The following is a 56,619-nucleotide window of genomic DNA, read 5'->3' on the forward strand; positions in this document are numbered from 1 at the left end:
AAGCTGTACTTCGTGGTGCTCGTCGAAGCCGCTACTTCGTGGTGCTCGTCGGCGCCGCGGGCGCGAGCGGAGACGCCGCCGCCGACTGCGGAGACGTGGCGTTCGCGTACACCGACGGGGCCGCCATCCCCGCTGTCGGGTCGACGAGCTGCTCCTCCGCCGGGGCCGTGGCGCCGCCGACGATCCGGATGCCCGCCGCGTCGAAGGCCCGCTTGATGCGCCAGCGCAGCTCGCGCTCCACGGTCAGGGACTTGCCGGGCATCGTCTTGGCCGAGACACGCACGACCATGGAGTCCAGCAGGACGCTGTCCAGGCCGAGGACCTCGATCGGGCCCCACAGCAGCTCGTTCCAGGGCTCCTCGGCGCCCATCTTCTCGGCGACCTCGTCGAGCGTGGCCTTGACCTTGTCCAGGTCCTCACCGGAGTGGACCGTGACGTCCACGTTGGCCGTGGCCCAGCCCTGCGAGAGGTTGCCGATGCGCTTGACCTCGCCGTTGCGGACGTACCAGATCTCGCCGCCGTCGCCGCGCAGCTTGGTCACGCGCAGGCCCACCTCGATCACCTCGCCGGAGGCGACGCCCGCGTCGATGGTGTCGCCGACGCCGTACTGGTCCTCCAGGATCATGAAGACGCCGGACAGGAAGTCCGTGACGAGGTTGCGGGCGCCGAAACCGATCGCCACACCGGCGACACCGGCCGAGGCCAGCAGCGGGGCGAGGTTGATCTGGAAGGTGCCCAGGACCATCAGCGCGGCCGTGCCGATGATCAGGAACGACGCCACCGAGCGCAGCACCGAACCGATGGCCTGCGAACGCTGGCGGCGGCGTTCGACGTTGACCAGCAGTCCGCCGATCGCGCCGCCGTCCAGGGACGGGACGTTCCGGTTCATGCGCTCGATCAGCTTGGTGATCGCCCGTCGCACGACGACCCTCAACACCACCGCTATGACCACGATCAGCAGCACCCGCAGGCCGATCGCGAGCCATGTCGACCAGTTCTGCTCGATCCAGCCGGCGGCGTTCGTCGCGCTCTCGTGGGCGTCCTGCAGCGAGGGCACTCTCGGGCTCTGCGAATCCGAGGGGGTCGGCGACGGCGTGGGGTCGGCGGCCATCAGAACGGCGTCCGCGGGGGACATGGACACGGCGGGTACCTCCAGGTGCAGCGGTCTGCCCCGGTGGAGTGGTTCGGGGGTCTACGGCAAGTCAAGGTCACGACTGGGTCACCGAAGGGGCAGAACCACCACACTAACGGGGCATTGTGTGTGTTCCCTCGGAATGTGTGAAGGAGAGACCGTGCTCACCTGGGCTTGAACAGGCCATGATCTGGGGGATGAATCAGATGTGGTCGAAAACACTCCCAGCCCGTTACCGGGACATGGTGGCGCTTCCACCAGGCATGAGGAGAGACTGACTACGAATCGTCCCGGCGCGAGCCACGCGCCGCCGGCGTCCAAGGAGGCACCCGTGCCGCATGTCCTGGTCCTCAACGCGTCGTACGAGCCGCTAGGTGTCGTACCGCTCCGCCGCGCGCTCGTCCTCGTCCTCGAGAACAAGGCCGTATGCCTCGAGGAGTCCGGCGCCTTTCTGCACAGCGCGACCGTCACAGTCCCCGCACCCAGCGTGGTCCGGCTCAAGCGATTCGTCCGGGTTCCCTATCGGGGGCCCGTTCCACTGACCCGCCGGGCACTGTTCGCCCGCGACGGGGGCCGGTGCATGTACTGCGGTGGCGTCGCAACCAGCGTCGACCACGTCATCCCGCGCAGCCGCGGGGGCAAACACGTCTGGGACAACGTGGTGGCGTCCTGCCGCCGCTGCAACCACGTGAAGGCCGACCGACATCTCATCGAGATCGGCTGGCGGCTGCGCCACAAACCGGCCCCGCCCTCCGGCCTCGCCTGGCGCATCATCGGGACCGGCCACAGGGATCCGCGCTGGCTGCCGTACTTGCAGCCGTACGGCGCGGACGACGCCATGGCCCGGATCGACGGCATTCCCGCCTGACGACGATCCGGGCCTTCGTATTGCCGCGAGCGGCACAGGCCGGCCCGGGGAACCCCCGTTCCCCCGGGCCGGCCTGTCACGCGGTGCGCCCTTACGCGTACCGCAGCTCCCCCGGGCGCACCGTGCGGCGCAGCAGGGGCAGTGAGGTGGCCGCGGCCAGCAGGCAGGCGGCGTGGACGGCGAGGGGCACCAGCAGTGCCGCCCAGGGCACGGACCAGCCCCCGGTGGCAGCGCCGTACACCGTGCCGATGGCCATGCCGCCGGCTCCCGCCAGCAGCACCGCCGGGGCGAGCGGCAGCGCGGTCTCCAGCAGCAGCGCCCGGCCGAGCACCGTGCGTGGCACCCCGGCGGCGGCTTGCGCGGCGAGGCCCCGGCGGCGGGTGGCCAGGGACTCGGCGGTGCCGACGGCGAGCCCGGACAGCGTGATGGCGAGGGCGACCGCGATGGCGGCGCCCGTGAGGTCAAGGCCGGTGGTGTAGTAGGACAGGTCCTCGGCGAGCCGGGTCTCGGAGTGCAGCGCCCGCGTCAGAGCTTGCCGGACGCCGAGGAAGCCGGTCCCGACGACGGTCACCAGCAGCACCGCCGCGTGCGTGCGGGAAGCCGACCAGGGGTCGTCGCGCAGCCGTTCGGCCGCGATCAGCGTCGCCGCCGATCTGGCCCGGACCGCCAGGAGCCGCCCGGTCGCCCTCGCGGCCGCCCCGGAGAGCCACACGGCGCCCGCGCCGACCGCGAGGACCGCGCCCGCCATCATCAGCGGCGGTCCGCCGCCCGGCCGGTTGGCGGCGGGCGTGGCGGTGGTGGTCACGGCCAGCAGCGCCAGTGCCGCGACGAGCAGGACGCCGCCCAGGAACAGCAGCCCCGGCCCTCGTCCGGAGCGCGGTCCGACCCTGCGCACCCAGCCGAGCGGCGAGGCCACCACCCGGCGCAGCGCCAGCGCGCCCGCCGTCGCGCCCAGCAGCGGTACGGCGACGGCGACCAGGGCGATCCCCGCCCAGGCCAGGGCGGTCGGCCGGTCCCACAGGCGCAGCAGGAGCAGCACCGAGACGACGGTGGCGACCGCCGAGCCCAGCAGACAGGCCAAGCCGGTCTCCAGCGCGGCGATCCGCCGCACCTGCCAGGGCGTCGCCCCGGCCAGCCGCAGCCCCGCCAGCCGTCGGTCGCGGTGCACCGCCCCGATCCGCGCGCACTGCCCGAGGAACCCGAGCACCGGCACGAGCAGGAGCAGCAGGCTGACGATCACACCGGACCGGGTGCCGGGCTGGTCCAGCAGGCCGGCGGCGTAGGGCACGTTGTAGGAGCCGCGCAGCGAGGCCAGGGCGACGGCGGTGAGGGCGAAGCCCGTCGCGAGCGCCGCGCCCGTCGCCGTCAGGCTGACCCGCCACCACTCACCGCGGTCGGAACCGCGGGTGAGTTCCCAGGCGAGGCGCACATCGGCACGCAGGTTCACGCCGTCACCCCCGTCGTCGCCACGCTGCCGTCCCGCAGCTGCACCTCCCGGTCCGCGTACGCCGCCACCTGGGCGTCGTGGGTGATCAGCAGGACCGCGGTGCCCGACTCGCGGGCCGTGTGCACCAGGGCCGTCATGACCTGCTCGCCCGCGAGGGAGTCCAGCGCGCCCGTCGGTTCGTCGGCGAAGACCACCTTCGGGCCGGTGACCAGGGCCCGGGCCAGCGCGGCCCGCTGGGCCTGGCCGCCGCTCAGCTCGCCCGGCCGCGACTCCTGCTGACCGCGCACCCCGAACCGCTCCAGCCACTCACCGGCAGTGGCCCGCGCACGGGCGCGGCCGGTGCCGGCCAGCAGCAGCGGCAGGGCGACGTTGTCCAGGGCCGTCAGCTCGGGGATGAGCTGCCCGAACTGGAACACCACGCCGAACTCGGTACGGCGCAGCTCGCTCAGCCGCTTCTCGGGCAGGTCGTCGAGGCGCCGGCCGTCGTACGTCACCGAGCCCTCGTCCGGGCGGACGATCCCGGCGAGGCAGTGCAGCAGCGTCGACTTCCCGCTGCCGCTCGCGCCGGTCACGGCGAGGATCTCGCCGGGGCGCAGTTCGACCGACGCGTCGCGCAGGGCGGGTGTCCTGCCGTGCGCCTTGGTGAGGCCACGGGCCGTGAGGAGAGGCACGGGTCTGCTCATGCTGCGTCGACCTCCGCGGTCAGGGTGGTGAGCCGGGCCGCCGTGGTGGTCATCCAGCGGAGGTCGGCGTCGAGGTGGTTGACGGCGTAGTCCGCCGAGAGCACGGTCGCCAAGTCCGCGCCCTGGGCGGCCTTGAGTGCCGTGAGCTCCCGCATCCGCTCCATGTGGGCGGCGCGCTGGGCGCTCAGGTACCCGGCCGGGTCGCCGCCCGAGAGGATCGCGACGACGACCTTGGCGAAGATCTCGTTCGCGACGAAGGGGGCGGGCGGCGCGATCTCCCCGGCCCAGCGGGACAGCTCACGCGTCCCGTCCTCGGTCGCGCGGTACATCGTCCGCTCCGGGCCGCCGTCCGAGTCGGTCCCCTCAACCTCGGCGAGGCCGTCCCGGACGAGGCGCTGGAGGGTCGTGTAGACCTGCCCGTAGGCCAGCGGGCGGGCCTGCGGGAAGCGGTCGTCGTGGCGTCGCTTGAGGTCATAGCCGTGGCTCGGACCCGAGGCGAGCAGGCCCAGCAGGATGTGGCGGGTGCTCATGCCCATCATTATGTACTGAGTACATGTACTAAGTGAATAGTCATCGCTGATTCGGTTCCGAACCGGGGGCTGAGAGTTCCCCCAGGGGATCACTCCGTGATGGCGTACGCCTCCGCCGACCACAGCGAATACCCGAACCGCGTGGCCCGCTTGTCGCCCTGCACCCGCACGAAACGCACGTCCCGCTCGTCCACGCGGACGCTCTCCCGGCCGCCCCGGCCGTCCCGTACCGTCGCCGCGGTGCGCCACCTGCGGCCGTCCGCCGACACCTGGACGCGGTACGCCGAGGGGTGGGCGTCCTGCCAGCGCAGCACGACCTGCCCGAGGCGCGCCGGGCGGGGGAGCTCGACCTGCCACCAGGCGCCGTCGTCCACCGGGGACGACCAGCGCGTCTGAGGGTCGCCGTCGTTCGCCGCCGACGCCGGGAAGTCGGGCGTCTCGTCGCCCGAGGAACGCGCCGTGCCGGTGCGGGCCAGGTCGGGGCCGCCGGTGGGCGGGACGGCGCGGACGGTGAGCGTGCGGGTCGCTCCCGCGAAGCCCAGCCGGATGTCGTACGACCGCATCGGCGTGCCGCGCTCGACGGTCACCTCGACGGGGACCTCCATCCGCGTGCCGCGCTCCACGGTCAGTTCGTCCTTCGGCACCCGGACCCGTACGCCCTCGGGCGCCTCGACGGTGAGCCTGCCGCGGGCGTCGGCGGGCCGCAGCGAGCCCAGCCCCGCCGTCAGCCGCAGGACCCGGCCGGTCTCGGCGTCCACCTGGTCGCGCTCCAGCTCCAGGGAGGTCGCGGGGGAGTCGTCGAACCAGGGGACGAGGTGGCGCACCCGGGCCGGAGCGGGCCCGGCGACCCGCACGGCGTCCACCGGCGAGTCGACCCGCACCTCGGTCGCGCCCGACCCCGACAGCCGCCCGACCGGCCGCCAGCCCCGGCCGGGGACGTGTGCCTCGACCGCGCCCTCGGTGCCGGGGTCGGTGAGGACCGTCACGGCCGTCAGCGGGCGGGGGCGGGGGAAGCGCAGGGTGCGGTCGTCCGAGGGGCCGCCGGGGTTGCGGGGCGGCTCGTGGTCGATGCCCGCCCAGGACGCGTACGCCTTCTGCGCGCGCCGCAGGAAGGGGTCCAGGACGTCCGTGCCGACCTCGGCCCGCGCCGACTCCAGCCCGGCCCGCAGGGTGCCCAGCCTGCGGTACGCCGTCCAGGCCGCCGCCGTGTCCCCGGCGCGCTGCGCGTCCAGCATGTCGAGCGCGGCCGCGCCCGCCTCGCCGTAGCCGGCCAGCCGCTGCGACCAGGGAGCGACCTCGGAGGCGAGGGCGGTGTCCGAGAGCCGCCGGGGCAGCTCGCGCAGCACGGTGAAGGCCTCGCGCAGCCGTCGTGCGGCGTCGCCGCCCGGCGCGGGGTCCCGCCAGTACGCCTCGGCCAGCGGGCGCAGATACGCCGACTCCTCGTCGTCCAGCACCGACGACGCGTCGTTCCCGGCGAGCGCCGCCAGGGCCTGCTCACGGCTCCGGTCCCCGCCCGCCAGGTCGGCGATCGCGGCCCGCCAGGACTCCCCGGGGCTGTAGGCGCGCGGGTTCCACGCGTAGTCGGCGGTGGTGAACAGGGGGATGCGGGACGCCTCCGGCTGCTGCATCGCGTTGGCGAGGAGGGCGGCGGAGCCGGTCGCGACGGCGGGCTCACGGCCCTGGTAGGGGCCGAGGAAGATACGGCCGGGGTCGTAGTCGTTGACCGGGTAGTTGTCCATCGTGACCAGCGGGTGCCCGAGCGCCTCCCGCGCGTCGGCCAGCTCCCCGCCCGTGATGGTGCGGGGCACCACCCCGACGCCCGTCCACGCCACCTCGACACCCTTGTCCAGCTCGCTCGCCAGCGCCCGCCGGTAGTCGGTCGTGCCGTCCTCGTAGTACTCGGTCGGCATCAGCGACAGACCGGCGGCGCCGGGGTGCCGTTCCGCCAGGTGCCGGGCCACCGCGTTCGCCACCCGGGACTGCGCCTCAGCCGCCGCCCGCGGGCCGGAGCCGAACCGGTCGGCGTCCGCGTCGCAGTGCCACTCGCTGTAGCTGACGTCCTGGAACTGGAGCTGGAAGGCCCGGAATCCCAGCGCCCACATCGCGTCGAGCTTGCGCGTCAGCGCTCGCAGATCGGCGTCCGACGCGAAGCACATCGCCTGACCCGGGGCCACCGCCCAGCCGAGCTTCACGTGGTTGCCGCGCGCCCGCTCGGCCAGCTCCCGGAACTCGGCCCGCTGCTTCGCCGGGTACGGCTCACGCCAGCGGGCCTGCCGGTAGAGGTCGTCGCCCGGGGCGTACAGGTAACGGTTCTGCTTGGTGCGCCCCATGAAGCCGAGCTGCGCCATCCGCTGCCGGTGCGTCCACGCGGTGCCGTAGAAGCCCTCGGTGATGCCGCGTACGGCGGTGCCGGGCCAGTCGCGTACGACGGCCGCCGCGATCGTGCCGTCGGGGCGCAGCAGTTGCCGCAGCGTCTGTACGGCGTGGAACAGCCCGTCCTCGCCGGTTCCGGTGAGGGAGACGCCGCCCCGGCCGACGGCCAGCTCGTACCCCCCGGCCGGGAGGGCGTGGCGGTCGCCGCGGCGGGCCGGCTCCCTCCCCGCCCGCACGACCAGGGCGCCGGGCCGGGCGGAGTCCGTGACACGGCGGGCACCGGCCTGCCGCAGCAGCGCGCGCAGCGCGTCGACGGCGTGGGGATCCGCCGTGGGGTCCGTGAGCAGCGCGACCTCGTCGGTGACCGCGACCGGGGCGCCGTTCGCGCGCAGCGACTGCGGGCGCGGCCAGACGGAGAGGCCGGGTCCGGTCGTGTCGGGTGCCGGTGTCGCGCTGGGGCCGGGGGCGGGCGGGTCCGCCACCGCGACGGGCGGGGCGCCGAGGCTTCCGGCGACGACGGCGACCGCAAGGGCCACTGCCCGCTTTCCACGCCGCAGTCCCACAGGCCCCCTCCAGATGTGTCCGACCGGGACCACGAGCCCACCACCCGCCCGGTGAAGGTGTCAACGAGAGTGGCCGTTGTGGCTGATTTGCCGGACTCTGGAGAGAGTGGAGGGGAGTGGAATGTGAGCAGGATAACGATGTTCGGTCTGGGACGTCTGCCATCGCGTCGACTGGGTAGGGCTGCGGTAACCCTTCGAAAGTTGAACGCGACAAGCTCTACAAGGAGGCCCCCGTGGCTGCGATGACTTTCCTTCCGCTCCCGGCCCCGTCCAAACCCGTGGCGGACACGTCCGCCGAACTCGACCCCCACTACGACGACCCGCGTTACGAAGACCCCCACTACTGCGTCTTCAGCTCCGAGAACACCTGCGCCGAGCCCCCGCTCACCAGCGAGCCCCCGCTCCCCGACGCCGAGCCCCTCACCAGCGAGCCCCCGCTCGCCGAATCCGCCCCGCTGACCAGCGAGCCCTCCGCCTTCCTCACGGACTTCTCAGGGATCTAGAGGCGCAGATGACCGCACCGCGGCCGGCCGAACCGCCTTCCGAGGAACTGTCCCGCCTCGCCGAGTTGCATGGCGTCGCCACCTCTTACAGCCCGTCCCCGGACCGTACGCTGGCGGCCTCGGCCACCGCGGTCACTCTGACCCTGGCCGCTCTCGGTGTGGACGCGAGCACGCCCGGCGCCGTCCGCGCCGCGCTCGCCGACCGGGAGCGGGAACAGGGGGCACGACTGCTGCCGCCCACAGTGGTCGGCTGGGGCGCGGACCCACCGGCCGCCCTGGCCGCCCTCCCCGAGGGCACCCGGCTGCGCATCGAGACGGAGCAGGGCGAGACCCGCGCCTCGGCCGGGCAACTCCCGCCCGGTGTCCACCGGCTGACCGCCACGGCACCCGACGGCCGTGCCGCGGACGCCCACCTGATCATCGCCCCGGCCCGCCTGCCCACGCCGCCCGGGCGCTCGTACGGACTGCTCGTCCAGCTCTACTCCCTCCTCTCCCGCCGCTCCTGGGGCATGGGCGACCTCGGCGACCTCGCCGAACTGGCCGGCTGGGCCGGGCGCTCGCTCGGCGCCGGGTTCGTCCAGGTCAACCCGCTGCACGCGGCCGTGCCCGGCGCCCCCACCGACCCCTCTCCGTACCGCCCCTCCTCCCGCCGCTTCCCCGATCCCGTGCACCTGCGGATCGAGGACATTCCCGAGGCCGCGTACGTCGAGGACCCCCAGCGGCTGCGCGCGCTGCTGGAGAGATCCGGCCGACTGCGTGAAGCGGTGCTGGAGGAGGGCGCGCTGATCGACCGGGACGCCGTGTGGGAGCTCAAGCGGGAGGCGCTCGGGCTGATTTGCGAAGTGCCGCTGGGCCCCGGCAGACGCGCCGCCTACTGCGACTTCCTCGCCGAGCAGGGCCGGGCCCTGGAGGACCACGCCACCTGGTGCGCGCTCGCCGAGGTGCACGGCCCGGACTGGCACCGCTGGCCGACCGGCCTGCGCGACCCCCGCTCGGCCGACACCGTCCGCGCCCGCAACGGCCTGATGGACCGGGTGGACTTCTGGTCCCGGCTCGCCTGGCTCACCGACACCCAGCTGACCGCGGCGCAGCGCGCCGGCCGGGAGGCCGGGATGCCGGTCGGGATCGTGCACGACCTCGCCGTCGGCGTCCACCCCGGCGGGGCCGACGCCTGGGCGCAGCAGGAGTACTTCGCCGCCGGGATGTCGGTGGGCGCGCCTCCGGACGCCTTCAACGCGCGCGGCCAGGACTGGGGCCTGCCGCCCTGGCGCCCCGACCGCCTCGCCGAGTCCGGCTACGCCCCCTTCCGCGAGCTGCTGCGCGCCCTGTTCCGCTACGCCGGAGCCCTGCGCATCGACCACGTCATGGGCCTGTTCCGCCTCTGGTGGGTCCCCCAGGGCCACCCGCCCACCGAGGGCACCTACGTCCGCTACGACGCCGAGGCCATGCTCGCCGTGCTCGTGCTGGAGGCCTCCCGGGCCGGGGCGCCGGTGATCGGCGAGGACCTCGGCACCGTGGAACCCGGCGTCCGGGAGGCGCTGCGCGAGCGCGGGGTGCTCGGCACGTCCGTGCTGTGGTTCGAACGCGACTGGGACGGCGACGGCCACCCCCTGCCCCCCGACCGCTGGCGCGCCGACTGTCTGGCCACCGCCACCACCCACGATCTGCCCTCCACGGCCGCCCGCCTCACCGGCGAGCACGTCGAACTCCGCGACAGCCTCGGCCTGCTCGCCCGCCCGCTGGCGGAGGAGCGCGCCGAGGCCGCCGCCGACACCGGCGAATGGCTGTCCCTGCTCGCCCGTCTCGGCCTGCTGCACGGCACCGGCGGGGGCACCGACACCTCCTCGGAGGAGGCCGAGATCCAGGCCGTCCACCGCTTCCTGCTGCGCACCCCGGCCCGCATGGTCGGCGTCTGGCTCCCGGACGGGGTCGGCGACCGCCGCCCGCAGAACCTCCCGGGCACCTGGGACCAGTACCCGAACTGGAGGCTGCCGATCGCGGACGCGGGGGGCCGCCCGGTCACACTGGAGGAGCTGGCGGCGTCGCCCCGACTGCATGCCCTCATCGAGGTGTTGCGCGAGCCGGCCGGTCCGTCCGGCGGCTGAGGGCGACTCTTACGGCACCCCGGGCGCGCGGCCCCCGGGGGCGTTGGATACTTTTGACACCGTGGACAAGAAGAACGCCCTGCGCGCCGGCGCCCTGGCAGCCGGTACGACGCTCATGATGCTGCTCATGTCGTCCCCCGCCTCCGCGCTCAGCCGCGACGACGGTGACGACCCCGGCCCGGGCCTGAGCGTCATCGAGACGCTGGGCCTCTTCGTCGCGGCCCCCATCGTGCTGTACCTGATCATCCACTTCCTCGTGGTGATCGGCGACAAGTCGCACAAGCAGAAGGACACGACCAGCTCCAACATCGACACCAAGGCGAAGGCCGAGGCCGACGCCAAGGTCTGATCAGGGCGTTGTGGAGGGGCGGTCACCGCCCGGCTGTCCCCTCCGTCCCCGCCAGCAGTTCCCTCAGCAGGCCGGCCAGTTGGCCGGCCTGTTTCTCGTCCAGGCCCGACAGGGCCTCCGTCTGGACGGTCAGCCCCGCCACCGCCGCCTCGTCGATGAGGCGCAGCCCCTCCTCGGTGAGCGTCACCTGAAGGCCCCGCCGGTCGTGCGGATCGGGAGAGCGGCGCAGGAACCCGGCCCGCTCCAGCTTGTCCAGGCGGCCGGTCATCCCGCCCGTGGTCAGCATGAGCGTCTCCGACAGCCGGCGCGGTGAGAGCGTGTAGGGCTCGCCGGAGCGGCGCAGGGTCGCCAGGACGTCGAACTCGCCGCGTGAGATCCCGAACCGGCCGTAGGTGTCCTCCAGGCGGTCCGCCATCGCGCGGGCGAGCCGGGAGACCCGGCCGAAGACCTCCATCGCCCTGGTGTCGAGCTCGGGCCGGACCGTCCCCCACTGGTCGATGATCGCGTCGACGGGGTCCTTGCGCTGCCCGGGGCGTTCTTCGGGGCGTTCGTTCATGGCACGAGTATCGGCCGCCTCTCGGTCACCCGCAAGAAAGTAGCTTGACGGAAAGTTGCTTAGAGCTAAGCTACTTTCTACCGACCTACTTCGAAGGGTGCCACCCATGGCCTCCTCCCGCCCCGCTCTCATCGCTCTCACCGCCCTCGCCCCCGTCTCCTGGGGCACGACCTACGCGGTCACCACCGAGTTCCTCCCGGCCGACCGCCCCCTGTTCACCGGACTGATGCGCGCCCTGCCCGCCGGTCTGCTGCTGCTCGCCCTCGCCCGGGTGCTGCCGCGCGGTGCCTGGTGGTGGAAGGCGGCGGTGCTCGGCGCGCTGAACATCGGCGCCTTCTTCCCGCTGCTGTTCCTCTCGGCGTACCGGCTGCCCGGGGGGATGGCGGCGGTCGTCGGCTCGGCCGGGCCGCTGTTCGTGGCAGGCCTCGCGGCGCTGCTGCTCGGGCAGCGGCCGACGGTGCGCACGCTGCTGACCGGGGCCGTGGCCGCGTTCGGCGTCAGCCTCGTCGTCCTGCGGGCCGCCGGGGCGCTGGACGCGCTCGGCCTGCTGGCGGCCCTCGCCGCCACGGTCTCGATGTCCGCCGGAACCGTCCTCACCCAGCGGTGGGGTCGGCCCGACGGAGTCGGCCCGCTCGCCCTCACCGGCTGGCAGCTGACCGCGGGAGGCCTGCTCATCGCGCCGCTCGCCCTCCTGGTCGAGGGCGCGCCGCCGGCGCTGGACGGCCGTGCGGTGGGCGGCTACCTCTACCTCGCCGTCGCCAACACGGCGGTCGCGTACTGGCTGTGGTTCCGCGGCATCGGCCGCCTCACCGCCACCCAGGTCACCTTCCTCGGCCCGCTCTCCCCGCTGACCGCGGCCGTCGTCGGCTGGGCGGCGCTCGGGCAGGCACTGACGCCGGTGCAGCTGGTCGGCATGGGGCTGGCGTTCGGGGCGACGGTGGCGGGGCAGATCGGGGGGCGGGGACAGGCGGCCCCGCGAACGTTCAGTTTCTCTGGAAAGACTGGAAAGAACGGTCGCGAAGAACCGGCGGACGTGGAAGAACCGGCGGACGTGGAAGAACCGGCGGACGTGGAAGAACCGTCGGACGTGATGGACAGGGCACTGCGACGGTAGATCCGCCCCCGCTCACCGCCCCGCTCACCGCCTCGCTCACCGCCCGGTGAAGGAGAAAAAGCGGAGGGGCGCCCGGCAGACCACCGGGCGCCCCACACGACGGCTGACGACGACTACTGCGCCGCCGCGTCCGCCTGCTGGGCGCGCAGGGCGCGTTCCACGCCCGCGCGGGACTCCGAGACCAGGCGCCTGAGGGCCGCGTTCGGGGCGGCGGCGGTGAGCCAGGCGTCCGTCTTGTCCAGGGTCTCCTGGGAGACCTGGACCGTCGGGTAGAGACCCACGGCGATCTGCTGGGCCATCTCGTGGGAGCGGGACTCCCAGATGTCCTTGACCACCTCGAAGTACCGGTCCGCGTAGGGGGCGAGCACCTCACGCTGGTCGGTCTGGACGAAACCGCCGATGACCGCCTCCTGCACGGCGTTCGGCAGCTTGTCGGAGTCGACGACCGACGCCCACGCCTCCGCCTTGGCCTCCTCGGTCGGGCGGGACGCCCGGGCCGTGGCGGCGTGGCGCTCACCGGCGGCCGTGCGGTCACGGTCGTACTCGCTCGCGATCTCCGCCTCGTCGAACCGGCCGACCGCCGCGAGCCGCTGCACGAACGACCACCGCAGCTCCGTGTCGACGACCAGGCCCTCGATCGTCTGCGAGCCGTCGAGCAGCGCGTCCAGCGTGTCCAGCTGCTCGGGCGTCCGGGCCGTCGCGGCGAACGCGCGCGCCCACGCCAGCTGGTGGTCGCTGCCCGGCGCCGCCGCCCGCAGATGGGCCAGCGTCGCGTCGGTCCAGCGGGCCAGCAGCGCCTCGCGTCCGGCCGGGTCGGCGTACAGGTCGATGGCCAGCTTCACCTGGCGCTGCAGCGACTGCACGACGCCGATGTCCGACTCCTTGCCGATGCCGGACAGCACCAGGGCCAGGTAGTCGCGGGTCGCGAGCTCCGCGTCGCGGGTCATGTCCCAGGCCGACGCCCAGCACAGGGCGCGCGGCAGCGACGACTCGAAGTCGCCGAGGTGCTCCGTGACGACCGCGAGGGACTGCTCGTCCAGGCGGACCTTCGCGTACGACAGGTCGTCGTCGTTGAGCAGGATCACGGCCGGGCGGCGCTTGCCCACCAGCTGCGGTACGGCCGTCAGCTCGCCGTCCACGTCCAGCTCGATGCGCTCCTCGCGGACCAGCTTGCCGCTCTCGTCGTCGAGCTCGTACAGGCCGACGGCGATTCGGTGCGGGCGCAGCGTGGGCTCGCCCTTCGCGCCCGCGGGCAGGGCCGGGGCCTCCTGGCGGATGGCGAAGGACGTGACGAGGCCGTCAGCGCCGGTCTCGATCTCCGGGCGCAGGACGTTGATGCCGGCCGTCTCCAGCCAGGCCTTCGACCACGACTTCAGATCACGCCCCGAGGTCTCCTCCAGGGCGCCCAGCAGGTCGGACAGGCGCGTGTTGCCGAACGCGTGCGCCTTGAAGTACGCCTGCACGCCCCGGAAGAACTCGTCCTCGCCGACGTACGCGACGAGCTGCTTCAGGACGGAAGCCCCCTTCGCGTAGGTGATGCCGTCGAAGTTGACGAGCACGTCGTCCAGGTCGTTGATCTCGGCCATGATCGGGTGCGTCGACGGCAGCTGGTCCTGGCGGTACGCCCACGTCTTCATGGAGTTGGCGAACGTGGTCCACGAGTGCGGCCAGCGCGACTCGGGGTGGGCGGCCTGGCAGGCGATCGACGTGTACGTGGCGAACGACTCGTTCAGCCACAGGTCGTTCCACCACTCCATCGTCACGAGGTCGCCGAACCACATGTGGGCCAGCTCGTGCAGGATGGTCTCCGCGCGCACCTCGTACGCCGCGTCCGTCACCTTCGACCGGAACACGTACTGGTCGCGGATGGTCACCGCGCCCGCGTTCTCCATCGCGCCCGCGTTGAACTCCGGCACGAACAGCTGGTCGTACTTCTTGAACGGGTACGTGTAGTCGAACTTCTCCTGGAACCACTCGAAGCCCTGCCGGGTCACCTCGAAGATGGCGTCCGAGTCGAGGTACTCGGCGAGCGAGGGACGGCAGTAGATGCCGAGCGGGACGGACTGGCCGTCCTTCTCGTACACGCTGTGCACGGAGTGGTACGGGCCGACGATCAGCGCCGTGATGTACGACGAGATGCGCGGCGTCGGCTCGAAGACCCAGACGTTGTCCTGGGGCTCCGGAGTGGGCGAGTTGGAGATGACGGTCCAGCCCTCCGGCGCCTTCACGGTGAACTGGAAGGTCGCCTTGAGGTCCGGCTGCTCGAAGCTCGCGAACACCCGGCGGGCGTCCGGAACCTCGAACTGGGTGTAGAGATAGGCCTGGTCGTCGACCGGGTCGACGAACCGGTGCAGGCCCTCACCGGTGTTGGTGTACGCGCAGTCGGCGACCACCCGGAGGATGTTGCGGCCCTGGAGCAGGCCGGACAGGGCGATCCGGGAGTCCGCGAAGACCTCGGCGGGGTCGAGGGAGTCCCCGTTCAGGGTCACCTCGTGCACGGCCGGGGCGACGAGGTCGATGAACGACTCGGCACCGTTCTCGGCGGTCACATCGAAGCGCACCGTGGTCACGGACCGGTAGGTGCCGCCCTGCTGCGCGCCGGAGAGATCGAGTTCGATCTCGTACGAGTCAACGGCGAGCAGCTGCGCCCGCTGCTGCGCCTCTTCGCGGGTCAGGTTTGTGCCAGGCACGCGGTCATCTCCTCGTTATGGGTGGCTTGCGCCATCTTTCCACGGCAGCTTCGCATCGGGCGACGACCGGGGCGTCTTCGAGGGATACCCCTCTAGCGGCGAGGGTGCGGAGGGCGACGTCCGGAATCCGCCGGTGCCCCGGGCCCGCGCGAGCGAGCCTGAGGAGTATGACGACCTACAGCGCACTGCCCATCACCCCGCGCGCCCTGAAGGACCTCCGCACGACGGACGACGCGGGCCGCCCCACCGTCCCGTTCACCACCGCGGAGGGCGGCTCACCGCTCCGCTGCTGTCTGCGCCACGCCGAACCGGGCGAACGCATCGCCCTGGTCTCGTACGCCCCGCTGCGCCGCTGGGCGTCGGAGCAGCACGTCGACCCGGGCGCCTACGACGAACAGGGCCCGGTCTTCATCCACGCCGAGGAGTGCGCGGGGCCGGACACCGACGCGCTGCCCTTCACCAACAGCCATCGCACGGTCCGCCGCTACTCGGCCGACGGGCGCATCCTGGGCGGCCGGCTGGTCGCCGGGGACCCCGCCGCCTTCGAGGAGGCCGTCACGGAAGCATTCGACGACCCGGCCGTGGCGCTCGTCCACGTCCGGGCCGTCGAGTACGGCTGCTTCTACTACGAGGTGCGCAGGGACTAGGGCCTGTCGTTTGGATCAGGTCGCAGGGAACGGGCGGCACCTAGTCAGCGCCGGTGAGCGGGGTCTGGTGCGTGCAGCTGCAAGGCGGAGGAGGGCGTCGATGCGGAGCATCGGCAACCGACGACAACGCGGCAGATGCGCGTGCCAGACCTCGCGTCTGCGGCGTGATCCAAACGACAGGCCCTAGCCCTTCAGCTCCGCCGCCACCAGCTCCGCGATCTGGATCGCGTTCAGCGCCGCGCCCTTGCGGAGGTTGTCGTTGGAGAGGAAGAGGGCCAGGCCGTTGTCCACCGTCTCGTCGCGGCGGATGCGGCCGACGTAGGAGGGGTCCTGGCCGGCGGCCTGGAGCGGGGTGGGGATGTCGGTGACGACGACGCCCGGGGCGTCCGCCAGCAGCTCCGTCGCCCGCTCGGGGGAGATCGGCCGGGCGAAGCGGGCGTTGACCTGGAGGGAGTGGCCGGAGAAGACCGGGACGCGCACGCAGGTGCCGGAGACCTTCAGCTCGGGGATCTCCAGGATCTTGCGGGACTCGTTGCGGAGCTTCTGCTCCTCGTCGGTCTCGTTCAGACCGTCGTCGACGATGTTGCCCGCGAGCGGCAGCACGTTGAAGGCGATGGGGCGCTTGTAGACGCCCGGCTCGGGGAAGTCGACCGCGTCGCCGTCGTGGGTGAGCTTGTCGGCGTCGGCGACGACCTTCTGCGTCTGGCCGTGCAGCTCGGCCACGCCCGCGAGACCGGAGCCCGAGACCGCCTGGTACGTGGCGACGACCAGGGCCTCAAGGCCCGCCTCGGCGTGCAGCGGACGCAGGACCGGCATCGCGGCCATCGTCGTGCAGTTCGGGTTGGCGATGATGCCCTTGGGGCGGTCCTTGATCGCGTGCGGGTTCACCTCGGAGACGACCAGGGGCACCTCCGGGTGCTTGCGCCACGCGGAGGAGTTGTCGATCACGACGGCGCCCTGGGAGGCGACCTTTTCGGCCAGCGCCTTGGACGTGGCACCGCCCGCGGAGAAGAGCACGATGTCCAGGCCGGTGTAGTCGGCGGTCGCCGCGTCCTCCACCGTCACGCCGTCCAGCTCGGAGCCCGCCGAGCGGGCCGAGGCGAACAGGCGCAGCTCGGTGACCGGGAAGTTCCGCTCCTTGAGGATCCTGCGCATGACCGTGCCCACCTGTCCGGTGGCTCCGACGATTCCGACCCTCACGGTGACTCCCTCTCGTGCGTCTCTTCACATGCTCGTTGCTTGGCCGAGGCTTTTCCATCATGCGGCCGACCACGGCCCACCTGTCCACTTCTTTCCCCGGTCTGCCCGAAGAGTGGGACGACGTGTCCCACCCTTCGGTTGCGGACCTGCGGTGCCAGCCGCTCTGAGCTGGAGAAATTGGCTCGACAGGGGTCGTGCGCCGCAAGCTCACCTGCCCCTCCCTCCCTCCGCCACACGGGAGTGTGACGTATACCTCTGTCGTCCTGTCCGGAAATCCTTCCGAGGACGACCGAACGTTCCGGGCCGGGCCGGCGTCGTAGGAGAAACACGCGAGGGGGGTGGCTTGTGCTGCTGCGCGGAAGAGCCCGGCGCGGCCGGGAGACGCACGCCGGCGACGATCCGCAGAGCGGGGCCGATCCGCTGGACGCGGCACAGGAGCGCCGGGTGCGGGCGGTGCTCGCGCTGGGCGGGGTGCCGCAGGCGGACCTGCCGGACGGGGTGCAGCAGGTCCGCCTGCGGTTGCTGGAGCGGGCCGCGAGCGGCCGGGAGGCGCCGCGGGACGTCTCGGCGTGGGCGGCGGTCGTCGCCTCCAACCTGGCCATGGACTGGCACCGGGCCAAGCGCCGCCAGGAGCGGCTCGGGGAGCGGCTGGCCGCCCTGCGCCAGCCGGCGCATCCCTCGGGGGAGGACACCAGCGTCCTGTCGGTCGCCGTCGCGCAGGGCCTGGAGGAGCTGCCCGACGCCCAGCGCCAGGTCGTCGTCCTGCGCTTCTACGCCGATCTGCCGGTGCGGTCCATCGCCGAGCAGCTCGGCGTCCCGGAGGGCACGGTCAAGAGCAGGCTGCACACGGCGGTACGGGCCCTGCGCGCCCGCCTGCACGAGGACGAGGTGGTGTGACGTGACCGCCCGGAACGAGAACAACGAGAACGATGCCGCCCGGCGTGATCGCAGTGACGGCGTTGACGGCAGTGACGTTCGTGCCGGTGGCGAGTACGACGGCATGGACGCGCTGATGGCGGCGATCCTCGGCGACCCGGTGCCGGAGGGCGCCCGGCAGGACGCCGGTTACATGGCGGCCCACCGAACGGCCGTGGCCGATGTCGCCCTGCTGCGGGAGCAGCTCACCCTGATGGGGGACACGCTGGCGCACGGCGACGGGGCCCGGCTGGAGGCCGGTGCCAGGACCGAGGCCGGAGCGCGGGCTCCGGCGAATGCGGCGGACCCGGCGGATCCGGCGGGGCGAATCCCGGCGGCAGGGCCGGCAGCGGGCCCGCGGGCTGCCGCGCCCGCCGCCGGGCCAGGGGCGGCCGCCGACCCATCGGTGAGGGTGCTGCCGACGCAGGGCCGGGGGGACGGGCCGCAGCCTGGGCCGGGGGCTGATGTTTGTTCGCAGCCCCGGCAGGAGGCCGGTGTCCGTTCTCTGGCCGCGCGGCGCAACCGTCCCCGGCCCCTCTCCCTGGCCCTGCGCGGGCTCGCCGCCGCCGCGGCTGCCACTGTCGTCGTGGGCATGGGGTGGCTCGTCGTGCAGGCCGGGGGCGGGGCTGGGGACGACTCGGCCGGGAGTTCGGCCGCTGATACCGCGGCGAGTCCGCAGCACGGCAGCGAAGACGCCAAGCTCGGCCACGCCGGCTATCTCGCCTGCGCCCGGCTCGTCGTCGAGGGCACCGTCGCCGAGGTCGAACCGGTCCCCGGCACCGGGCAGGACCGCGTCACCCTCGAAGTGGAGCGCTCCTACAAGCCCGCCGAGAGCGAGGAGCAGGTCGTCTTCCCCATGGCCGAGGACATCGACCCCCGGCTGCGGCCGGGCGCCCACGTTCTCGTCGGGATCTCGCGCGGGCAGGCCGAACCGGACCTGTGGAGCATCGGGGAGAAGGAGATCGCCCGCGAACGGGCCTGGATCACCGCCGCCCTGCCCGAGTCGCGCACGATCCCCTGCCCGTAGAGGCACATGCCCCTGCCCGTAGAGGCGCATGAAGAAGGGCGGGCGCCCGCACGGACGCCCGCCCACAGAGACTGTCGGCCGGAGCTACGGCACAACCTTCTCGATCTTCACACTGCCCAGGCCCGCGACCGTGCCGCGCGCGTTGACCAGCTGGACCTGCCCGAAGAACTCACGCCCCTCGGGAGCGGCCGCCGCGGCGGTGACGTTGCCCGAGACCGTGGCCGACGCGCCCGTGCCGAGCTTCACCGGCGCCGAGCCGTCGACGCCGACGCTGCCGAGGGACGGGGAGAAGAACACGTCCTGGTAGTCGTAAGCGGTGGTGCCGGCCGGCACCGAGTAGCCGACGACCTCGACGGTGTACTTCCCGGCGGCCGGCGAGGGCACGGAGACCGACTCCTCCGAGTCGCCGTCCGCGGAGCTGCCGACCTGCGTGCCGGCGGCGTTGTAGACCACGAGGTCCAGGTCGGCGGCCGCGTCCGAGACACCGCCGATGGCGACGTCCAGGGACTTCGCGCCCGCGGGCACCTCGACCGTGGTGGTCTGCGTCTCACCCTGCTTGATCGACGGGCGGGTCGTCTTCGCCGAGCCGAGCGGGCCGCCCACCAGCTTGCCGTCGAGCGCGGCGAAGCCGTTCGTCACCTTCCAGGAGGCGGCGGCCGGGGTGCCGACCTTCGCCTCGGGCACGGTCACGGTCTCCGGGTCGAAGGCCGCGCCGAGCACGGCGACGTCCAGCTTGTACGTGTTGTCGAGCAGCGGCGAGGTACGGCGCGACTCGACCTCGATCTCCCACACGCCCGGCTGCGGGTTCGCGTACGAACGCAGGTCGGGGCGGCAGGTGTTGGCCGGGTTGGCGTAGTTCGGGTAGCAGTTGACCGTCGACGTCGGGTCGGACGGGACGCCGTACGGGTGGATGGAGATGAACCGGGTCTGGCTCTTGTCCTTCAGCCCGCTCATCGCGACCTCGAGCGTCTTCGCGCCCTCGGGCACGGTGACGTAGTAGTGCTTCGAGCTGTTGCGCTGCACCGAGTCGGAGGCGGAGAAGGTGTACTTCAGGGGCTCGGCGACGACGACCGTGTTCAGGACCTGCCGGTCGATGCCCTCGGTCTTCGGGTCGTCGACCTCGAGGATCGCGCTCTTGATACCGGCGGACTTCGGCGCGGCCTGGACCTTGACGGTCACCGGCTGGTTCAGCGGCAGCTTGACCTCGTCGGAGCCGACGATGCGGAAGGTGCCGGCCGCGTTGTTCTCGAAGTGCAGCTCGTGCCGGATCGCCTTGTCGGCGCCGGACGTACGGGTGACGGTGACCTCGTAGGTCTTCTTCTGACCGGCCTTCAGGCCGCCCTCACGGTCGTAGAGGCCCGTGCCGAAGCCCGGGGTCTTCAGGAACTGGTCGATCGCGGTGTCGACCGGCGCCTTGACCGTGTAGGAGTGCGAGGTGGCGTCGTCGCGGATCGAGTCCCAGGCGTCCTCGATGTTCATGAGGCCCGCGCCCTCCTCGTACGCCTGCACACCCTTGATGTGGTCGGCGGTCGAGGTGAGGGCCGTGCGCAGGGTCGCCGGCGTGAGGTCGATCTTCTTCTGCTTCGCGGCCGACAGCAGCAGCGCGGCGGCGCCGGCGGCCTGCGGGGAGGCCATCGAGGTGCCCTGGAGCATGCCGTAGCCGGCCGGCAGGGTGTAGCCGGCCTCGGCGACCGGGGCGCCCGGCATCCAGGTCTGGATGGTGTTGATCGCGGCACCCGGGGCGACCAGGGTCGGGGTGAAGCCGCCGTCCTCACGCGGGCCGCGCGAGGAGAACGGCATCAGCGCGTACTCCTTCTCCACGACCGAGCCGTAGTTGGCGGCCCAGGTCTCCTTGGAGACGGACGCGCCGACCGAGATGACCTTCTCGGCCAGGGCCGGGTCGCCGATGGTGTTGGTGCCGGGGCCGGAGTTGCCCGCGGAGATCACCAGCTGGACGCCGTACTCGTCGATCAGGCGCGTGTACAGCTCGGCGCGCGCGTTGTTGCCGTCGTTCAGCGCCGGCAGGCCGCCGATGGACATGTTGACGATGTCGACGCCGCGCTTGGTGACGAGGTCGATCATGCCCTCGGTGAGCGCGACGTTGGTGCAGCCGCCGGACCAGGTGCAGGCGCGCGAGGAGACCAGCTTGGCGCCCGGAGCGGCGCCGTCCATCTTGCCGCCGAACAGGCCGTTGGCGGCGGTGATGCCGGCGACGTGCGTGCCGTGCTCGGACTCGATGACGCCGATGTTGACGAAGTCGGCTTTCGCGCCCGAGGCGTTGACGACGACGTCCTTGCGGATCTCGACGACGAACGGCTGCCGCTCGGCGATGTCGGTGGCAGGGTCGTCGGTGCCGAAGTACCCGATCTGGAAGCCGTCCTTGTACGGCTTCATCGCGGTGTCGTCACCGAAGTCGTTGTTGTTGTTCAGGTCGACGCGGACCGTGCCGGACGCCGCGTCGTACAGCACGCCCCAGGCGTCGGTGGTGTCGCCGTCCCGGTTGGCGTCGCCCGCCGCGTCGCCGCCGGTGGTGTACGACTCAAGGAAGGTGCTGACCTTGTAGGAGCCCGCCGGGGCTGTCCAGGTCTTCCCGCCGTAGGTGAAGGTGGGCCCGGACACGGAGGTGGTCATCGGGCGCCAGGTGCGGTCGCCGTCGACGACCGGGTCGGTCGCGGTCACCCAGTCGACGATCTTCCGCTCGCCGGTGGTGGTCTTCTGCAGCGCCGGGTGGCCGAGGTCCACCCCGGAGTCCAGGATGCCGATGGTGATGCCGCGGCCGTCCGCCTTCGGGTTGTCCTCGACGAAGTCGACCGCGCCCGTCTCGAAGGACGGGTTGTACGGGTTCTCCGCCGGAGTCTTCTTCCCGGGGGCCGGGTAGGTGCCGGTGGCCTTGGCGCCCTTGGCGGCGTCCGCGCTCGGCGTCGGGTCGTCCAGCGGGATCTCCTTGCGCAGGTCGATGCCGTGCACGGAGGAGAGCTTGGCGGCGGCGGCGATGGCCGCGTCCGCCCGGGACGTCGGGACGGTGGCGCGGACATAGCCCAGCTTGTCGTCGGCCCGGCCCACCGTGCCGCCCTCGACCGCGTCCAGCTGCCCGGCGACCTGCTCGGTCTTCCCGGGCGCGGTGGCGATCATCATGGTGACGGTCTTGTCGCCGTCGGCCTTGGCCTCCGCGAGGAGGTCCGCGTCCTCCGAACCGAGCTTGGCGGGCGCGGACTTGACGTCCGGGTCGGCGGGGGCGGAGGCGCCCGGACCGTCGGCGGCGAAGGCCAGGGGGATCGGCCCGGCCGCGGAGAGCGCGGCGACGAGACCGGCGGCCACGGCTATCCGCGCCACACGTCTCGGGCCCGATATCGGGTCTCGCTGGGGGGTGAGGGTCATCGGCATCCCTTGTTGGTAAAGGAACGAGCGGGAACGACCAGGACCGATCGGCCCTGGTCGCAACGGTCCGAACGCGAGGCCGGACGATCGCACAGCTTTGCGTAAGGGCACGCTCTTTGGGGACTGTTGACCGAAACGAGATGGATGTATGGGGAAAACCCGCGATGCGTTTTGCGGGCATGAGTCCTGAAGACGGTGAAATCGGTTAACGTCCCGGAGTGCGAGAGAAGTTGAGGGTGGCGGCCTACGCCGTATGCGTCCGTGACGGACAGATCCTGCTCGCCCGCTCACCCGCCCAGGACGGCACCCCCGAGTGGGTCGTGCCGGGCGGCGGCATGGAGCACGGCGAGGATCCCTACGACACCGTGCGACGGGAGGTGGAGGAGGAGACCGGGTACCGGATAGAAGTGACCGGGCTGCTCGGCGTGGACTCCTCCCACCGCGTCTTCCGCGACGGCTTCGGACGCTCCGTCGACCATCACAGCGTTCGGTTCGTCTACGAGGGCCGTATCACCGGCGGCGAACTGCGCAACGAGGTGGGCGGCTCCACCGACCTCGCCGCCTGGCAGCACCTGGACGCGGTGCCCGGCCTGGTCCGCATCGGGCTGGTCGACACGGCGTTGCGGCTGTGGCGCGAGCGCCCGGCCGGCGGACGGCTCAACGGCGTTCCGGAATAGGTCGGGAATGAGTCCGGAATAGGTGCAGTACCCCGGAAGATGAACGGCGAGTGACCGACTCCGGGCCGTTCCCGGAGCGGTCGTCGACGCGGAGGGTGGGCCAAGATCCACGTACGGTGATCGGCGCTGCCCGTTGCCGTCGCGTTTACGTACAGGTCATTCCCGGTGCCAACGATCCAGTGTGAGCGGGGTGTTCGAATGACGAACGCCCCGCGACCACTGCCGACGCGTTCGTACTCGGGGAGAGAAGCGCATGTCGCGCACACGCTCAGTCGCAGGATCCGGCCAGGGCATCCACCGTCGTTCCGTCCTCGCCGCCGGCGGCGCGGTCGCCCTCTCCGCGGGCGTCGGCTACGCCCTGCGGCCCAGCGACAGCCAGGCCGCCACGGCCAAGGAGACGACCGAGGCAGTAGCGGCCTCCTCGCGCCAGGCGCCGGCCGCCCCGCTGGCCCCCTACACCAAGGGCACGACCCTCGCCTCCGTCGCCACCCCGCGCGGCAGCTCCGGCTACCGGCGCCTGGGCGACGGAGCCGGCTGGCAGCGGGTCGTGCGCTCCGACCTGGCCGCGCCCAAGTCCGGCCGCGCCGGGCGCCGTACCGCGCTCGCGGCGTTCGTGCAGCTCACCGACCTGCACATCATCGACGCCCAGCACCCGCTGCGCCTGGAGTACCTCCGCTCGGCCGACATCCACGCCTGGCGGCCGCACGAGGCGCTGACCGTGCAGGGCGCCATCGCGCTGGTGGAGCGGATCAACGCGCTCCGCGGCGCTCCCGTCACCGGTGCCCCGCTGCACTTCGCCATGACCACCGGCGACAACACGGACAACAACTGCAAGTCCGAGCTGGACTGGTTCCTGAAGATCATGAGCGGCGGGCGCATCACGCCCAACACCGGGGACCCGCGCCAGTACGAGGGCGTCCAGAACAGCGGCCTCAAGCAGTACTGGCAGCCCGACGCCGCGGTCCGCGACAGCGACAAGCAGGCCGGCTTCCCGCAGCTCGACGGCTTCCTGAAGGCCGCCGTCCGGGAGGTCCGCAGCCCCGGCCTCAACCTGCCCTGGTACTCCACGGTCGGCAACCACGACTCCCTGCCGATGGGCTGCTACGCCTCGCACGGCGACCCCTACCTCACTGAACTCGCCGTCGGCGGCAAGAAGCTGATGAACGTGTCCGCGGCGGAGGCGCGGCAGCTCCAGGCGCAGATCAAGAAGGCCCGGGACCCCAAGGGCGTCCGCTACCACGACTTCCTCAAGTCCCACGCCCGCTCCATGCGCTCGGTCACCCCGGACGAGAGCCGCGCCCCCTTCACCACCGCCGAGTACCTCCAGGCGCACCTGAACCCGGCCCACCGCGGTGTCGGCCCGGCCGGTCACGGCTACTCCTCCGCCAACCTGGACACGGGCACCCAGTACTACGCCTTCCGCGTCTCCGACGACGTCATCGGCATCAGCCTGGACACCACCGACGCGGGCGGCCACTACGAGGGCTCCCTCGGCACGGCCCAGATGAAGTGGCTCGAGAAGACCCTGCGGGAGAACAAGGACTCCCACGCGGTGATCTTCAGCCACCACACCAGCAAGACGATGACGAACCTCCGCAACGACCCGTCCCGGCCGGGCGAGCGCCGGCACAGCGGCCAGGAGGTCCTCGCCCTCCTCGGCGGCCACCGCAACGTGCTCGCGTGGGTGAACGGCCACATCCACAAGAACGTCATCACCCCGCACTCGATGTCCGGCGGCGGCACCTTCTGGGAGATCTCCACCGCCTCCCACGTCGACTTCCCCCAGCTGGCCCGGGTCATCGAGCTGACCGACAACAAGGACGGCACGATCTCGCTGTTCACCACGCTGGTGGAGTCCTCGGCCCCGCACCGCACGGACTTCTCCGACCTCTCCCAGACCGGCCTGGCCGCCCTCTACCGCGAGCTGTCCCTCAACGCCCCCGGCGCGAACCCCAACCTCGGCGGCGACCCGGAGGACCGCAACACCGAGCTGGTGCTGAAGAAGGGCTGATTCCGGCTCAACTGTCCGGGTCCTGGTCAACCCGGGCCGTGGGGCTGAGGTCCCACCCCCTGACAGAGCTCGATGTGACAGAGCTCGATGTGACAGGGGGAAACGGGGACATGAGGAAAGACCTGCGTACGACTCTGACGGCGGCTACGGCCGTGGCTCTGACGGCGGCCCTGGCCGCACCGGCGCTGGCCGCTCCGTCCAACGGCGGTCACGAGGCGACCCGGCAGGCGGTACGGGCCGCGGTGGCCGACGGAGTCCCGGGCGTGACCGTGACCGTGCGGCGGGGGCACGGTACCTGGGCGGCCACGGCCGGCGTCGGCGACCTCAAGACGGGCAAGCCGCGTTCGACGGCGGACCACTACCGAGTCGGCAGCGTCACGAAGACGTTCGTCGCGACCGTCGTCCTGCAACTGGAGGCGGAGGGACTGCTGTCGCTGGACGACACGGTGGAGGAGTGGCTGCCGGGCGTGGTCCGGGGCAACGGCCACGACGGCCGGCGGATCACGCTGCGCCAGCTCCTCAACCACTCCAGCGGCATCTTCGACTACCTGCGCGACACCGGCTTCCAGCAGAAGTACATGACCCCGGACGGCTTCATGAAGCACCGCTTCGACAAGGCGTCCCCCGAGGAGGCGATCGCCATCGCCATGGCGAACAAGCCGCACTTCGATGAGCCGGGCACGTCCTTCGCGTACTCCAACACCAACTACGTCCTGGCCGCACGGGTGATCGAGAAGGCCACCGGCAGCGACGACTACGCCGACGAGATCGAACGCCGGATCATCGCCCCGCTGAAGCTGTCCTCCACATCGGTCCCCACCCGGGTCACCCTGCCCCGGCCCAGCAGCCGCACCTACTCCAAGCTGGCCAAGACGGACACGGGCCCGACGTACGACGTCACGGAGCTGAACCCGCGTCTGGCCTACGGCTCCGGCCAGATGGTCTCCAGCTCGGCCGACCTGACCCGCTTCTACTCGGCCCTGCTCCGGGGCGAGCTGCTCCCGCCCGAGCAGCTGGAGGAGATGAAGACCACGGTCCCCTCCAGCCGCGAGACCAGCCGCTACGGTCTGGGGCTCGTCGACCGCAAGCTCGGCTGCGGCGTCCACGTCTGGGGCCACGACGGCGGCATCTTCGGCTCGAACTCGGACGCGGTGACGACCGAGGACGGCCGGCACTCCCTCGCCGTCAACTTCAACGGGGACTGGTCGGGAAGTACCGACGCGATCATCGAGGCGGAGTTCTGCGGTAAGTAGCCCGTCGCTACGACATCTCTTCCCGGTTCTCTTCCCGGCCGACGTGGGTGAGGAACGCCGTCCACGCGGCCGGGGGGAGGAGCAGGGCGGGGCCGGTGGGGGTTTTGGAGTCGCGGATGGCTATGGAGGGGGTGAGGTGGGCTGCTTCGAGGCAGTTCTGGCCGGGGTCGCTGTACGAGGACTTGAACCAGGCCTCGCCGGAGGCGAGTTCGGTTGCGATGGGGTGAGTGGTCATGGGCCTACAGCTCTCGTTCTAGTCGGTGCAGGAAGTCGGGCGTGTCCTCGGGCGGCAGCGCCGATGCTGTCATGGCGTCGAACCGTCGGTGAAAACGGTCGACTTCACGTGGCTTGTCCGCAGTGGACACGGAACCCCACGCGCTCTCGGTCTGCACACGGGGCGGCAGTTCGTCCCCGAAGTCGAGGATGGCGAAGTCGTTGGTCGAGCGATAGCTCCGGCGGAAGGGCAGCACCTGAATCGTGAGGTGATCCCAGCCGGACAGCTTCTCGATCTTCGCGTACTGCTCACGCATCACCTCTGTGCCTCCCACCGGATACCGCAGCGCGGCCTCGCCGAGGATGACGTGCAGCTTGACCGGGTTCTCGCGGGTGAGCACCTGCTGTCGTTTCATCCTCAGCTCCACACTGCTACGGATGAACTCCGACGTGTATTCCTCGACCGGCTTGTGCAACTCGTGGGTCGCGAGGGCGTACGCCTCGGTCTGCAGCAGGCCGTAGACCACTGTCGGGTGATAGGCCTTCATGGCACGTGCCTCGGGCTCCAGCCCAACGAACCCCGGCATGCCCGCAGGCATGAGCCCTCGGTACTGCGTGAGCCAGTCCTGCTGGTTGGACTCCTTGTTGAGGCTGATCAGCGACTCGACGACCTCCTCATCGGTGACGCCGTACTTGTCCAGCAGCTTGCGCAGATCGCCGACGTTGCGGAAGTTCAGTGAGCCCGACTCGATCCGTTGCAACGAGGCCTCGGAGATCCGCAGTCCGACGACCGCCTGCCTGCGGGTGAACCCGCCGCCTCGGTCGCCCAGACCACAGTTCTCCCGCAACTGACGTAGCTGCAAGCCGAGTTCCAGCCGCTGCGCTGTGCGCCCGCGTTTGGCCGCCATGTGCACCGCCCCTACGATCCAACACGTTGTGCTCGTATCCGTGTGCAGAGTGTGACACCCCCTGCTGGTCCCGCGCAGCCCGTTGTGCAGAACTGGGCATAGTCCATTTTTCTGCCGCCTGATTAATCAGCTGCGTTTCGATTGAAGTCGAAAGGTGAGGCCCGACACCGTAAAGGGGCAGCTCAAGCGAAAGGGACCCCATGCCCAACCCCCACACCCCTGCCCTCCTCACCCACGACTGGTCCATGGGCTACCCCATGACCCTCCGCAGCGTCCGGCTGGCCCGGCTGCACGCACGGAGACGGCTGACGATGTGGAACTGGACCGGAGACCTCGACGACGCCGTGCTCGTCACGTCGGAGCTCGTCGCGAACGCGGTGCTGCACGGCAGGGTGGTGGGACACGAGCTGTGGGTGCGGCTGGCCGTGCTGGAGGACGGCCGGCTGTCCGTCGAGGTCTCGGACCCGGTACGGGCGTTTCCGGAGGTCAGGGAGTGGGCGGGAGGAGAGACCGGCCGGGGTCTGGTCGTGGTGTCCCGCATCGCCGAGGAACTGGACTGGTTCCTGCGCGAGGAGGTAGGCAAGACGGTGCGGGCACGCCTAGCGGCCGGTACGTGACACAACTGTCGGCGGGTGGCCGAGCCCTGTGTGCGGTCATCGGCTCGTTGGCTTGCCGGACGGCGTGGGCGTACGCGCCCGCTCCCCGCAAGCACGCCGGGTGGGCTCAGCGGCTGTCGCGGGGTGGGTGGTGCGGGATCTGGCGTGATTGGAGTGTCTGGGCGCTCTCGAGGAGCATCACCCCAGGCGGGCCGAGTCCGTGGTGGCCGATGTGCTCCGATCGCTCGGTGTGAGGTATCCGGCTGGTGAGACGGCCGCTCACGTTTCGAGAAGTGGGCCGGACCCTCCATACCGCGGCTGCCTGGCTCCGAACCCCTAGTGAGGCAGAGCACGCGACAGTCGGCAGTCGAGGGGGTCTCCATGACGGGACAGCAGCTCCAGGAGGCGGTCAAGGGCCTCGTGGAGGAAGCCCGGCCCAGCGCGGCGCCGCCGGATCCAGCGACCTCCGCTGCCGCGGAGCGGTTCGCCGCGCTGCTGGCGGAGGTCGCGCACCTGGACGAGGTACGGGTCGACAGCGACTTCTTCGAGGATGTCGGTGCCGACTCCCTGGTGATGGCGCACTTCTGCGCGCGGGTGAGGAACCGGCCGGACCTGCCGGCGGTGTCGATGCGCGATGTCTACCGGCATCCGACCGCCGGCGGCCTCGCGGCCGCACTGGTCGACGGCACCCCGCCGCCACAACCCGGAGCCGAGGCGCCCAGCCCATCGGGACTGCCCAGGGCGCCGGTACCCGCCCCGGCACCGGCGCCGCCCACGGGCCGCCCGCACCGCGTGCTCTGCGGGGCACTCCAGCTTCTGGCCTTCCTCGGCTACGCCTTCCTCCTCGCGGCCGTCGCCGCCCGAGGCTATGAATGGATCTCCGCGCAAACGCACCTGCTCGACGCCTATCTGCGCAGCGTCGTCTTCGGCGTCGCGCTGTTCGTCGTGCTCTGCGCCCTGCCCGTGATCGCCAAATGGGTGCTGATCGGCCGGTTCACACCACGGCGGTTCCGTGTCTGGAGCCTCGCCTACTTCCGGTTCTGGCTGGTCAAGACGTTGATCCGGTCGAGCCCGCTGGTCCTGTTCGCGGGATCGCCGCTCTACCCGCTCTACCTGAGGGCACTCGGCGCGCGGATCGGCAGGGGGGTGACGATGCTGTCGCGCAGCGCTCCCGTCTGCACCGACCTGCTCACCGTCGGTGACGGCGCGCTCGTCCGCAAGGACGCGCTGCTCAGCGGCTACCACGCGGTCGACGGTGTGATCGAGACAGGGCCGGTCACCCTGGGCCGGGGCGCGGTCGTCGGTGAGGTGACGGTGCTGGACATCGGGACCCGGCTCGGCGACGGATCCCGGCTCGGGCACGCGTCCTCCCTGCAGACGGGCCAGACCGTCCCCGACGGCGAGCACTGGCACGGCTCTCCGGCCCAGCCGGCGGACGGCGCCTTCCCGGAGGTGGAGCCCGCCCGGTGCGGCACCGTACGGCGAGCGGTGCACGGCTCCCTGATGCTGCTCACGGCGCTGCTGGTGTATCTGCCGCTCGCGGTGGGCTGCCTGGACGTGCTGCTTTCCCGGATGCTGGAGGGATCCGCCGTACTGAAGGGCGGGGCGACGGTGCTCTACGTCGACCTGCTGGTCGTCACGGTCGTCCTCTTCTTCGGCGGGCTGCTCGCCGCTCTGGTGGTCCTGGCCACCGTCCCCCGGCTGCTGGGCAGGTTCGTCCCGCCCGGCCGGACGTACCCGCTCTTCGGCTTCCGCCACACCGTGCACCGGACGATCGTCCTGATGACGAACAGGAAGTCCCTGACCCGTCTGTTCGGCGACAGCAGCGCCATCGTGCACTACCTGCGCTGGATCGGCTATCGGCTCTCTCCGGTGGAGCAGACCGGCTCGAACTTCGGCACGGGGGTCAAGCACGAGAGCCCCTTCCTGAGCAGGATCGGCACCGGGACCATGGTCGCGGACGGGCTGTCCCTGATGAACGCCGAGTACTCCAGCACCTCCTTCCGGCTGTCGCAGACCGCGATCGGGGCGCACAACTTCCTCGGAAACCGCATCGCCTACCCGGTCGGCGGCCGGACCGGCGACAACTGCCTGCTCGGTACCAAGGTGGCGGTCCCCGTCAGCGGGCCGCTCCGGCACGACGTGGGACTTCTCGGCTCGCCCTGCTTCGAGATCCCGCGGTCGGTGGCGCGGGACAGCACCTTCGACGACCTCAAGGACGGGAACGGTTTCGGCCGCCGCCTCGTGGCCAAGAACCGGCACAACGCCGTCACCATGGCATGGCACCTGCTCACGACATGGCTGTTCTTCTTCTGCGTCGTCCTGCTCTTCGCGCTCGCCGCGAGCCGGTATCCGGTGTGGGGCACGGCGGTCCTGGCACTCGCCAACGCCGTCGTGCTGCCGTTCACCCTGCTGTACTTCATCCTCCTCGAACGGGCCGTCACGGCCGTGCGCCCGCCGGAGCCGCTGTTCTGCTCGATCTACGACCGCCGCTTCTGGCGTCGTGAGCGGTACTGGAAGGTTCCCTCCGAGACCTATCTGCACATCCTCGACGGCACACCGTTCAAGAGCGTCGTATGGCGCCTGCTCGGCGTCCGGATCGGGGCGCGGGTCTTCGACGACGGCTGTGCTGTGACGGAGCGCCCCATGGCCGCCATCGGGGACGACTGCACGCTCAACGCGGGCAGTGTCCTGCAGTGCCACTCGCAGGAGGACGGCACGTTCAAGTCGGACCGCAGCGCGGTCGGCGCCGGCTGCACCCTCGGCGTCGGAGCGTTCGTGCACTACGGCGTGACGATCGGGGACGGCGCCGTGCTGGCGGCGGACGCCTTCCTCATGAAGGGCGAGACGGTCCCCGAACGCACTCGCTGGGCGGGAAACCCGGCCCGCCCGGACCTCGACGAAAGGGACAGGGGAGGTGCGCGGTGATGGCAGCGACAGCGGCCGAGGCCCGCGTCCCCGCAAGCGGAAGCAGCGCCGAAGGCGGCTTTACGGCCGTGCCCCGGTGGGCGAAGGAGCCGATGCCGGGGATCGGGGAGCACATCAGCCGTGTCCCCGGCGAGGTGACGGCGGCCCTGCGGGCGCGGGCCCGTGAACTCGGCGTGCCGCTCACGGCGATCCTCCTCGCCGCCCACGCGAAGGTGCTCGCCCTGCTCTCCGGCGACCCCGAGGTGCGCAGCGGCTACCTGGTCCCGGGCCGGACCACGCCGCTGCCCTTCGAGATGGTGGTCGGGCCCGGCACCTGGCGCCGACTGGTGCTGGACGCCCGGCGGGCCGAGGCGGCGGCGCCGTCGACCGGCACCGGCTCGCCGTCCCTCTCCGGCGGCCCCGAAGCGGTGTTCGCCGGGCACGAGGCCGACGTCCCGATGGACCGCGGGGTGCTGCTCGGCATCTCGGCGGGCGAGGAGCGCGGCCGGCTCGTGCTGCGTCTGCGGCACCGGACGGACCTGCTGGACGCGGACTGTGCCGCCCGGATCGCGGGGTACCACCGTGCCGCGCTGGAGGCGATCGCCGCCGACCCCGACGCCCGCCACGACCGGGGCAGCCTGCTGTCCGCGGACGAACTCCGGTTCCAGCTCGACGGGCTGGCGGCGGGACCGCGCCGTGCGCTGCCGGACCGCCGGTTCCACGAACTGTTCGAGGAACGGGTGCGCCGGCATCCGGACGCCGTCGCCGTGGTCCACCAGGGCAGCGGCCTGACGTACGCGGACCTCAACACCCGGGCCAACCGGGTGGCCCGGGCCCTGCTGGCCGAAGGGCTCGGCCCCGAGGACACGGTCGCCGTGGTGACCGAGCGCGACCTCCACTGGGCGGCCGGCGTACTCGGCGTCCTCAAGGCCGGCGGCGTGTACCTGCCCGTCGACCCGCATCACCCGCCCGGCCGCATCAGCGCGATGCTCACCCGCGCCGACTGCTCGTACGTCCTCACCGCACCGGGCAGCACCACCCGGCTGGACCGGGCGCTCGCGACACTGCCCGGAACCCGGCGGCTGCTCGTCCCGGACCTCACCGAACGGGCCGCCGACGGAACGGATCTCCGCCTGGACATACCGGCGGACCGGCTCGCGTACGTCTTCTTCACCTCCGGCTCCACCGGAGAGCCGAAGGGCGCGCTGTGCGAGCACGCCGGTCTGCTCAACCATCTGTACGCCAAGATCCACGATCTGGGCATCGGCGAGGGCACCGTGGTGGCGCAGACGGCCTCGCAGAGCTTCGACATCTCGCTGTGGCAGTTGCTCGCCGGGCTGCTGACCGGCGGGCGGACCCTGCTGGTCGAGCAGGACGCCGTCCTCGACGCGGACCGGTTCCTGGACCGGATCGCGGAGGGACGCGTCAACGTCCTGCAAGTGGTGCCGTCCTACCTCGACGTCATCCTGACCGCGCTGGAACGCGCCCCCCGGGACCTGCCGGACCTGCGCTGCGTGTCCGTCACCGGCGAGGCGCTGCGCGGGGAGCTGGTCCACCGGTGGTTCACCACCGGGCCCGCCGTGCGCCTGATCAACGCCTACGGGCTGACCGAGACGTCCGACGACACCCACCACGAGGTGATGGACCGGGCGCCCGCCACCGACCGGATCCCGATCGGGCGGCCCATCGCCAACGTGCGCCAGTACGTCGTCGACGAGAACCTGCTTCCGGTGCCGCTCGGCGCGCCCGGCGCCATCGTCTTCTCCGGGGTGTGCGTCGGACGCGGCTACGTCAACGACGCCGAACGCACCCGGCTCGCATACCAGGCCGACCCCCATCGCCCGGGCGAACGGCTCTACCGGGGAGGCGACTTCGGCCGCTGGCGGCCCGACGGGAAACTGGAGTTCCTCGGCCGCCGGGACGCGCAGGTCAAGATCCGGGGGTTCCGGGTCGAGATCGGCGAGGTCGAGAACACGCTGCTGCGCGTGCCCGGCGTCACGGACTGCGCGGTCGTGGTGACCGGGGCGGAGGGACACGGCCGCCAACTGGCCGCCTTCTGCGCGGGCGACGGCGCGGTGACCGCCGAGGACCTGCGCGAGCGGCTCGCGGACCTGCTCCCCGCGTACATGGTCCCGGCGACCTTCCACCGGCTGGACCGCCTGCCGCTCACCGCCAACGGCAAGACCGACCGCAAGGCGCTCACAGCACTCGCCGAGGACCTCGGAACGGCCCGGGACTCCGACGGCACCCCGCGGACCCCGGCCGAACGGCGGCTCGCGGCGCGCTGGGAGGCGGAACTCGGCCTGCCGCCCGGACGGATCCGCCGGGACGACAACTTCTTCGATCTGGGCGGCACGTCCCTGTCGGCGGTACGGCTCGCGGTCTCGCTGGACCGGGTGATCTCCCCGCGCGACCTCGCCGGCCGCCCGGTACTGGCCGACCTGGCCCGGCTGATCGACACCCGTACGAGCCGCGAGAGGTGAGATCGACATGCTGTCGGCACTCTTCCGCAAGAACAGGGCCGCCACCACGACAGAGGCCCCTGGGAGCCTTCCGGTACTCGACGCGGAAGACCTCCCGGACGCCCGGGCCGCGCTGCGCGAACTCGTCGCCGAGCACGGGGCGGTCACCGTCCGGGGCCTCGGCCTGCGCACCCCGGCCGACGTCGACTCGGTCCTCCACCGGGTGGCCGAGCACCCCATGACCGAACGCGAGGCCTTCGCCGCCCGCGAGCGCCACGCGGACGGCGTCTACTCGTCGTCGGCCTGGCCGCCCACCCAGCCCATGTGCATGCACCACGAGCTCAGCTACGCCCTCGAGTGCCCCGGCCTGATGCTGTTCGCGTGCCTGGAGCCGCCCGTCGAAGGCGGTGCCACCGCGGTGGCCGACGCGACCGCCGTGCTGCGGGCGCTGCCCGCCGACCTCGTCGACCGCTTCGACCGGGAGGGCTGGCTGCTCACCAGGGCCTACAACGAGGGGATCGGCGCGACCCTCGGCCAGTCCTTCGGCACCGACGACCGCGGCGCGGTCGAGGCCTACTGCCGTGCCCACGCGATCGACTGGGCCTGGCAGCCGGACGGTTCGCTGCGGACCCGGCAGCACCGGCCCGCCGTCGTACGGCACCCGGTCTCCGGTCAAAGCTGCTGGTTCAACCAGATCGCGTTCCTGAACGAATGGACGATGGCACCCGAGGTCAGGGAGTTCCTGACCGACGAGTACGGCCCCGACGGCCTGCCCTTCAACACCCTTTACGGCAACGGCGATCCGGTGCCCCCGGACGTCGTCGAACAGATCAACAAGACCTATGAGGCCCACACCGTACGCCGGTCCTGGCAGCGCGGGGACCTGATGCTCGTGGACAACATCCGCACCGCGCACAGCCGGGAGGCCTACCAGGGCCCGCGGGACGTCGTGGTGGCGATGGCCGACCCCGTGCGTCCCGGCCTCCCAGGACCGCAGCCGGGGAGGGAAGCGGCATGACCACCCTGCACACCGCCCCGCGGACCGCCATGACGGACACCGGCACCCCGGTCGTGCCGTCCTTCGCCGTCATCCCCGGGAGCCAGGTCAAGGAGGTGCTCCAGGGCCGGGAGAAGACCGTGGTGGAGGTCGTCGAGGCCACGTACCGCCTGCACGGCGCCGGCCGCACGGTCAACCCGCCGTCCTCCTTCCTGCGCTTCCCGGACCGGCCGACGGCACGGATCATCGCCCTGCCGGCCTCCCTCGGCGGCGAGGGCCGGGCGGACGGACTGAAATGGATCTCCAGCTTCCCGGCCAACGTCGCCTCGGGCATCCCCCGGGCATCCGCCGTCCTCATCCTCAACGACCCCGTCACGGGCTACCCCTTCGCCTGTATGGAGAGCTCGATCATCAGCGCCGCCAGGACCGCCGCGTCCGCGGTGTCGGCCGCCGACCGGCTCAGCAGGGGACGGCCGCGCCCGGCCCGGCTGGGGTTCGTCGGGGCGGGTCTGATCGCCCGTTACATCCACACCTATCTGGAGGGCACCGGCTGGACCTTCGACGCCATCGGCGTGCACGACCTGTCCGCCGACAGCGCCGCCGGCTTCCGCACCTACCTGGAGCAGTCCGGGGCCGTCGGGCGCGTCACCGTGCACGGCAGCGCCGAGGAACTGATCCGCCTCAGCGACCTGATCGTCTTCGCCACGGTCGCCGACCGGCCGCACATCACCGAGCCGTCCTGGTTCCGGCACAACCCGGTGGTGCTGCACGTGTCGCTGCGCGACCTGGCACCCGAGGTGCTGCTCGGCGCCACCAACGTCGTCGACGACATCGACCACTGCCTGCGGGCCGCCACCTCACCGCACCTGACCGAACGCCTCACCGGGAACCGCGACTTCCTGCTCGGCACGCTCGACGACGTGATGGCCGGCCGGGTGACGGTCCCGGCCGGCCGGCCGGTGGTCTTCTCACCGTTCGGCCTGGGCGTGCTCGATCTCGCGGTCGGCGGCTACGTCTACGACGAAGTGGCCCGCTCCGGCGAACTGCGGGTCATCGAGAACTTCTTTCACGAACTGAGCCGGCACGGCTGAGGGCGTAACCCGTCCACCGTCCGGTGCCGTACGAGGAGAACATCGTGCCTGTCATATCCGTACCCCACGCCTTCAACGAGGAGGACCTGTACGTCGACCTCGAGCCGATGACGGGACACCGGCTCTTCCTCAAGTGCGAGGGCTTCAACTTCGCCGGTTCCATCAAGATGAAGGCCGCGACCGAGATGGTGGAGTCCGCCGAGCGCGGCGGAACCCTCAGGCCGGACTCGATCCTGGTCGAGTCCTCCTCCGGCAACCTCGGCGTGGCGCTGAGCATGATCGCCGCGAGCAAGGGCTACCGCTTCGTCTGTGTGACGGACTCCCGGTGCAACCTCGCCACCCGGCTGATGATGGAGGCCCTGGGCAGCCAGGTCCACGTCGTCTCCGACGAGCGCGCCACGGGCGGACTGCTGGGCGCGCGGCTGGCGCATGTGCGCGCTCTGTGCGCCGCCGACGACCGCTATGTGTGGCTGAGCCAGTACACCAACCCCGACAACTGGAAGGCGCACTACTTCCGGACCGCCCCGGCCATCGCCCGCTGGTTCCCGCTCCTGGACGTCCTGTTCATCGGCGTCGGCACCACCGGCACCCTGATGGGCTGCGCCCGCTGGTTCCGCTCCTGGCACCGGCCGGTGCGGATCGTCGCGGTGGACAGCGTCGGCTCCGCCATCTTCGGCGACCCGCCCGGACGGCGGATGATCCCCGGCCTCGGCATGAGCGTCCGGCCCCCGCTGCTCGACGAGAGCTACGTCGACGAGGCGGTGCGCGTCGAGGAGGCGGATGCCATCCGCACCTGCCGGAGCATGGCGCGGCAGGGGTTCCTGTTCGGCGGCTCGACCGGCACGGTCGTCAGCGGGGCGACGAACTGGCTCGCCCGGCACGGAACACCGGGCCTCACGCCCGTCGCGATCGCCCCGGATCTCGGGGAGCGCTATCTCGACACGATCTACCAGAGCAACTGGGTAGAGGCCCTGTACGGCGGTGACTCCATCCCGGACCCCCGCGCGGTGCGAGCGCCCTCCGACTGACCCGGGACGGCCGTGCCATGTGCCCCCTCCCCGCGAGACCCGCTGGACCCGCGAGACCGGCCCTGCGTCCCGAGCGGCTGACGTCCGCCGCCTGGGCCCGGCCTCCGGAGCCGCCCAGCCCCGGCCGGCCCCGAGTGTGGCTGGCCCGGGTGGAGGACCTCCGAGGCGCCGTGGCCCCGCTCGCCGGCACGCTGCTGGACAGCGGGGAACGGGCACGGGCCGCGGCACTGCACCGGGCGGCGGACCGGGACGGCTACCGGGTCGCCCATGTGTGCCTGCGCCTGCTCCTCGGCGCCTACCTCGGGGTCGAGCCGTCGGACGTGACGTTCGTACGGCGCCCCTGCCCGGTGTGCCAGGGCCCGCACGGCCGTCCCGACGTGCCCGGAGTGCCCCTGAGCTTCTCCGTCTCCCGCACGGACGGGCTCTGCCTTCTCGCGTTCGCGGACACGGCGGTCGGCGCGGACATCGAGCGGCTGCCCGACCCGGACGTCGTCGCCTCCCTCACGGCGACGCTGCACCCCCGGGAGGCCGCCGAGCTCGCCGCGTGTCCGCCGCGGGGCCGCCCGGCCGCCTTCGCCCGGGTGTGGACACGCAAGGAGGCGTATCTGAAGGGGCTCGGCACCGGACTCGGACGTGACCTCGGCTCCGACCACCTCGGCGCCTCCGCGCGCGGGCCCCGCCGGATGCCGGGCTGGACGGTCGACGACGTGACGGTGGGCCCGGGGCACGCGGCCGCCGTCGCGGTGGCCGAGCGGTGAGCGCCGTGCGGCTGACCGTCATGCGGCAGTGCTCGTCATGCGGGGACGGAGATGACGCCGATCGGGTCGGTGGTGGGGTGTCGGGAGCCGCCGGCCGGTTCCACGGTGACGCAGACGGCGGTGGCCCCGCCGAGGGGCCCTTCCAGGACCTCCGCATGACCCCCGTCCGCGGTGGACAGCAGCCCGGCGGGCCGGAGCTGCCCCGATTCGAAGTACCAGAGCTGGTAGACCCGGTCATCGGTGAGCGGCGGCAGCCCCGCCGAGAACACGGCGGACTGGTCCCGCGCCCGGGAGGCGACCACGCTCGCGGTCCCGCCGTCCGCGAGCCCCTTGGTGCTGATCGTGGCGTCGGGGGCGGTCAGGACGTCGGCGAGTCGCCGGTACTCGGAGCGCTCCTCGGCGGAGTGCTCACGCTCGGAGTCGGCCTCCGAGCTCTGCCACCAGGCGATGCCGCCGAGAGCCGCGGCCGCCGCCAGGGACGCCGCCAGCGCCAGCTGAAGACCCCGTTGCCGGCGGCGCCGTCGCCGGGACTCCGCCGCGACGGACCGGTCCTGAGGTACGGCCGCGATCCGCTCCAGCACCTGACGGCGCAGGTCCGCCGAGGGCGTGTTCGTCTCGGCCGCCCCCATCCCGGCGGCCGCTCCGGACAGCTGATCGACCTCCGCGCGGCAGGGCGCGCATCCGGCCAGGTGTTCCTCGAAGGCGGCCTCCTCGTCGGCCGGCAGCGCGTGCAGCACATACGCGCCGACATCGAGGTGGGGGTCGCCGGTGAGGTTCACGAGCCGGCCTCCATACAGTCGTGCAGGCGCCGCAGCCCCTGTCGCATCCGCGACTTGACGGTGCCGGCCGGCATCGAGAGCGCCTCGGCGACCTCCGCGTACGTCAGCCCCTCGTAGTAGGCCAGCACCAGGGGCAGCCGCAGCTCGCGGGCCAGCTGGGTCAGGCAGCGGAAGACCACCCGCTGTTCCTCCCGTGTCTCGACCTCCTCGGCGACGGTGTCGAAGGACCGCTCCTGCTCCCGGACCGCGGCGCGCAGCTCGCGGGCGCGGCCCGCGGCGACGGACCGGACCCGGTCCACCGCGCGGCGGTGCGCGAGGGTGAGCACCCAGTTCCGGGCGGCTCCGCGCGCGGGCTGGAACCGGTCGGCGGTCCGCCACACCTCCACCATCACGTCCTGGGTCACCTCCTCCGCTTGGGCCTTGTCCTTGACCACGCGGCAGGTCAGTCCCAGCACCGTGTGCGCCAGGGCGTCGTACAGTGCGGCGAAGGCCTCTTCGTCACCGTCGGCGGCGCGGATGAGCAGCCGGTTCAGCTCGGGGTCGTCTGCGGCCCCTGCTCGCCCCCCGTTCGTGTCACCTTCCCTCTGAGCTCCGGCTCCTCGGTCCATCGCGCCTCCTCGGCTCAGCTCGACACTGGCCCTGTTCTCCGCGGAGCGCATCCGGTCCAAAGCCGTCCGTCTGACAGATTCACCTGTCTGCCGCAGCAGACGGCCGGCCGGACTCACGCGCGGCGAGGCGGTGCGATTCCCCCCACTGATGGTTCGTAGCCGCCGGCCGGGGAGATCAAGATCAGGCGCCGCCGGTACACGAGGAGGGGCCGCCGGCGAGCTTTACCGGGGCAGCGCCACCACATACGCGGCCGGTTCGCGGTCGGCCGCCGCCATCAGGGCCGTGCGGACCACCGTCGCCTGCTGCTCCACCGAGTCGCGGAGCTTCCTGGGCGTGATGTGGACGACCGTGATGCCGAGCCGCTCCAGGTGCTCGCGCTTGCGGGCGTACTCCGACCACTGCGCCTCGTCGTTCTGCCGGGGTGCCCGGGTGTCCAGCTCCAACGCCACCGCCTGGTCCGGCCAGTACGCGTCCAGACCGCCGAGGTAGGGGCCGCCGGGCAGCCGCAGGTCCACGTTCCACACCGGGTCGGGCAGCCCGTACTCGCGCACCATCCGGTACAGGCGGTCCTCCGCGATCGCCCGGCCCTCGGCCAGCAGGGAATCCACCGCGTCCACCACGTGCGGGCGGCTCAGCAGCCGGGCCTGGTTCAGCTCCCGCACCACCGCGGCCGGCTCGCAGTGCCCGCCGCGCACCGCCTCCGTCATCAGCCGGCGCACGACGACGGCGTCCGCGAGGCCCGCCACCGCGTCGGCCAGCGCACGGGCGACCGGCGCGACGGGCAGGCCGGTGACCTGCTCGGGGACCGGCGGCGCGACGCCCCGGACGATGCGCGCACAGCCCGTCGAGCGCAGCCGGCGCATCCGCGGGACCAGGACGTCGATCACGTCCAGGGACGGCAGCGGGGGAGTGGAGGAGAAGCCGTGCAGCGTCAGCGCGGCCAGGCCCGTGATCATCGCCTCGGGGTGGGCGGGGGCGCCGGAGCCGTCCGCGCCCGGCTGGGCGGGGACACCCGTGCCGCGCTCCCGCGCCGCGTACATCAGCACCGCGTGCAGCCGCTCCTCGCTGGTAGGCGGGCCCGGGTGGAGCAGGACGACGCCGGGGAGGAGCTGCTGCCAGGGGCCGCCGGGCGTGCACTGCTCGTTCACCTGGGCCGTCGAGACACCGTGGGCGCGGAGCTGCGCGACGGTCATCACCCGGAGCCGGCCGCGGCCGGACAGGTCGTGCAGGGGGCGGGGGGAGAGCGGGGTGTTGTGCGTCATGACCGGCAATTTCCCGTGTCGGACCCGCCTTTTAACCCCTGTTACAGCTCCGTCGACACATACGGACAATCCGGCACTAAAGGACGGATGTTCGGATGCCGAAACCCCCTGGTCCGTTCGGGTGCGGACCAGGGGTTACGGCTGTGATTGCCTGTATTCCGTAACGGTGACGGAACCCGAAATCTCAGGCCAAAGGTGTCAGGGCCCTGCCTACTCGGCCGCCGCGTCGCACGCCTGCCCCCGCAGAGCCCGCGCCAGATCGTCCCGGGCCTCAAGGACCAGCCGGCGCAGGGCCGGGGCCGCCTCCCGGTGGGACTCCAGCCAGGCGTCCGTGGCGTCGAGAGTCTCCTGGGACTGCTGGAGCGACGGGAACAGGCCCGACACCACGTGCATGCCGATCTGGATCGACCGCTCGGCCCACACCCGCTCGATCGCCGCGAAGTACTTCGCCGAGTACGGCGCGAGCAGATCCCGCTGCGAGCCCTGCTCGAAGCCCGAGATGGTCGCCTCGACCATGGCGTTGGACAGCGCGTCCGACTCCACGACCTGCGCCCAGGCCTGCGCCTTGACCGCCTCCGACGGACGGGCGGCCAGACAGCGCACCTGGTGACGCTTGCCCGAGGCGGTGTCGTCCCGGGCCAGCTCCTCGGCCAGCACCTTCTCGTCCACCACCCCGTGCGCGGCCAGCGGCTCCAGGAACACCCACCGCAGCTCCTGGTCCAGGTCGAGGCCCTCGACCGCCACCGCCCCCGTCAGCAGATCCCGCAGCAGCTCGAAGTCGGCGTCCGCGGCGGCCACCCGGGCGAAGAACCGCGCCCACGCGAGCTGGTGCTCGCTGCCAGGACCGGCCGCGTACAGCTCGCGCCGCGCGCCCTCGGAGAGCAGCCTCCCGGCCTCCTCCCGCCGGGCGGGCGCCGCGTAGTGCGTGACCGCCGACTCGGCCCAGGCGTGCAGCATCTGGAGCACGCCGATCTCGGACTCGCGCCCCGCGAACCGCAGCACCAGGTCCACGAAGTCCCGCGCCGGGAGCAGCGCGTCCCGCGTCATGTTCCACAGCGCCGACCAGCACAGGGCGCGCGCCAGCGGATCGCTCACCGAACCCAGGTGCTCGCGCAGCGTCGCCAGCGAGGTCGCGTCGAAGCGGATCTTGCAGTACGTGAGGTCGTCGTCGTTGACCAGCACCAGATCGGGCGCCTCGGCACCCGCCAGGCCCGCCACCACCGTCCGCGCGCCGTCGACGTCGGTCTCGGTGCGCGCGTACCGCTCCAGCGTGCCGCCGTCCGTCACCCGGTACAGGCCCACCGCCACCCGGTGCGGCCGCAGTTCGGGGTGCGACTCGGCGGCCTCCTGCACCACCGCCAGCTCCTCGACGCGGCCCTCCGGGCTCAACAGCACCTGAGGGGTCAGCGAGTTCACCCCGGCCGTCTGGAGCCAGGACCGCGACCAGGCGCTCATGTCCCGGCCGCTGGTCTCCTCCAGCACCGACAGCAGGTCACCGAGGCGCGTGTTGCCGTACGCGTGCCGCTTGAAGTAGCGCCGGGCGCCCTCAAGGAACGCGTCCTGCCCGACGTAGGCCACGAGCTGCTTCAGCACCGACGCGCCCTTGGCGTAGGTGATGCCGTCGAAGTTCAGCTTGGCGTCCTGCAGATCGCGGATGTCCGCCGTGATCGGGTGCGTGGAGGGCAGCTGGTCGGCCCGGTAGGCCCACGCCTTGCGGCGGTTGGCGAAGGTGATCCAGCCGTTGACGAAGCGGGTCGCGCCGACGAGTGAGAACTCGCCCATGAAGTCCGCGAAGGACTCCTTCAGCCACAGGTCGTCCCACCACTCCATGGTGACCAGGTCGCCGAACCACATGTGCGCCATCTCGTGCAGGAGGACATTGGCCCGGCCCTCGTAGGACGCCTGGGTCACCTTCCCGCGGAAGATGAACTCCTCCCGGAACGTCACCAGGCCCGGGTTCTCCATCGCGCCCAGGTTGTACTCGGGCACGAACGCCTGGTCGTACTTCCCGAACGGGTACGGATAGTCGAAGTGGTCGTGGAAGAAGTCCAGGCCCTGCTTGGTGACCAGGAAGACGTCGTCGGAGTCGAAGTGGGGCGCGAGGCCCTTGCGGCACAGCGCGCCGAGGGGGATCTCCAGCGTCGTGCCGTCCGCCAACGTACGGGAGTAGCTGTCCGTCACATAGTGGTAGGGGCCCGCCACCACACACGTGATGTACGTCGAGATCGGCTTGGTCTCGGCGAACCGCCAGACCCCGTCGCCCAGTTCGCCGACGCCGTTGCTCCACACCGTCCAGCCCTCCGGCGCCCGCACCTCGAAGCGGAAGGGGGCCTTCAGGTCGGGCTGCTCGAAGTTGGCGAAGACCCGGCGGGAGTCGGCCGGCTCGTACTGCGTGTACAGGTACACCTCGCCGTCCTCGGGGTCGACGAAGCGGTGCAGGCCCTCGCCGGTGCGGGAGTAGGCGCACTGGGCGTCGACGACCAGCTCGTTGTCCGCGGCCAGGTCCTCCAGCGTGATCCGGGAGCCGTCGAAGACCTCGCCGGGGTCCAGATCACGGCCGTTGAGTGAGACGGCCGTCACACTCGGCGCGATCAGGTCGGCGAAGCTGCTCGCCCCGGGCTCGTTGCAGCGGAAGCGGAGGGTGGTCACCGAGCGGAAGGTGCGGGGCCCGGCGCCGTCGTCCTCGCCGACCGCGGACCGCAGGTCGAGGGACACCTCGTACCCGTCGACGCTCAGCAGGGCGGCCCGCTCCCGGGCCTCGTCGCGGGACAGATTCTCACCGGGCACGGGCGGCACTCCTCGTATGTCGTGGGGAAAGGACCCCTGAGGCTGATCAGCACTGATCCTGCCACGTGCCCCTGACACCAGGGGCCGGGAATGACCGGGGCGAGCACCGGCGTTCCCGGAGGAAACAGTTTCCTCATGAGGAGAGACATGTCGGACAAGACCCCCGTCGACTTCTGGTTCGACCCGCTGTGCCCCTGGGCATGGATGACCTCCCGTTGGGTGCTTGAGGTGGAGAAGGTCAGGGACATCGAGGTGCGCTGGCACGTCATGAGCCTCGCCGTCCTCAACGAGGACAAGCTCGACGAGCTGCCCGAGGAGTACCGCGACATGCTCGAGACCAAGGCCTGGGGCCCCGTCCGGGTCGTCATAGCCGCGCAGCAGGAGCACGGCGCCGAGGTGCTCGGCGACCTCTACACCGCGCTCGGCACCCGTATCCACAACCAGGGCGGGGGCCCCGGCAAGGAGATCGTCGCCGCCGCCCTTGAGGACACCGGCCTGCCCGCGTCCCTCATCGAGCACTGGGACTCCACCCCGTACGACGCCGAGCTGCGCGCCTCCCACAAGGAGGGCATCGAGAAGGTCGGCCAGGAGGTCGGCACCCCGGTCATCGCCGTGCCCGGCTCCGACGGCGAGCAGATCGCCTTCTTCGGCCCGGTCGTCACCCCCACGCCGCTGGGCGACGAGGCCGGCCGCCTCTGGGACGGCACCCTCGCGGTGGCCTCGGTCCCCGGCTTCTACGAGATCAAGCGCACGCGCACCAAGGGTCCGGACTTCTCCAACCTCTAGGACTCACACCGAGGCGTCGGCTCCCGGGTTCTGCATGTCCTCCGGGAGCCGGCCCCCGCCGGCCTGATGGCCCCAGGGCTGGTACCACCGGCAGCCCGGAGCGGTGCAGCGCCACAGGTCCGTACGGCCCGTCCCGAGGGCTTTCCTCTCCTCGGGCTTGAGCGGCGTGAACACCTGAGTGCCGCTGCCGCCACAGGTCGGGCAGTGCTTGTCCTTGAAGAACATCAGCCCCTCCTAGCCATCACCGCCACGTCAGGGAAGTCGGTCACCACCGCGTCGACTCCCATGCGGTAGTACAGCGCGTACTCGGCGAACGCGTCCCCGAAATCGTTCGGTCCGGTTCCCCGCCGGAGGTCCGCCGGCAGGAACTGGTTCTCCGCGCGGAAGGTGTACGGGCCCACGCGCAGCCCCGCGGCATGGGCGTCCGCGAGGAGAGAGGTGCCGACGAGCGACGACTTGTCCGGCCCGATCCAGTCCGCGTACTCCGCGATCTCCGCCAGGCCCGCGGGCGTCATCATCTCCTTGTAGGTCCTCCCGGGCAGGTCGTACGGCCCGCCCGTCGTCCCCAGCGCCTGCCACAGCGGCACACCCAGCCCCGTCATGCGCTTGAGGCTCGTCGGCTCGAAGGACTGCACGACGCACTCGCGCCGGCCGAGCCGGTTGCGGCGGATCGCCTCCGCGAGCTTCGGCTCCAACGGCAGCCCGGCGGACCGGAAGTACGTGGGGTGCTTGGTCTCCGGGAAGACGGCGATCGTCCGGCCGTGGGTCCGCGACAGCCGCCGTGCCAGCTCCACGACCTCCTGGAAGGTCATCACCTCCTCACGGCCGTCGAAGACCGTGTTGCGGTTGCGGACCTGCGGCAGCCGCTCCACCGCCCGCAGCGTCTTCAGCTCGGCGAGGGTGAAGTCCTCCGTGAACCATCCCGTCACGGCACGGCCGTCGACCGTCTTCGTCGTACGGCGGTCCGCGAACTCGGGGCGGAGGGCCACGTCGGTCGTCTGGGAGATCTCGTTCTCGTGCCGGACGACGAGCACATGGTCCTTCGTCGGCACCAGGTCCGGTTCGATCCAGTCCGCGCCCGTCTGCACGGCGTACGTGTACGAGGCGGCCGTGTGCTCGGGGCGCCAGCCGGCCGCGCCGCGATGGCCGATGACCACGGGGCGCCTCTCGGCGGGGGCCGCTTGTGCGGGTACGGCGGCTACCACCGGGGCGGCGGCGACCGCCGGTGTGGCGGCGGCCGCGAGCAGGAGAGATCGGCGTCTCAGGTGCATCCAAGTCCCTCTCGTCGTACGGGTGTTGTTCAGGCCCTTGCGCGGGTCCGTGCCTCGGCGAGCCGGGACAGGTGCTCCTCATAGCCCTTCGTGTAGTACGCGGCCCGCCCCGGATCCGGCTCGACGACCTCCGTCGGCCGAGTCCACACCTCCGCCTCCAGCGGCACCCCGTACCGCTCCGCCGCCGCCAGGACCGCGCCCCGCGCCCCCACCTCGCCCTCGACGACCCGCAACGGCCGGCCGAGCACATCCGCGAGCAGCCGCATCCAGGCGGTGCTGCGGGTGCCGCCGCCGCAGACGGCCAGGTTCCCGTCGAGGCCCGCCGCCTCCAGGCAGTGCCGGGCCGCGTACCCGATGCCCTCGCAGGTCGCCCGGACCAGATCGCCCCGGGTCGACTCCAGGGAGACACCGAGGAGTTCGGCCCGCAGCCGTGGCTCCACGAAGGGAGCGCGTTCACCGGAGGGCGCGAAGTACGGCAGCACCCGGACGCCGTTCGCGCCCGGCGGGGTCTCGGCCAGCAGGCCGTCCACCTCGTCGTGTGCCACCCCGGTCGTCGACAGCACCCAGTCCAGCGCCGCCGTGCCGACCATCGCGGGCATGGCGCGCAGCCAGTGACCGGGCCGGTCCGTGGAGATGTACAGGCCCGCCGGTTCGCCGGTCAGGTCCAGCTCCGTCGTGGCGACCAGGCTGGCCAGACAGGTGCCGACGATCAGCAGACCGTCGCCCGGGGAGGTCACCCCGGCGCCCAGCGCGCAGGCCGGCAGATCGTAGGGGCCGTTCGCGATCCGGGTGCCGGACGGCAGGCCCTCGCCGAGCGTCTCGGCCGTCGCGACCGGGTCGCTCACCGGGGCGAGCAGACCGCGCCGGTGGGTCAGCCCCAGCAGCTCGACGACCCGGTTGTCGTAGGTCCGGGTCCGCGGGTCGAGGAAGGGCATCGAGGCGTCCGAGACATCGGTTGTCGGACCGGCCCCCGTCAGCCGCTGGAACACCATGTCCTTGCAGTACAGGGCGGCCTTCGCGGCATCCAGCGTCTTCGGTTCGCTGCTGTCCAGCCAGGCCAGCAGCGGCCCCGGGCACCCGGGGAACATCGCGCTGCCGGTCCGCCGGAACACGGTCTCGAACGTGCCGTCCGCCAGCCACCGGTCGACCAGTTCGTGCGCCCGCCCGTCCATCCAGGAGGCCGCCGGCCGCACGGGCCGACCCTCGCCGTCGACCAGCCACACCCCGTCGCCCTGCCCGGTGAGCCCGGCCAGCTCGACCGGTTCCGGGACCCGCTCGGTGACCTCGCCGAGGACGGCCACGACCGCCCCGTACACCTCCTCCATGTCCTGCTCGACGACCCCGCCCCGCAGCGACAGGGCCACCGACCGGGACGCCACGGCCAGCTGACGGCCGGCGGAGTCGAAGGCCGCCGCCTTGACCATGGACGTGCCCACATCGATACCGACGTACATGCGGCTCTCCTCCCGGTCCTCAGGTCAGGCAGTGCGCGAGCGGCTCGCCGCGCACCCAGCGGCCCACCTCTTCGGCGGCGATCCGCGCGGCCTTCTCCGCCACCGCGCGCGACGCCCCGCCCAGGTGCGGGGTCAGCACCACACGGTCGCCCAGCCCCAGCAGCCGGGACTGAGCCGGCAACGGCTCCCGCTCGTACGTGTCGAGGGCCGCCGCCGACAGCCGCCCGCTCTCCAGCGCGTCGCACAGCGCGCCCTCGTCCAGCAGCGGGCCCCGGGCCACGTTCACCACCACCGCGCCGGGCGGCAGCAGCCCCAGCTCCCGGGCGCCGATCAGCCCTCGGGTCTCGGGGGTGAGCCGGGCGTGCAGGGTGATCACCCGGGAGCCGCGCAGGAGTTCGTCGAGCGAGGCCACGCGCAGGCCGTGGATCTCCCCGTGCACATACGGGTCGTACACCATCACCCGTGCCCCGAACGCGCACAGCACCCGTGCGACCCGGCTGCCGACGGCCCCGTATCCGACGAGGCCGACGGGCAGGTCCTCCAGCTCCAGACCGCTCTGCTCGTACGTGTAGTACGTCGCGCCCTCCCAGCTGCCCTGCCGGGCCAGCGGCTCATGAGCCTGCGGAATGCGGCGCAGGGCGGACAGCATCAGGCCGACGGTGAACTCGGCGGTGGCGGCGGCGTTGCGGCCCGGCGCGAAGCACACCCGCACATCACGGTTCTTGGCCGCGTCCAGGTTGACGTTGACCGGACCGCCCCGGCAGACCACGACCAGTTTCAGATCCGGGCAGGCGGCGAGCACCCGCTCGGTGACCGGCCCCATCTGCGTGACCAGGACCTCCGCCCCGGCCAGCGCCTCGATCATCTCGTCCTCGGCGTCACTGGCCTCCTGCACCTCGGCGACCGGCCCGAACGGCTCCAGCGGCCACCCGAGTTCCAGCTCCTTGATGTCGGCCCGCTCCACCTCGCGCTCCACCGCCCGTGTGATCAGCGACGGCAGAACGAAGTGGTCACCGGCGGCCACGACACGCACGTTCTCTTCGGAGGTCATCGCAGTGAGGCTCCCGTCTCGGCGTCGAAGACATGGGTGTGCTGGGGATCGGCGGCGACCCGGACCCGCTCGTCGTGGGAGAGCCGTACCTCGGGGTCGGTGAGGACGACCAGATGGCGTTCGACACCCTCGAGGGCGAGGGTCGCAAGGCCCGCCTCCAGGAGCGGCTCGTGGGCGACGACCCGGGCGGGCAGGCCGCCCTCGGCGGTGAGCGAGACGTCCTCGGGGCGGATCCCGACCACCACCTCCCGCCCCTGCTCCACCGGCACGGGCAGCGCGATCCGCACCGAGCCGGAGAGGCGGGCCTCGCCGTCGCCGGTGGCGATGCCGGGCAGCAGGGTGATCGCGGGTTCGCCGACGAAGTCCGCGACGAACACGTTGGCCGGGCTGTCGTAGATCTCGTACGGCGTGCCGAGCTGCTGGATCACGCCGTCCTTCATCACGGCGATCCGGTCGGCGAGCGAGAGGGCCTCCTCCTGGTCGTGGGTGACCAGGATCGTGGTGTGGCCCAGGTCCTGCTGGATGCGCTTGAGTTCACGGCGGGTGGTGTCGCGCTGGGCCGCGTCCAGATGGGACAGCGGCTCGTCGAGGAGCAGCACGTCGGGTTCGCGGATCAGGGCCCGGGCCAGGGAGACCCGCTGCTTCTGGCCGCTGGACAGCCCGGCCGGGCGGGCACCGAGGAGGTCGGTCAGGCCCACCCGCTCGGCGATCTCCTTCACCTTGCGGTCGACGTCCCCCCTGGAACCGCGGGCGGCCTTCTTGCGCGCCTTGAGCCCGAACGCCAGGTTCTCCGCGACCGACAGCGGCGGATACAGCGCGTAGTTCTCGAACGCGACCCCGATGTTCCGCCGCTGAGCGGGCCGTTCGACGACCGAGTCCCCGCCGACCAGGATGTCCCCGCCGGTCACGGACTCGAGCCCGGCGATCATCCGCAGCGTGGTCGACTTGCCGCAGCCCGAAGGCCCGAGCAGCCCGAGCAACTCCCCGGACCGGAGGTTCAGATCGATCCCGCGTACGGCCTCCACGGAGGGCCGCCCGCGCGACTGATACGTCTTACGGAGTTCACGTAGCTCCAGCCCGGTTCCCGTCATGGCCGCCCTTCGTCGCGCAAACCTCGTAACGGACCTTGTGCTCGTCCAGATCCCGCAGTGCCTCCGGCGACGCCCCGTCGTCCACCAGGAGCGTGTCGAAGCGGGACAGCGGGACCACCCGGTGCAGGGCGACCCGGCCGAGCTTGGTGTGGTCGATCAACAGGACGTTGCGTGCCGCCGCGTCGAGCATCGCCCGCTTCACGGACACGATGTGCTGCTCCTGGTGGTAGGCGTAACCCCCGTGCACGGCCGACGTCGACGCGAAGCACACGTCCACGCGCAGCTGCTCGACCGCCTCCACGCAGGACACCCCGAGGAACGAGGAGTGCAGCGGGTCGTAGTCGCCGCCGAGCGCCATCAGGTGGATGCCCCGCTGGTCGGACAGCAGGTTGATGGCCTCCAGGAAGTTGGTGACGACCGTCAGCGGTGTGACCTCGCCCGTGCGCAGCCGCCTGGCTATCTCCAGGGTGGACGTGGAGTCGTCCAGCAGGATCGCCATGCCGGGCTCCACCATCCGCAGCGCGTGCTCGGCGACGGCGGCCTTCTCGGCCCGCATGGTCTTCAGCCGGTACTGCACATTCGACTCGAAGACCCCCGACGGCTGCGCGGTCACGCCGCCCCGGGACTTCCGTACGATGCCCTGCCGTTCGAGCTCGTCGAGGTCGCGGTGGATGGTCATCAGGCTCACCTTGAACCGCTCGGCGAGCTCCGCCGCCGTCGCCGAGCCGTCGGCCAGCACCTGCTCGGCCATGGCGGCCTGCCGCGCCGCGGGCCCCTGCTGTCCACCACTGCTGCTGCTCATGACTGTGTCTCTATCCGTCGTCCCGGGCGCTCCGGCCGGTCGGCCTCGAACAGCAGCAGGTTCTCAGGCCGGACCGTGAGCCGTACGGGATCGTCCGCCCGGAGGCGTGCCGCGTCCGCCCGGGGGGCCACCAGCGACACACGCTGTTCCCCGGTGCCGAGCCGGACGGTGACCTCGACGGACCGTCCGAGGACCTCGGTGACGTACACGCTCCCGGTGAGTTCGTGCCCCTCGCCGCGCAGGGCGAGGTCCCGGGGCCGCAGGCCGACGAGGACGTCCGTGCCGGGCGCGGCCGACGCCCGGACCGGCAGCTCCACCCCGCCGTCCGCCCGCACTCCGCTCTCCGTGACCACCCCGGGCAGCAGATTGATCCGGGGCCGCCCGAAGGCCCGCGCGACCTCCGTGTCGTACGGCCGGTACCAGATCTCCTCCCGCGTGCCCGTCTGCACGATCCGCCCCTGGCGGATGACCCCGATCCGGTCGCCGAGCGCCAGCGCCTCGACGGAGTCGTGTGTGACGTACAGCGTGGTGGTGTGCTGCACGGCCCCGATCGCCTTCAGCTCGGCCCGCATCTGCTGGCGGAGTTTCGCGTCCAGGTGGGACAGCGGCTCGTCGAGCAGGAAGGCCCGGGCCGGCCGCACCAGCACCCGCCCGAGGGCGACCCGCTGCCGCTGGCCGTTGGACAACTGGCCCACGGGCCGGTCCAGCAGGGCGGAGATGCCGAGCAGTTCGGCGACCGCGCCGATCCGCTGCCGGGCCTCGTGGGCGGGCAGCCGGTGCCGGGGGGAGCGCAGCGGCGAGGCCAGGTTGTCGTAGGCCGAGCGGTGCGGGTAGAGGGCGTAGCTCTCGAAGCACATGGCCACGCCCCGGTCGTACGGCTCCACGCCCCGCATGTCCTTGCCGTCGAGCACGACCGTGCCGGAGTCGGGCTGTTCGAGCCCGGCGATCGTCTTGAGGGTCGTCGTCTTGCCGGCTCCGGACGGGCCCAGCAGGCAGAAGAACTCGCCTTCCCTGACCTCCAGTTCGAGCTCGTCGAGCGCGACGGTCTTGCCGTACGCCTTCCGTATCCCGCTCAGCGTAATCACGATTTCACCGCCCCGAACGACAGGCCCCGCACCAGATACCGCTGGATCGTCAGCGCCAGCAGCAGCGGCGGGACGACGGACACCAGCGCGGCGGCGGCCGTCAGGTTGTACTTGGGCCGGTCCCCGCCGAGGAAGGACAGCGCGCCCACGGTCACCGTCTGCGCCTCGTTGGAGGTGAGGATCAGCGGGAAGACGAAGTTGTTCCAGGCGAAGATGAAGGCCAGCAGCGACACGGCCGCGATGCCCGGCTTGACCAGCGGCAGGGCGACGCGGAAGAAGGCCTGCTTGCGGGTGTAGCCGTCCAGCAGCGCCGCCTGCTCCAGCTCCGGTGTCAGATCGGCGAAGTAGGACCGCATGATCCACACGATCAGCGGCAGCGTGACCAGTTGCAGCACCCACACCATGCCGACGTACGTGTCGAACAACCCGAGCTTCTGGTACAGCACGAACAGCGGGATGATCACGGTCAGTTCGGGCGCGAAACGGAACGACAGCAGCGTGAACATCAGGTTCTCGGAGCCCTTGAACCGCCACCGCGCCGAGGCGTACGCCGCCGGCAGCCCCACCACCAGCGACAGCGCGACCGCCCCCACCGACACCACCAGGCTGTTGACGAAGAACCGCACGAACGGGATGCCCTCGCTGTCACCGAGGACCGTTCGGTAGCCGTCGAGGGTGGGGGAGAAGGAGAAGTAGGTGGAGAAGAGCTGGTCGGTCGGCTTCAGCGACAGGATCACCATCCAGGCGATCGGGAACAGCGCGAAGACGAAGTAGAGGACGAGGGCGGTGTCGCACAACCACCCCACCAGGCGTTTCCTCATGAGGACACCTCCGCGGCCTTCCGCTGGATCTTCCCCAGATGCTTCACCAGCACCATCGCGGCCAGATACACCACGGCCCACAGCACGATCGTGTAGCTGATCCCGAAGGAGTACCGCTGGAAGCGGATGGCTTCGAGATACGCCCGGATCTGGAGCACCACCGTCGAGTCACCCGGCCCGCCCTCCGTCAGGGCGTAGATGATGTCGAACACCTTCAGCGAGTCCATGAACCGGAAGATCACCGCTACCAGCACATACGGCCACAGCATCGGCAGCGTCAGCCGCCGGAAGGTGTACCACCACCCCGCGCCGTCCACGGCCGCCGCCTCGAACGGGGAGGCGGGCAGCGACCGCAGACCGGCGAGGGCGAGGATCGCCACGAACGGCGTGTACACCCACACGTCCACGGCGATCGACGACAGCAGCGCGCCCGTCGGGGTGTCGGTCCACTGCACCCCGCCGAGACCGAAGGGCCGCAGCAGATAGTTGACCACCCCCACCGATGGCTGGAGCATCAGCTTCCAGATGATCGCCGCGATCACCGGGGCGATCATCAGCGGCAGGATCAGGATCTTCTCCAGGATCCGGCCCAGCAGGGTCGAGCGGTGCAGCAGCAGGGCGACGGCCACCCCGAGCACGGTCTCGACGAGGGCCGCCCCGACCGCGTACAGCACCGTCACCCACGCCGAGTTCCAGAACGCCTCCTGCGTGAACACGGTCGAGTAGTTCTCGAACCGCACCATGTCCGGCTGCGGCTTGCTCGCCGAGAAGTCGAACAGCGTGTAGTACAGCCCGAGCCCGAAGGGGTAGAGGATCCCGCAGGTCAGCAGCAGGGCCGGGACGATCAGGAGGTACGGGCGCAGGGCCAGGCGCATGCGCTACCCCACCTTGTCGGCGAGGTCGTCCGCCAGCCCGTCCAGGACCGACTTCGCGCCCTTGCCGCCGTAGATCTCCTGGAGGGCCGCCGCCCAGCTGGTCGTCGCGTCGAAGAACTGCGCCTGCGGGGTGAAGTGGATCTTCGTCTGGTCGACGACCGTCTCGAAGGTCTCCAGGAAGCCCGGCAGATGCCGCATCTTGTCCTTGTACGCGGCGTCGTCGGCCACCGACTTGCGCACCGGGTCGATGTGGTTGTGGGTGATCGCGCTCTTGCGCAGGTGCTCCTTGCCGGTCGCCCACTGCAGGAACAGCCAACTGGCGCTCTTCTTCTTGCTCTTGGCGTTCATGCCGAGCGACCAGATCCACATGTTGGTGGCCAGCGACCCGTCGGGCCCCTTCGGCCCCGGGTGGAAGGCGATCTTCCCGGAGGCGGGGCTGGCGCCCTTCACCGCCTGGAAGTAGGCGGCCGTGTCGGCGTCGAACAGCATCCCGGCCTTCTTCGCGCCCAGGTCGCTGGAGCACTGGTACCAGGTGTACGACGTCCAGGACGGCGGCCCGCCCCGCTTGACCATCCGGGCCCAGTCCTCGGTGAAGGCGACGGCCTCGGGGCTGTTCATGGCGGGGGTGAGCTTCCCGCCGTCGACCGTGAAGTCCTTCAGCCCGTTGCGGGCGTACATCGTCATGAAGCCCGGGTGGATGGTGGCCCAGCTCCTGGAGCCGCGTACGGCGATCCCGTACATCCCGTCGAAGCCGGCGCCCGGCGCCTTCTGCTTGATGGTCCCGGCGAGTTCGGTCAGCTCCTCGAAGGACTCGGCGGGTTTCACGCCCAGCTTCTTGAACAGCTCGGTGTTGTAGGCGACGACGTTCGTCTCCCAGCCCCACGGCAGCGCGTACTGCCCGCCCTGGCCGAGCGGCGCGCCCGCCTTCAGCGACCACTGGTCGGCCTGAAGCAGGTTCGGGAAGAAGTCCGCCTGGTCCCACTCGGCGCCCGTCGCCGAGGAGTTGCGCATCCAGGGGCCGAGGTCCTCCAGCCAGTTCGGCGGCCCGTACTGCCACACCATGTACGCGCCGAGCATGAACACGTCGTAGGAGGCACGCCCGCTGGACAGGTCCACGGTGAGCTTGTCGAAGTAGTTGTCCTCGGGGAAGACGTCGTACTCGACCTTGATGCCGGTCTTCTCGGTGAAGGACTTCAGGTCGGCTATCAGGGCGTCCGTGTACGGGTGCTTGTTGAGCAGCGCCTTGACGGTGGTGCCCTTCTCCCGCTTCCAGTCGAAGGAACCGGTGATGTCGTCCGCGGCTGACCCGTCGCTCTTGCTGTCGTTCCCGCCGAAACCGGAGCCGCAGGCCGTGAGCAGCGGGGCCGCTGCGGCCCCGGCGGCGAGGGCGAGGAAGCGCCGGCGGTCGTGCACGTGCGTGTCCATCCGTACCTCCACGTGGAGCCTGGTTAACACGTCGAGTCGACTCGTTAACAGAGGGTGGAACGGCTGAAGTTGGGCGTCAATCCCTCGCGCACGGGAAAATCTCAGGGCAGAGTGTGAAGTTCACGGATTCGTATGTGCGGGAGGCCGTATGACGGACGAGCATGAGGCCTGGCTGGGGATCGATCTGGGCACGCAGAGCGTCCGCGTGCTGCTCGTCGCCGCCGACGGCACGGTCCTCGGCAGCGGCTCGGCCCCGCTGACGGGGCGGCGCGAGGGGGTGCGGCACGAGCAGGACCCGGAGCGCTGGTGGGAGGCGCTGTGCACGGCGTCGCGTACGGCGCTCGGCACCGCCCCGCCGGGCCTGCCGATCGGCGGACTCGCGGTGTGCGGCACGTCCGGCACGGTCCTGCTGACGGACGGCTCGGGCCGCCCGGTGAGCCCCGCACTGATGTACGACGACGGGCGCGCGGCGGCGGAGGCGGCACGGGCCCGGGACGCGGGGCTCGCGGTGCAGGACACCTGGGCGCTGCCGAAGGCGCTGTGGCTGGTGGGGGAGTACGGCCCCGGCCTCCGCCTCGCCCACCAGCCCGACCTGATCGTCACCCGCCTCACCGGCGAACCTCCCCCGGCCGACTCCAGCCACGCCCTCAAGACGGGCTACGACCTCCACCGGGAGGCCTGGCCGGAGGCGGCCCTGGCCCAACTGGGCGTCCCGGAGCGACTGTTGCCCGACGTCGTACGCCCGGGCACCCGCCTCGGCGAGATCCGCGCGCAGGCCGCCGAGGCCACCGGCATCCCCGCCGGCACGCCGGTGCTCGCCGGCATGACCGACGGCTGCGCGGCCCAGATCGCCTCGGGCGCGCTGCGGCCCGGCTCCTGGAACTCGGTGCTGGGCACCACGCTCGTGCTGAAGGGGGCCGCCTGGGACCCGGTCCGGGACCCCACCGGCGTGGTCTACAACCACCGCGCCCCCGACGGCACCTGGCTGCCCGGCGGGGCGTCGAGCGTGGGCGCCGGGGCCCTGGCGGCGCACTTCCCGGAGGCCGATCCGGCGGCCATGGACGAGCGGGCGGCGGCCTTCGAGCCGTCCCGTGCGGTCGCCTACCCGCTGGTGTCGCCGGGGGAGCGGTTCCCGTTCCGGGCGCCGGAGGCCACCGGGTTCGTCCTCGGCGACCCCGCGGACGACGCCGAGCTGTGGGCCGCGCTGCTCCAGGGCGTGGGCTTCGCGGAACGCCTGTGCCTGGACTATCTGCACCACCTGGGCGCCCCCCTCGACGGCCCGCTCACCTTCACGGGCGGCGGCGCCCGCAGCCCGTACTGGAACCAGCTGCGCGCCGACATCCTCGGCCGCCCGGCCCGCGTCCCGGAGCAGACCGAACCGGCCCTGGGAATGGCGGCGTTGGCCGCGTACGGGGTGTCGGGGGCGGGAGCGCTCGCCGATGTCGCCGAGCGCATGGTCCGCGTCCGTACGGTGCTCGAACCCCGCGCCGAGCGCACGGCCCGCTTCGCCGACCCGTACGCTCGGCTCGTGAACGCCCTGGACGCACGCGGCTGGCTGCCCGCACCCGTCGCGGAACACGCCCGTATGCGTCTGCACCCGGACACGGCAGAGTCATGACGACGACCCCGACACCGTCTCGCATGGGCGGTCCGCCGACCATGGTGTCGCTCCGCGCGGGCGCCCCGACCGCCTCGTCCTCACCCCGCCCCGGCACCCCGGCGCCGCCCCGCATCGGCGGCCTGACCGGATGGCTGCCGCCCCGCATCGGCGGCCTGACCTGACCGGATGGCTGCCGCCCCGCGCCGGCGGCCCGACCACGTACGAACGGACCGGACCATGACCACCACGACTCTCCTCCTGGCCCGGCACGGGCAGACCGTCTGGCACGCCGAGAACCGGTACGCCGGTGTCAGCGACATCGAGCTGACCGACACCGGACGCGCCCAGGCCGAGGCACTCGGCCGATGGGCCGCCGCCCACCCCGTCGACGCGATCTGGACGTCCCCGCTGTCCCGGGCCGGCGCCACCGCCGAGCCCGCCTGCCGCGCCCTAGGCCTCACCCCACAGCGCGAACCCGGCCTCATCGAATGCGACTTCGGAGTGGTGGAGGGCCGCACACTCGCCGAGTTCGAGGCGGAGGACCCGGAGTGGGCCGCGGCCTACCGTGCCGACCCGGTGGCCCACTCCTTCCCCGGCGCCGAGGACCCGCTGGCGGCGGCGGCCCGGGGCACCCGTGCCCTGCGGGACATCGCCGCCGCCCACCCCGGCGGACGCGTCCTGGTCGTCGCCCACAACACCCTGCTGCGGCTGGTGCTGTGCACGCTGCTGTCCATCCCGCCCCGGGAGTACCGCAGAGTGCTCCCGCGGTTGCGGAACGCGGCGCTCAGCGAACTGCGGATGAACTCCGACGGTTCCGCCGCACTCCTCTCACTCAATGTGCCCTGCGAGGCGGACATGCCGTAGCACTATGGGCCCATGACGCAGATCGACACCTCGGTGCCGCACTCGGCCCGGATCTGGAACTACTGGCTGGGCGGCAAAGACAACTACCCGGTGGACGAGGCGGCCGGTGACGCCTACACCGCCGTGTTCCCCGGCATCGTCACCATCGCCCGCGGCAGCCGCGCCTTCCTCGGCCGCACCATCCGCCACCTCGTCCAGGAGGCGGGCGTACGGCAGTTCCTCGACGTGGGCACCGGCCTGCCCACCGTCGACAACACCCACGAGGTGGCCCAGCGCCTGGCCCCCGAGTCGCGTGTCGTCTACGTCGACAACGACCCCCTGGTCCTCGCACACGCCCGAGCCCTGCTCACCTCCACGCCCGAGGGCGCGACGGCCTATGAGCCCATCAGCCTCTACGAGCCGGAGCGCATCATCGAGGCAGCCGGGAAGACACTCGACCTCACCCGCCCCACCGCCCTGATGCTCAGCGGCATCCTGGGCCACGTGGCCGACTACGACCAGGCCCGCGACCTCGTCCGCCGCCTCCTGGCCGGACTGCCCGCCGGCAGCTACCTCTCCCTCAACGAGGGCTCCCGCGGCACCGACCCGGCCTACGAACAGGCCCAGGACGCCTACAACGAGACCGGCGCGGTCCCCTACTTCCTGCGGCCGGTCGAGCGGATCGAGGCCTTCTTCGAGGGCCTGGAGCTGGTGGCACCCGGTGTGGTCTCGGTACCGCTGTGGCACCCCGAGCCGGGCGCGTCCACGGAGGCGATCGGCCAGCACGGCGGGCTCGGCCGCAAGCCCTAGGGCCTGTCGTTTGGATCAGGTCGCAGACGCGGGGTCTGGCACGCACATCTGCCGCGTTGTCGTCGGTCGCCGACGCTCCGCGTCGACTCCCTCCTCCGCCTTGCAGCCGCACGCACCAGACCCCGCTCACGGCGATGACAAGCCGCTGCCGATTCCCTGCGACCTGATCCAAACGACAGGCCCTAGCCCACGCACGGGAAAGCCCCCGCGAGTCACGTCCTCGCGGGGGCTTCCTTCTTTCCGCCTGCCGCCGTGAAGGGTGAGAAGACGATCACGAGGCAGGACGC

The 56,619-nt window shown here is 71.8% G+C and carries 48 protein-coding genes; 23 read left to right on the forward strand and 25 right to left on the reverse strand.

The window, feature by feature from the left end; translation table 11 throughout:
• Window positions 1–31: 31 nt before the first annotated feature.
• Entirely contained in the window at window positions 32–1,135 is a 1,104-nt protein-coding gene (locus ACWIF2_RS12120; RefSeq protein ID WP_454360133.1) for a mechanosensitive ion channel family protein, read from the reverse strand.
• A gap of 328 nt (window positions 1,136–1,463) precedes the next feature.
• On the opposite strand from ACWIF2_RS12120, the gene ACWIF2_RS12125 reads away from it, so the two are divergent.
• Window positions 1,464–2,000, forward strand: coding sequence for an HNH endonuclease (locus ACWIF2_RS12125; RefSeq protein ID WP_382493890.1), 537 nt, complete (start codon window positions 1,464–1,466; stop codon window positions 1,998–2,000).
• Between the two features lie 91 nt (window positions 2,001–2,091).
• On the opposite strand, the gene ACWIF2_RS12130 is transcribed toward ACWIF2_RS12125, so the two are convergent.
• The 4 genes from ACWIF2_RS12130 to ACWIF2_RS12145 all read right to left on the reverse strand — a co-directional run bounded on the left by ACWIF2_RS12130 (window position 2,092) and on the right by ACWIF2_RS12145 (window position 7,596).
• Window positions 2,092–3,441, reverse strand: a complete 1,350-nt coding sequence (locus ACWIF2_RS12130) for an FtsX-like permease family protein (protein WP_454360134.1) — start codon at window positions 3,439–3,441, stop codon at window positions 2,092–2,094.
• Window positions 3,442–3,443: 2 nt separating this feature from the next.
• On the reverse strand, window positions 3,444–4,130 hold the full coding sequence (locus tag ACWIF2_RS12135; RefSeq protein WP_454360074.1) for an ABC transporter ATP-binding protein: 687 nt from the start codon (window positions 4,128–4,130) through the stop codon (window positions 3,444–3,446).
• Window positions 4,127–4,660: a PadR family transcriptional regulator gene (locus ACWIF2_RS12140; protein WP_454360075.1), complete on the reverse strand. Its 534-nt coding sequence runs from the start codon at window positions 4,658–4,660 to the stop codon at window positions 4,127–4,129. Before ACWIF2_RS12140 ends, ACWIF2_RS12135 begins: the two co-directional genes overlap by 4 nt.
• 89 nt (window positions 4,661–4,749) lie before the next feature.
• Window positions 4,750–7,596, reverse strand: a complete 2,847-nt coding sequence (locus tag ACWIF2_RS12145) for a beta-N-acetylglucosaminidase domain-containing protein (protein WP_454360076.1) — start codon at window positions 7,594–7,596, stop codon at window positions 4,750–4,752.
• A 233-nt stretch (window positions 7,597–7,829) separates the two neighbouring features.
• Between ACWIF2_RS12145 and ACWIF2_RS12150 the strand changes: the two genes are divergently transcribed.
• The 3 genes from ACWIF2_RS12150 (at window position 7,830) to ACWIF2_RS12160 (ending at window position 10,553) form a co-directional block, all read left to right on the forward strand.
• Window positions 7,830–8,099 carry a hypothetical protein gene (locus ACWIF2_RS12150; protein ID WP_382493876.1) on the forward strand — a complete coding sequence of 90 codons (270 nt, stop codon included), beginning with the start codon at window positions 7,830–7,832 and terminating at the stop codon, window positions 8,097–8,099.
• A gap of 8 nt (window positions 8,100–8,107) precedes the next feature.
• On the forward strand, window positions 8,108–10,204 hold the full coding sequence (gene malQ, locus ACWIF2_RS12155) for a 4-alpha-glucanotransferase (RefSeq protein ID WP_454360077.1): 2,097 nt from the start codon (window positions 8,108–8,110) through the stop codon (window positions 10,202–10,204).
• Window positions 10,205–10,265: 61 nt separating this feature from the next.
• Window positions 10,266–10,553, forward strand: a complete 288-nt coding sequence (locus tag ACWIF2_RS12160) for a hypothetical protein (RefSeq protein WP_454360078.1) — start codon at window positions 10,266–10,268, stop codon at window positions 10,551–10,553.
• Window positions 10,554–10,575: 22 nt separating this feature from the next.
• Here the strand turns inward: ACWIF2_RS12160 and ACWIF2_RS12165 are convergent, their stop codons facing one another.
• Complete coding sequence (locus tag ACWIF2_RS12165; RefSeq protein WP_454360079.1) at window positions 10,576–11,109, reverse strand: MarR family winged helix-turn-helix transcriptional regulator; 534 nt, start codon at window positions 11,107–11,109, stop codon at window positions 10,576–10,578.
• Between the two features lie 106 nt (window positions 11,110–11,215).
• On the opposite strand from ACWIF2_RS12165, the gene ACWIF2_RS12170 reads away from it, so the two are divergent.
• Entirely contained in the window at window positions 11,216–12,223 is a 1,008-nt protein-coding gene (locus ACWIF2_RS12170; protein ID WP_454360080.1) for an EamA family transporter, read from the forward strand.
• A 113-nt stretch (window positions 12,224–12,336) separates the two neighbouring features.
• Here the strand turns inward: ACWIF2_RS12170 and pepN (ACWIF2_RS12175) are convergent, their stop codons facing one another.
• On the reverse strand, window positions 12,337–14,913 hold the full coding sequence (gene pepN, locus ACWIF2_RS12175; RefSeq protein ID WP_454360081.1) for an aminopeptidase N: 2,577 nt from the start codon (window positions 14,911–14,913) through the stop codon (window positions 12,337–12,339).
• Between the two features lie 167 nt (window positions 14,914–15,080).
• Here pepN (ACWIF2_RS12175) and ACWIF2_RS12180 point away from each other — a divergent pair, with 167 nt between their 5' ends.
• Window positions 15,081–15,560, forward strand: coding sequence for a DUF1203 domain-containing protein (locus ACWIF2_RS12180; protein WP_454360082.1), 480 nt, complete (start codon window positions 15,081–15,083; stop codon window positions 15,558–15,560).
• 183 nt (window positions 15,561–15,743) lie between these two features.
• On the opposite strand, the gene ACWIF2_RS12185 is transcribed toward ACWIF2_RS12180, so the two are convergent.
• Window positions 15,744–16,760: an aspartate-semialdehyde dehydrogenase gene (locus ACWIF2_RS12185; RefSeq protein ID WP_454360083.1), complete on the reverse strand. Its 1,017-nt coding sequence runs from the start codon at window positions 16,758–16,760 to the stop codon at window positions 15,744–15,746.
• A 348-nt stretch (window positions 16,761–17,108) separates the two neighbouring features.
• Between ACWIF2_RS12185 and ACWIF2_RS12190 the strand changes: the two genes are divergently transcribed.
• Both ACWIF2_RS12190 and ACWIF2_RS12195 read left to right on the forward strand, forming a co-directional pair.
• A complete protein-coding gene (locus ACWIF2_RS12190) occupies window positions 17,109–17,657 on the forward strand; it encodes an RNA polymerase sigma factor (protein ID WP_454360135.1) in 549 nt (182 codons plus the stop codon).
• A gap of 1 nt (window position 17,658) precedes the next feature.
• A complete protein-coding gene (locus tag ACWIF2_RS12195; RefSeq protein ID WP_454360084.1) occupies window positions 17,659–18,702 on the forward strand; it encodes a hypothetical protein in 1,044 nt (347 codons plus the stop codon).
• A gap of 84 nt (window positions 18,703–18,786) precedes the next feature.
• On the opposite strand, the gene ACWIF2_RS12200 is transcribed toward ACWIF2_RS12195, so the two are convergent.
• Complete coding sequence (locus tag ACWIF2_RS12200) at window positions 18,787–22,080, reverse strand: S8 family serine peptidase (protein ID WP_454360085.1); 3,294 nt, start codon at window positions 22,078–22,080, stop codon at window positions 18,787–18,789.
• Between the two features lie 218 nt (window positions 22,081–22,298).
• On the opposite strand from ACWIF2_RS12200, the gene ACWIF2_RS12205 reads away from it, so the two are divergent.
• The 3 genes from ACWIF2_RS12205 (at window position 22,299) to ACWIF2_RS12215 (ending at window position 26,021) form a co-directional block, all read left to right on the forward strand.
• Window positions 22,299–22,757, forward strand: a complete 459-nt coding sequence (locus ACWIF2_RS12205; RefSeq protein WP_454360086.1) for an NUDIX hydrolase — start codon at window positions 22,299–22,301, stop codon at window positions 22,755–22,757.
• Window positions 22,758–23,010: 253 nt separating this feature from the next.
• Complete coding sequence (locus ACWIF2_RS12210) at window positions 23,011–24,768, forward strand: TIGR03767 family metallophosphoesterase (protein WP_454360087.1); 1,758 nt, start codon at window positions 23,011–23,013, stop codon at window positions 24,766–24,768.
• 110 nt (window positions 24,769–24,878) lie between these two features.
• A complete protein-coding gene (locus tag ACWIF2_RS12215; protein WP_454360088.1) occupies window positions 24,879–26,021 on the forward strand; it encodes a serine hydrolase domain-containing protein in 1,143 nt (380 codons plus the stop codon).
• A gap of 7 nt (window positions 26,022–26,028) precedes the next feature.
• On the opposite strand, the gene ACWIF2_RS12220 is transcribed toward ACWIF2_RS12215, so the two are convergent.
• Window positions 26,029–26,256, reverse strand: a complete 228-nt coding sequence (locus tag ACWIF2_RS12220) for a DUF397 domain-containing protein (protein ID WP_454360089.1) — start codon at window positions 26,254–26,256, stop codon at window positions 26,029–26,031.
• A 4-nt stretch (window positions 26,257–26,260) separates the two neighbouring features.
• Entirely contained in the window at window positions 26,261–27,142 is an 882-nt protein-coding gene (locus ACWIF2_RS12225; RefSeq protein ID WP_454360090.1) for a helix-turn-helix domain-containing protein, read from the reverse strand.
• A 200-nt stretch (window positions 27,143–27,342) separates the two neighbouring features.
• On the opposite strand from ACWIF2_RS12225, the gene ACWIF2_RS12230 reads away from it, so the two are divergent.
• The 7 genes from ACWIF2_RS12230 (at window position 27,343) to ACWIF2_RS12260 (ending at window position 36,981) form a co-directional block, all read left to right on the forward strand.
• On the forward strand, window positions 27,343–27,759 hold the full coding sequence (locus ACWIF2_RS12230; RefSeq protein WP_454360091.1) for an ATP-binding protein: 417 nt from the start codon (window positions 27,343–27,345) through the stop codon (window positions 27,757–27,759).
• 360 nt (window positions 27,760–28,119) lie between these two features.
• Window positions 28,120–30,666 (forward strand): Pls/PosA family non-ribosomal peptide synthetase, encoded by a 2,547-nt coding sequence (locus ACWIF2_RS12235; RefSeq protein WP_454360092.1) that lies wholly within the window; start codon window positions 28,120–28,122, stop codon window positions 30,664–30,666.
• Window positions 30,666–33,128 carry a non-ribosomal peptide synthetase gene (locus tag ACWIF2_RS12240; protein WP_454360093.1) on the forward strand — a complete coding sequence of 821 codons (2,463 nt, stop codon included), beginning with the start codon at window positions 30,666–30,668 and terminating at the stop codon, window positions 33,126–33,128. Before ACWIF2_RS12235 ends, ACWIF2_RS12240 begins: the two co-directional genes overlap by 1 nt.
• 7 nt (window positions 33,129–33,135) lie before the next feature.
• Complete coding sequence (locus ACWIF2_RS12245; protein WP_454360094.1) at window positions 33,136–34,125, forward strand: TauD/TfdA family dioxygenase; 990 nt, start codon at window positions 33,136–33,138, stop codon at window positions 34,123–34,125.
• Window positions 34,122–35,195 carry a 2,3-diaminopropionate biosynthesis protein SbnB gene (sbnB, locus tag ACWIF2_RS12250; RefSeq protein WP_454360095.1) on the forward strand — a complete coding sequence of 358 codons (1,074 nt, stop codon included), beginning with the start codon at window positions 34,122–34,124 and terminating at the stop codon, window positions 35,193–35,195. The genes ACWIF2_RS12245 and sbnB overlap by 4 nt, the downstream gene beginning before the upstream one ends.
• A 44-nt stretch (window positions 35,196–35,239) precedes the next feature.
• Window positions 35,240–36,223 carry a 2,3-diaminopropionate biosynthesis protein SbnA gene (sbnA, locus tag ACWIF2_RS12255; RefSeq protein ID WP_454360096.1) on the forward strand — a complete coding sequence of 328 codons (984 nt, stop codon included), beginning with the start codon at window positions 35,240–35,242 and terminating at the stop codon, window positions 36,221–36,223.
• A 149-nt stretch (window positions 36,224–36,372) separates the two neighbouring features.
• Window positions 36,373–36,981, forward strand: a complete 609-nt coding sequence (locus tag ACWIF2_RS12260; RefSeq protein WP_454360097.1) for a 4'-phosphopantetheinyl transferase family protein — start codon at window positions 36,373–36,375, stop codon at window positions 36,979–36,981.
• A 35-nt stretch (window positions 36,982–37,016) separates the two neighbouring features.
• Here ACWIF2_RS12260 and ACWIF2_RS12265 read toward each other — a convergent pair whose 3' ends face one another.
• The 4 genes from ACWIF2_RS12265 to pepN (ACWIF2_RS12280) form a co-directional block, all read right to left on the reverse strand.
• On the reverse strand, window positions 37,017–37,760 hold the full coding sequence (locus ACWIF2_RS12265) for an anti-sigma factor (protein WP_454360098.1): 744 nt from the start codon (window positions 37,758–37,760) through the stop codon (window positions 37,017–37,019).
• A complete protein-coding gene (gene sigK / locus ACWIF2_RS12270) occupies window positions 37,757–38,368 on the reverse strand; it encodes an ECF RNA polymerase sigma factor SigK (protein WP_454360099.1) in 612 nt (203 codons plus the stop codon). The genes ACWIF2_RS12265 and sigK overlap by 4 nt, the downstream gene beginning before the upstream one ends.
• A gap of 222 nt (window positions 38,369–38,590) precedes the next feature.
• The gene (locus ACWIF2_RS12275) at window positions 38,591–39,631 is read right to left on the reverse strand and encodes a hypothetical protein (RefSeq protein WP_454360100.1); all 1,041 of its coding nucleotides are present in this window, start codon (window positions 39,629–39,631) and stop codon (window positions 38,591–38,593) included.
• Between the two features lie 210 nt (window positions 39,632–39,841).
• Window positions 39,842–42,418 (reverse strand): aminopeptidase N, encoded by a 2,577-nt coding sequence (gene pepN / locus ACWIF2_RS12280; protein ID WP_454360101.1) that lies wholly within the window; start codon window positions 42,416–42,418, stop codon window positions 39,842–39,844.
• Window positions 42,419–42,565: 147 nt separating this feature from the next.
• On the opposite strand from pepN (ACWIF2_RS12280), the gene ACWIF2_RS12285 reads away from it, so the two are divergent.
• Window positions 42,566–43,204: a mycothiol-dependent nitroreductase Rv2466c family protein gene (locus ACWIF2_RS12285; RefSeq protein WP_454360102.1), complete on the forward strand. Its 639-nt coding sequence runs from the start codon at window positions 42,566–42,568 to the stop codon at window positions 43,202–43,204.
• A 3-nt stretch (window positions 43,205–43,207) separates the two neighbouring features.
• Here the strand turns inward: ACWIF2_RS12285 and ACWIF2_RS12290 are convergent, their stop codons facing one another.
• The 10 genes from ACWIF2_RS12290 to ACWIF2_RS12335 are packed head-to-tail and all read right to left on the reverse strand — an operon-like array spanning window position 43,208 to window position 53,079.
• Window positions 43,208–43,429: a hypothetical protein gene (locus tag ACWIF2_RS12290; RefSeq protein WP_382493806.1), complete on the reverse strand. Its 222-nt coding sequence runs from the start codon at window positions 43,427–43,429 to the stop codon at window positions 43,208–43,210.
• On the reverse strand, window positions 43,429–44,475 hold the full coding sequence (locus ACWIF2_RS12295) for a glycerophosphodiester phosphodiesterase family protein (protein ID WP_454360103.1): 1,047 nt from the start codon (window positions 44,473–44,475) through the stop codon (window positions 43,429–43,431). Before ACWIF2_RS12295 ends, ACWIF2_RS12290 begins: the two co-directional genes overlap by 1 nt.
• 29 nt (window positions 44,476–44,504) lie before the next feature.
• On the reverse strand, window positions 44,505–45,929 hold the full coding sequence (locus ACWIF2_RS12300; RefSeq protein ID WP_454360104.1) for an FGGY family carbohydrate kinase: 1,425 nt from the start codon (window positions 45,927–45,929) through the stop codon (window positions 44,505–44,507).
• Between the two features lie 19 nt (window positions 45,930–45,948).
• The gene (locus ACWIF2_RS12305) at window positions 45,949–46,980 is read right to left on the reverse strand and encodes a 2-hydroxyacid dehydrogenase (protein ID WP_454360105.1); all 1,032 of its coding nucleotides are present in this window, start codon (window positions 46,978–46,980) and stop codon (window positions 45,949–45,951) included.
• Window positions 46,977–48,071 carry an ABC transporter ATP-binding protein gene (locus ACWIF2_RS12310; protein WP_454360106.1) on the reverse strand — a complete coding sequence of 365 codons (1,095 nt, stop codon included), beginning with the start codon at window positions 48,069–48,071 and terminating at the stop codon, window positions 46,977–46,979. Before ACWIF2_RS12310 ends, ACWIF2_RS12305 begins: the two co-directional genes overlap by 4 nt.
• Window positions 48,043–48,873: a DeoR/GlpR family DNA-binding transcription regulator gene (locus ACWIF2_RS12315; protein WP_454360107.1), complete on the reverse strand. Its 831-nt coding sequence runs from the start codon at window positions 48,871–48,873 to the stop codon at window positions 48,043–48,045. The genes ACWIF2_RS12310 and ACWIF2_RS12315 overlap by 29 nt, the downstream gene beginning before the upstream one ends.
• The gene (locus tag ACWIF2_RS12320) at window positions 48,870–49,958 is read right to left on the reverse strand and encodes an ABC transporter ATP-binding protein (RefSeq protein ID WP_454360108.1); all 1,089 of its coding nucleotides are present in this window, start codon (window positions 49,956–49,958) and stop codon (window positions 48,870–48,872) included. Before ACWIF2_RS12320 ends, ACWIF2_RS12315 begins: the two co-directional genes overlap by 4 nt.
• A complete protein-coding gene (locus ACWIF2_RS12325; protein ID WP_382493786.1) occupies window positions 49,955–50,779 on the reverse strand; it encodes a carbohydrate ABC transporter permease in 825 nt (274 codons plus the stop codon). The genes ACWIF2_RS12320 and ACWIF2_RS12325 overlap by 4 nt, the downstream gene beginning before the upstream one ends.
• Window positions 50,776–51,654 carry a carbohydrate ABC transporter permease gene (locus ACWIF2_RS12330; protein ID WP_454360109.1) on the reverse strand — a complete coding sequence of 293 codons (879 nt, stop codon included), beginning with the start codon at window positions 51,652–51,654 and terminating at the stop codon, window positions 50,776–50,778. The genes ACWIF2_RS12325 and ACWIF2_RS12330 overlap by 4 nt, the downstream gene beginning before the upstream one ends.
• A gap of 3 nt (window positions 51,655–51,657) precedes the next feature.
• Window positions 51,658–53,079: an ABC transporter substrate-binding protein gene (locus ACWIF2_RS12335; protein ID WP_454360110.1), complete on the reverse strand. Its 1,422-nt coding sequence runs from the start codon at window positions 53,077–53,079 to the stop codon at window positions 51,658–51,660.
• Window positions 53,080–53,227: 148 nt separating this feature from the next.
• On the opposite strand from ACWIF2_RS12335, the gene ACWIF2_RS12340 reads away from it, so the two are divergent.
• From ACWIF2_RS12340 to ACWIF2_RS12355, 4 genes are read left to right on the forward strand one after another with little or no spacing between them, the layout of a single operon-like run.
• Window positions 53,228–54,697: an FGGY-family carbohydrate kinase gene (locus ACWIF2_RS12340; RefSeq protein WP_454360111.1), complete on the forward strand. Its 1,470-nt coding sequence runs from the start codon at window positions 53,228–53,230 to the stop codon at window positions 54,695–54,697.
• Window positions 54,694–54,861 (forward strand): hypothetical protein, encoded by a 168-nt coding sequence (locus tag ACWIF2_RS12345; RefSeq protein WP_454360112.1) that lies wholly within the window; start codon window positions 54,694–54,696, stop codon window positions 54,859–54,861. The genes ACWIF2_RS12340 and ACWIF2_RS12345 overlap by 4 nt, the downstream gene beginning before the upstream one ends.
• A gap of 55 nt (window positions 54,862–54,916) precedes the next feature.
• Window positions 54,917–55,543, forward strand: coding sequence for a histidine phosphatase family protein (locus ACWIF2_RS12350; RefSeq protein ID WP_454360113.1), 627 nt, complete (start codon window positions 54,917–54,919; stop codon window positions 55,541–55,543).
• Window positions 55,544–55,555: 12 nt separating this feature from the next.
• A complete protein-coding gene (locus ACWIF2_RS12355) occupies window positions 55,556–56,332 on the forward strand; it encodes an SAM-dependent methyltransferase (protein WP_454360114.1) in 777 nt (258 codons plus the stop codon).
• Window positions 56,333–56,619 lie beyond the last annotated feature (287 nt).

This window comes from Streptomyces sp. NPDC055506 (assembly GCF_053643595.1).

What these genes read in the sequence shown, in the direction of transcription:
- ACWIF2_RS12120 (WP_454360133.1), bottom strand. Translation starts at nt 1,135, where the DNA reads ATGTCCCCCGCGGACGCCGTTCTGATGGCCGCCGACCCCACGCCGTCG.
- ACWIF2_RS12135 (WP_454360074.1), bottom strand. Translation starts at nt 4,130, where the DNA reads ATGAGCAGACCCGTGCCTCTCCTCACGGCCCGTGGCCTCACCAAGGCG.
- ACWIF2_RS12140 (WP_454360075.1), bottom strand. Translation starts at nt 4,660, where the DNA reads ATGAGCACCCGCCACATCCTGCTGGGCCTGCTCGCCTCGGGTCCGAGC.
- malQ (WP_454360077.1), top strand. Translation starts at nt 8,108, where the DNA reads ATGACCGCACCGCGGCCGGCCGAACCGCCTTCCGAGGAACTGTCCCGC.
- ACWIF2_RS12165 (WP_454360079.1), bottom strand. Translation starts at nt 11,109, where the DNA reads ATGAACGAACGCCCCGAAGAACGCCCCGGGCAGCGCAAGGACCCCGTC.
- ACWIF2_RS12170 (WP_454360080.1), top strand. Translation starts at nt 11,216, where the DNA reads ATGGCCTCCTCCCGCCCCGCTCTCATCGCTCTCACCGCCCTCGCCCCC.
- ACWIF2_RS12180 (WP_454360082.1), top strand. Translation starts at nt 15,081, where the DNA reads ATGACGACCTACAGCGCACTGCCCATCACCCCGCGCGCCCTGAAGGAC.
- ACWIF2_RS12200 (WP_454360085.1), bottom strand. Translation starts at nt 22,080, where the DNA reads ATGACCCTCACCCCCCAGCGAGACCCGATATCGGGCCCGAGACGTGTG.
- ACWIF2_RS12210 (WP_454360087.1), top strand. Translation starts at nt 23,011, where the DNA reads ATGTCGCGCACACGCTCAGTCGCAGGATCCGGCCAGGGCATCCACCGT.
- ACWIF2_RS12215 (WP_454360088.1), top strand. Translation starts at nt 24,879, where the DNA reads ATGAGGAAAGACCTGCGTACGACTCTGACGGCGGCTACGGCCGTGGCT.
- ACWIF2_RS12220 (WP_454360089.1), bottom strand. Translation starts at nt 26,256, where the DNA reads ATGACCACTCACCCCATCGCAACCGAACTCGCCTCCGGCGAGGCCTGG.
- ACWIF2_RS12225 (WP_454360090.1), bottom strand. Translation starts at nt 27,142, where the DNA reads ATGGCGGCCAAACGCGGGCGCACAGCGCAGCGGCTGGAACTCGGCTTG.
- ACWIF2_RS12230 (WP_454360091.1), top strand. Translation starts at nt 27,343, where the DNA reads ATGCCCAACCCCCACACCCCTGCCCTCCTCACCCACGACTGGTCCATG.
- ACWIF2_RS12235 (WP_454360092.1), top strand. Translation starts at nt 28,120, where the DNA reads ATGACGGGACAGCAGCTCCAGGAGGCGGTCAAGGGCCTCGTGGAGGAA.
- ACWIF2_RS12240 (WP_454360093.1), top strand. Translation starts at nt 30,666, where the DNA reads ATGGCAGCGACAGCGGCCGAGGCCCGCGTCCCCGCAAGCGGAAGCAGC.
- ACWIF2_RS12245 (WP_454360094.1), top strand. Translation starts at nt 33,136, where the DNA reads ATGCTGTCGGCACTCTTCCGCAAGAACAGGGCCGCCACCACGACAGAG.
- sbnB (WP_454360095.1), top strand. Translation starts at nt 34,122, where the DNA reads ATGACCACCCTGCACACCGCCCCGCGGACCGCCATGACGGACACCGGC.
- sigK (WP_454360099.1), bottom strand. Translation starts at nt 38,368, where the DNA reads ATGGACCGAGGAGCCGGAGCTCAGAGGGAAGGTGACACGAACGGGGGG.
- ACWIF2_RS12275 (WP_454360100.1), bottom strand. Translation starts at nt 39,631, where the DNA reads ATGACGCACAACACCCCGCTCTCCCCCCGCCCCCTGCACGACCTGTCC.
- ACWIF2_RS12285 (WP_454360102.1), top strand. Translation starts at nt 42,566, where the DNA reads ATGTCGGACAAGACCCCCGTCGACTTCTGGTTCGACCCGCTGTGCCCC.
- ACWIF2_RS12290 (WP_382493806.1), bottom strand. Translation starts at nt 43,429, where the DNA reads ATGTTCTTCAAGGACAAGCACTGCCCGACCTGTGGCGGCAGCGGCACT.
- ACWIF2_RS12295 (WP_454360103.1), bottom strand. Translation starts at nt 44,475, where the DNA reads ATGCACCTGAGACGCCGATCTCTCCTGCTCGCGGCCGCCGCCACACCG.
- ACWIF2_RS12300 (WP_454360104.1), bottom strand. Translation starts at nt 45,929, where the DNA reads ATGTACGTCGGTATCGATGTGGGCACGTCCATGGTCAAGGCGGCGGCC.
- ACWIF2_RS12305 (WP_454360105.1), bottom strand. Translation starts at nt 46,980, where the DNA reads ATGACCTCCGAAGAGAACGTGCGTGTCGTGGCCGCCGGTGACCACTTC.
- ACWIF2_RS12310 (WP_454360106.1), bottom strand. Translation starts at nt 48,071, where the DNA reads ATGACGGGAACCGGGCTGGAGCTACGTGAACTCCGTAAGACGTATCAG.
- ACWIF2_RS12315 (WP_454360107.1), bottom strand. Translation starts at nt 48,873, where the DNA reads ATGAGCAGCAGCAGTGGTGGACAGCAGGGGCCCGCGGCGCGGCAGGCC.
- ACWIF2_RS12325 (WP_382493786.1), bottom strand. Translation starts at nt 50,779, where the DNA reads ATGAGGAAACGCCTGGTGGGGTGGTTGTGCGACACCGCCCTCGTCCTC.
- ACWIF2_RS12330 (WP_454360109.1), bottom strand. Translation starts at nt 51,654, where the DNA reads ATGCGCCTGGCCCTGCGCCCGTACCTCCTGATCGTCCCGGCCCTGCTG.
- ACWIF2_RS12335 (WP_454360110.1), bottom strand. Translation starts at nt 53,079, where the DNA reads ATGGACACGCACGTGCACGACCGCCGGCGCTTCCTCGCCCTCGCCGCC.
- ACWIF2_RS12340 (WP_454360111.1), top strand. Translation starts at nt 53,228, where the DNA reads ATGACGGACGAGCATGAGGCCTGGCTGGGGATCGATCTGGGCACGCAG.
- ACWIF2_RS12345 (WP_454360112.1), top strand. Translation starts at nt 54,694, where the DNA reads ATGACGACGACCCCGACACCGTCTCGCATGGGCGGTCCGCCGACCATG.
- ACWIF2_RS12350 (WP_454360113.1), top strand. Translation starts at nt 54,917, where the DNA reads ATGACCACCACGACTCTCCTCCTGGCCCGGCACGGGCAGACCGTCTGG.
- ACWIF2_RS12355 (WP_454360114.1), top strand. Translation starts at nt 55,556, where the DNA reads ATGACGCAGATCGACACCTCGGTGCCGCACTCGGCCCGGATCTGGAAC.